General features: G+C 72.2%; 48 protein-coding genes (2 of these 48 cut by a window edge). 21 read left to right on the top strand and 27 right to left on the bottom strand.

The features are described from left to right. From rpoC to U870_RS0106350, 6 genes are all read right to left on the bottom strand, one after another. On the bottom strand, window positions 1-3,686 hold the 5' portion of the coding sequence (gene rpoC / locus U870_RS0106375; protein WP_025156581.1) for a DNA-directed RNA polymerase subunit beta'. Its footprint begins 190 nt before the window's first position; the window shows 3,686 of its 3,876 coding nt (coding positions 1-3,686); its start codon is at window positions 3,684-3,686; its stop codon lies beyond the left edge, outside the window. Window positions 3,687-3,735: 49 nt separating this feature from the next. After that, complete coding sequence (rpoB, locus tag U870_RS0106370) at window positions 3,736-7,233, bottom strand: DNA-directed RNA polymerase subunit beta (RefSeq protein WP_025156580.1); 3,498 nt, start codon at window positions 7,231-7,233, stop codon at window positions 3,736-3,738. Between the two features lie 324 nt (window positions 7,234-7,557). After that, window positions 7,558-8,586: an SDR family oxidoreductase gene (locus U870_RS0106365; protein WP_025156579.1), complete on the bottom strand. Its 1,029-nt coding sequence runs from the start codon at window positions 8,584-8,586 to the stop codon at window positions 7,558-7,560. Window positions 8,587-8,654: 68 nt separating this feature from the next. After that, the gene (locus U870_RS0106360) at window positions 8,655-9,329 is read right to left on the bottom strand and encodes a response regulator transcription factor (protein WP_025156578.1); all 675 of its coding nucleotides are present in this window, start codon (window positions 9,327-9,329) and stop codon (window positions 8,655-8,657) included. Beyond that, complete coding sequence (locus U870_RS0106355) at window positions 9,326-10,537, bottom strand: sensor histidine kinase (RefSeq protein WP_025156577.1); 1,212 nt, start codon at window positions 10,535-10,537, stop codon at window positions 9,326-9,328. Before U870_RS0106355 ends, U870_RS0106360 begins: the two co-directional genes overlap by 4 nt. 7 nt (window positions 10,538-10,544) lie before the next feature. After that, complete coding sequence (locus tag U870_RS0106350) at window positions 10,545-11,063, bottom strand: hypothetical protein (RefSeq protein ID WP_025156576.1); 519 nt, start codon at window positions 11,061-11,063, stop codon at window positions 10,545-10,547. Window positions 11,064-11,239: 176 nt separating this feature from the next. Between U870_RS0106350 and U870_RS0106345 the strand changes: the two genes are divergently transcribed. Further along, a complete protein-coding gene (locus U870_RS0106345) occupies window positions 11,240-12,106 on the top strand; it encodes a spermidine synthase (protein ID WP_025156575.1) in 867 nt (288 codons plus the stop codon). 139 nt (window positions 12,107-12,245) lie between these two features. On the opposite strand, the gene U870_RS0106340 is transcribed toward U870_RS0106345, so the two are convergent. The 4 genes from U870_RS0106340 to U870_RS0106325 all read right to left on the bottom strand — a co-directional run bounded on the left by U870_RS0106340 (window position 12,246) and on the right by U870_RS0106325 (window position 15,215). After that, window positions 12,246-13,124 carry a biotin-dependent carboxyltransferase family protein gene (locus tag U870_RS0106340; protein ID WP_029947278.1) on the bottom strand — a complete coding sequence of 293 codons (879 nt, stop codon included), beginning with the start codon at window positions 13,122-13,124 and terminating at the stop codon, window positions 12,246-12,248. Then, complete coding sequence (pxpB, locus tag U870_RS0106335) at window positions 13,121-13,738, bottom strand: 5-oxoprolinase subunit PxpB (protein ID WP_043709583.1); 618 nt, start codon at window positions 13,736-13,738, stop codon at window positions 13,121-13,123. The genes U870_RS0106340 and pxpB overlap by 4 nt, the downstream gene beginning before the upstream one ends. Continuing rightward, window positions 13,735-14,496, bottom strand: coding sequence for a LamB/YcsF family protein (locus U870_RS0106330; RefSeq protein ID WP_025156572.1), 762 nt, complete (start codon window positions 14,494-14,496; stop codon window positions 13,735-13,737). The genes pxpB and U870_RS0106330 overlap by 4 nt, the downstream gene beginning before the upstream one ends. A gap of 104 nt (window positions 14,497-14,600) precedes the next feature. Continuing rightward, window positions 14,601-15,215: a CGNR zinc finger domain-containing protein gene (locus tag U870_RS0106325; protein ID WP_025156571.1), complete on the bottom strand. Its 615-nt coding sequence runs from the start codon at window positions 15,213-15,215 to the stop codon at window positions 14,601-14,603. Window positions 15,216-15,335: 120 nt separating this feature from the next. Here U870_RS0106325 and U870_RS0106320 point away from each other — a divergent pair, with 120 nt between their 5' ends. After that, the gene (locus U870_RS0106320) at window positions 15,336-15,944 is read left to right on the top strand and encodes a GNAT family N-acetyltransferase (RefSeq protein WP_025156570.1); all 609 of its coding nucleotides are present in this window, start codon (window positions 15,336-15,338) and stop codon (window positions 15,942-15,944) included. Between the two features lie 12 nt (window positions 15,945-15,956). On the opposite strand, the gene U870_RS0106315 is transcribed toward U870_RS0106320, so the two are convergent. The 7 genes from U870_RS0106315 to U870_RS0106285 form a co-directional block, all read right to left on the bottom strand. After that, entirely contained in the window at window positions 15,957-16,484 is a 528-nt protein-coding gene (locus U870_RS0106315) for a SprT-like domain-containing protein (protein ID WP_025156569.1), read from the bottom strand. 126 nt (window positions 16,485-16,610) lie between these two features. Then, window positions 16,611-17,120, bottom strand: a complete 510-nt coding sequence (locus U870_RS0106310) for a hypothetical protein (RefSeq protein ID WP_240183642.1) — start codon at window positions 17,118-17,120, stop codon at window positions 16,611-16,613. A 112-nt stretch (window positions 17,121-17,232) separates the two neighbouring features. Then, on the bottom strand, window positions 17,233-18,411 hold the full coding sequence (locus tag U870_RS0106305) for a PQQ-dependent sugar dehydrogenase (protein WP_025156567.1): 1,179 nt from the start codon (window positions 18,409-18,411) through the stop codon (window positions 17,233-17,235). 90 nt (window positions 18,412-18,501) lie between these two features. Next, window positions 18,502-24,642 (bottom strand): DUF5979 domain-containing protein, encoded by a 6,141-nt coding sequence (locus U870_RS0106300; RefSeq protein WP_025156566.1) that lies wholly within the window; start codon window positions 24,640-24,642, stop codon window positions 18,502-18,504. A gap of 391 nt (window positions 24,643-25,033) precedes the next feature. Continuing rightward, window positions 25,034-25,336 carry a DUF427 domain-containing protein gene (locus tag U870_RS0106295; protein ID WP_025156565.1) on the bottom strand — a complete coding sequence of 101 codons (303 nt, stop codon included), beginning with the start codon at window positions 25,334-25,336 and terminating at the stop codon, window positions 25,034-25,036. An 83-nt stretch (window positions 25,337-25,419) separates the two neighbouring features. Further along, a complete protein-coding gene (locus tag U870_RS0106290; RefSeq protein WP_025156564.1) occupies window positions 25,420-26,022 on the bottom strand; it encodes a 2-phosphosulfolactate phosphatase in 603 nt (200 codons plus the stop codon). Beyond that, complete coding sequence (locus tag U870_RS0106285; RefSeq protein ID WP_240183641.1) at window positions 26,019-26,591, bottom strand: EVE domain-containing protein; 573 nt, start codon at window positions 26,589-26,591, stop codon at window positions 26,019-26,021. The genes U870_RS0106290 and U870_RS0106285 overlap by 4 nt, the downstream gene beginning before the upstream one ends. Window positions 26,592-26,618: 27 nt before the next feature. On the opposite strand from U870_RS0106285, the gene U870_RS0106280 reads away from it, so the two are divergent. Together U870_RS0106280 and U870_RS0106275 are read left to right on the top strand one after the other, a co-directional pair. After that, window positions 26,619-27,197: a hypothetical protein gene (locus U870_RS0106280; RefSeq protein ID WP_025156562.1), complete on the top strand. Its 579-nt coding sequence runs from the start codon at window positions 26,619-26,621 to the stop codon at window positions 27,195-27,197. Further along, window positions 27,194-27,901, top strand: a complete 708-nt coding sequence (locus U870_RS0106275) for a DUF1684 domain-containing protein (protein WP_052357582.1) — start codon at window positions 27,194-27,196, stop codon at window positions 27,899-27,901. The genes U870_RS0106280 and U870_RS0106275 overlap by 4 nt, the downstream gene beginning before the upstream one ends. 47 nt (window positions 27,902-27,948) lie before the next feature. Here the strand turns inward: U870_RS0106275 and U870_RS0106270 are convergent, their stop codons facing one another. After that, window positions 27,949-30,180: a HelD family protein gene (locus tag U870_RS0106270; protein ID WP_025156560.1), complete on the bottom strand. Its 2,232-nt coding sequence runs from the start codon at window positions 30,178-30,180 to the stop codon at window positions 27,949-27,951. Window positions 30,181-30,440: 260 nt separating this feature from the next. Between U870_RS0106270 and U870_RS0106265 the strand changes: the two genes are divergently transcribed. Beyond that, window positions 30,441-32,183 carry a DEAD/DEAH box helicase gene (locus U870_RS0106265; protein ID WP_025156559.1) on the top strand — a complete coding sequence of 581 codons (1,743 nt, stop codon included), beginning with the start codon at window positions 30,441-30,443 and terminating at the stop codon, window positions 32,181-32,183. A 157-nt stretch (window positions 32,184-32,340) separates the two neighbouring features. Here U870_RS0106265 and U870_RS0106260 read toward each other — a convergent pair whose 3' ends face one another. The 3 genes from U870_RS0106260 to U870_RS0106250 all read right to left on the bottom strand — a co-directional run bounded on the left by U870_RS0106260 (window position 32,341) and on the right by U870_RS0106250 (window position 34,742). After that, window positions 32,341-32,946, bottom strand: coding sequence for a TetR/AcrR family transcriptional regulator (locus U870_RS0106260; protein WP_025156558.1), 606 nt, complete (start codon window positions 32,944-32,946; stop codon window positions 32,341-32,343). Next, window positions 32,939-33,796 (bottom strand): alpha/beta fold hydrolase, encoded by an 858-nt coding sequence (locus U870_RS0106255; RefSeq protein ID WP_025156557.1) that lies wholly within the window; start codon window positions 33,794-33,796, stop codon window positions 32,939-32,941. Before U870_RS0106255 ends, U870_RS0106260 begins: the two co-directional genes overlap by 8 nt. Before the next feature lie 76 nt (window positions 33,797-33,872). Continuing rightward, window positions 33,873-34,742 (bottom strand): SDR family NAD(P)-dependent oxidoreductase, encoded by an 870-nt coding sequence (locus U870_RS0106250; RefSeq protein ID WP_025156556.1) that lies wholly within the window; start codon window positions 34,740-34,742, stop codon window positions 33,873-33,875. Between the two features lie 59 nt (window positions 34,743-34,801). Here U870_RS0106250 and U870_RS0106245 point away from each other — a divergent pair, with 59 nt between their 5' ends. Beyond that, complete coding sequence (locus U870_RS0106245) at window positions 34,802-35,461, top strand: TetR/AcrR family transcriptional regulator (RefSeq protein WP_025156555.1); 660 nt, start codon at window positions 34,802-34,804, stop codon at window positions 35,459-35,461. Window position 35,462: 1 nt separating this feature from the next. Next, window positions 35,463-36,098, top strand: coding sequence for a YdcF family protein (locus U870_RS0106240; RefSeq protein ID WP_025156554.1), 636 nt, complete (start codon window positions 35,463-35,465; stop codon window positions 36,096-36,098). An 82-nt stretch (window positions 36,099-36,180) separates the two neighbouring features. Here U870_RS0106240 and U870_RS0106235 read toward each other — a convergent pair whose 3' ends face one another. Next, window positions 36,181-36,765: an NUDIX hydrolase family protein gene (locus U870_RS0106235; protein ID WP_025156553.1), complete on the bottom strand. Its 585-nt coding sequence runs from the start codon at window positions 36,763-36,765 to the stop codon at window positions 36,181-36,183. Between the two features lie 116 nt (window positions 36,766-36,881). Here U870_RS0106235 and U870_RS0106230 point away from each other — a divergent pair, with 116 nt between their 5' ends. The 3 genes from U870_RS0106230 to U870_RS0106220 all read left to right on the top strand — a co-directional run bounded on the left by U870_RS0106230 (window position 36,882) and on the right by U870_RS0106220 (window position 43,094). Then, window positions 36,882-37,532 (top strand): alpha/beta hydrolase, encoded by a 651-nt coding sequence (locus tag U870_RS0106230; protein ID WP_025156552.1) that lies wholly within the window; start codon window positions 36,882-36,884, stop codon window positions 37,530-37,532. Between the two features lie 99 nt (window positions 37,533-37,631). Continuing rightward, the gene (locus tag U870_RS0106225) at window positions 37,632-42,278 is read left to right on the top strand and encodes an ATP-dependent helicase (RefSeq protein WP_025156551.1); all 4,647 of its coding nucleotides are present in this window, start codon (window positions 37,632-37,634) and stop codon (window positions 42,276-42,278) included. Between the two features lie 39 nt (window positions 42,279-42,317). After that, on the top strand, window positions 42,318-43,094 hold the full coding sequence (locus tag U870_RS0106220; RefSeq protein WP_025156550.1) for a DNA-formamidopyrimidine glycosylase family protein: 777 nt from the start codon (window positions 42,318-42,320) through the stop codon (window positions 43,092-43,094). A 123-nt stretch (window positions 43,095-43,217) separates the two neighbouring features. Here U870_RS0106220 and U870_RS0106215 read toward each other — a convergent pair whose 3' ends face one another. Continuing rightward, entirely contained in the window at window positions 43,218-44,234 is a 1,017-nt protein-coding gene (locus U870_RS0106215) for an aldo/keto reductase (protein WP_025156549.1), read from the bottom strand. A gap of 18 nt (window positions 44,235-44,252) precedes the next feature. Next, window positions 44,253-45,134, bottom strand: a complete 882-nt coding sequence (locus tag U870_RS0106210; protein ID WP_025156548.1) for an aldo/keto reductase — start codon at window positions 45,132-45,134, stop codon at window positions 44,253-44,255. A gap of 93 nt (window positions 45,135-45,227) precedes the next feature. Between U870_RS0106210 and U870_RS0106205 the strand changes: the two genes are divergently transcribed. Continuing rightward, a complete protein-coding gene (locus U870_RS0106205) occupies window positions 45,228-46,109 on the top strand; it encodes a helix-turn-helix transcriptional regulator (RefSeq protein WP_025156547.1) in 882 nt (293 codons plus the stop codon). A gap of 80 nt (window positions 46,110-46,189) precedes the next feature. On the opposite strand, the gene U870_RS0106200 is transcribed toward U870_RS0106205, so the two are convergent. Continuing rightward, window positions 46,190-46,768 (bottom strand): NADPH-dependent FMN reductase, encoded by a 579-nt coding sequence (locus U870_RS0106200; protein WP_025156546.1) that lies wholly within the window; start codon window positions 46,766-46,768, stop codon window positions 46,190-46,192. A 104-nt stretch (window positions 46,769-46,872) separates the two neighbouring features. Here U870_RS0106200 and U870_RS0106195 point away from each other — a divergent pair, with 104 nt between their 5' ends. From U870_RS0106195 to U870_RS0106185, 3 genes are all read left to right on the top strand, one after another. Then, window positions 46,873-47,421, top strand: a complete 549-nt coding sequence (locus U870_RS0106195; RefSeq protein WP_025156545.1) for a hypothetical protein — start codon at window positions 46,873-46,875, stop codon at window positions 47,419-47,421. Between the two features lie 182 nt (window positions 47,422-47,603). Further along, window positions 47,604-48,113, top strand: coding sequence for a MarR family winged helix-turn-helix transcriptional regulator (locus tag U870_RS0106190; RefSeq protein ID WP_025156544.1), 510 nt, complete (start codon window positions 47,604-47,606; stop codon window positions 48,111-48,113). A 128-nt stretch (window positions 48,114-48,241) separates the two neighbouring features. Then, window positions 48,242-50,023 (top strand): LCP family protein, encoded by a 1,782-nt coding sequence (locus U870_RS0106185; protein ID WP_025156543.1) that lies wholly within the window; start codon window positions 48,242-48,244, stop codon window positions 50,021-50,023. Between the two features lie 18 nt (window positions 50,024-50,041). On the opposite strand, the gene poxB is transcribed toward U870_RS0106185, so the two are convergent. Beyond that, window positions 50,042-51,775, bottom strand: a complete 1,734-nt coding sequence (gene poxB, locus U870_RS0106180; protein ID WP_025156542.1) for a ubiquinone-dependent pyruvate dehydrogenase — start codon at window positions 51,773-51,775, stop codon at window positions 50,042-50,044. 198 nt (window positions 51,776-51,973) lie between these two features. On the opposite strand from poxB, the gene U870_RS0106175 reads away from it, so the two are divergent. After that, window positions 51,974-52,351 carry a DUF3566 domain-containing protein gene (locus tag U870_RS0106175; RefSeq protein WP_025156541.1) on the top strand — a complete coding sequence of 126 codons (378 nt, stop codon included), beginning with the start codon at window positions 51,974-51,976 and terminating at the stop codon, window positions 52,349-52,351. Here the strand turns inward: U870_RS0106175 and U870_RS0106170 are convergent. Further along, a complete protein-coding gene (locus tag U870_RS0106170; RefSeq protein WP_025156540.1) occupies window positions 52,332-52,976 on the bottom strand; it encodes a TetR family transcriptional regulator in 645 nt (214 codons plus the stop codon). The genes U870_RS0106175 and U870_RS0106170 overlap by 20 nt on opposite strands. A 57-nt stretch (window positions 52,977-53,033) precedes the next feature. Here U870_RS0106170 and U870_RS0106165 point away from each other — a divergent pair, with 57 nt between their 5' ends. The 6 genes from U870_RS0106165 to U870_RS0106140 form a co-directional block, all read left to right on the top strand. Next, the gene (locus U870_RS0106165) at window positions 53,034-53,756 is read left to right on the top strand and encodes a biotin transporter BioY (RefSeq protein WP_025156539.1); all 723 of its coding nucleotides are present in this window, start codon (window positions 53,034-53,036) and stop codon (window positions 53,754-53,756) included. Next, window positions 53,753-54,961, top strand: coding sequence for a class I adenylate-forming enzyme family protein (locus U870_RS0106160; RefSeq protein ID WP_025156538.1), 1,209 nt, complete (start codon window positions 53,753-53,755; stop codon window positions 54,959-54,961). The genes U870_RS0106165 and U870_RS0106160 overlap by 4 nt, the downstream gene beginning before the upstream one ends. Further along, window positions 54,954-56,123, top strand: a complete 1,170-nt coding sequence (locus tag U870_RS0106155) for a thiolase family protein (RefSeq protein ID WP_025156537.1) — start codon at window positions 54,954-54,956, stop codon at window positions 56,121-56,123. The genes U870_RS0106160 and U870_RS0106155 overlap by 8 nt, the downstream gene beginning before the upstream one ends. Then, on the top strand, window positions 56,120-56,809 hold the full coding sequence (locus U870_RS0106150) for an energy-coupling factor ABC transporter ATP-binding protein (RefSeq protein ID WP_025156536.1): 690 nt from the start codon (window positions 56,120-56,122) through the stop codon (window positions 56,807-56,809). Before U870_RS0106155 ends, U870_RS0106150 begins: the two co-directional genes overlap by 4 nt. Continuing rightward, window positions 56,803-57,399 carry a CbiQ family ECF transporter T component gene (locus tag U870_RS0106145; protein WP_025156535.1) on the top strand — a complete coding sequence of 199 codons (597 nt, stop codon included), beginning with the start codon at window positions 56,803-56,805 and terminating at the stop codon, window positions 57,397-57,399. The genes U870_RS0106150 and U870_RS0106145 overlap by 7 nt, the downstream gene beginning before the upstream one ends. Window positions 57,400-57,473: 74 nt before the next feature. Continuing rightward, on the top strand, window positions 57,474-57,671 hold the 5' portion of the coding sequence (locus U870_RS0106140) for a CHY zinc finger protein (protein ID WP_029947266.1). 90 nt of this gene lie beyond the right edge of the window; the window shows 198 of its 288 coding nt (coding positions 1-198); its start codon is at window positions 57,474-57,476; its stop codon lies off the right edge, out of view.

The following is a 57,671-nucleotide window of genomic DNA, read 5'->3' as shown; positions in this document are numbered from 1 at the left end:
TTACCGATGATGACGTTCTCCTTGAGGCCGATCAGCGGGTCGGACTTGCCCTCCATGGCCGCCTGCGTCAGGACGCGGGTGGTCTCCTGGAAGGACGCGGCCGACAGCCACGACTCGGTCGCCAGCGACGCCTTGGTGATACCCATGACCTCCTGACGGGCCGAGGCCGTCTTCTTGCCCTCCTGCAGCGCCGTGCGGTTGATCTCGTTGTACCGCGAACGGTCGACGAGCTCACCCGGCAGCAGGTCGGTGTCGCCGTGGTCGACGACGGTGACCTTGCGGAGCATCTGGCGGACGATGACCTCGATGTGCTTGTCGTGGATCGGCACACCCTGCGAGCGGTAGACGCCCTGCACGCCGCCGACGAGGTGCTTCTGCACCTCGCGGACACCCTTGACCCGGAGGACCTCCTTCGGGTCGACGGTGCCGACGATCAGCTGCTGACCGAGCTCGACGCGCTGTCCGTCCTCCACCAGGAGGGTCGAGCGCTTGAGCACCGGGTAGATGTGCGGCTCGTCGCCGTTGTCGGGGGTCAGGACGACCTTGCGGGACTTGTCCGTCTCCTCGATGACGATGCGGCCGGCGGCCTCGGCGATCGGGGACGCACCCTTGGGGGTGCGGGCCTCGAACAGCTCCTGGACGCGCGGCAGACCCTGGGTGATGTCGTCCGCGGAGGCCGAACCACCGGTGTGGAAGGTACGCATCGTCAGCTGGGTACCAGGCTCACCGATCGACTGGGCCGCGATGATGCCGACGGCCTCGCCGATGTCGACGAGCTTGCCGGTCGCGAGCGAACGGCCGTAGCAGGCGGCGCAGACGCCGACCGCGGACTCGCAGGTCAGGACCGAGCGGACCTTGATGTCCACCACACCGGCCGCGACCAGCTTGTCGATGAGCACGTCGCCCACGTCGTCACCGGCGGCGGCGACCACGGTGCCGTCCGGCGAGACCGCGTCGGCGGCCAGCGTCCGGGCGAACACCGAGTTCTCCACGTTCGGGTCACGGGTCAGGGTGCCGTCCTCGCCGACCGTCGCGATCGGGAGGTCGAGGCCCTTGGTCGTGCCGCAGTCGTCCTCGCGGATGATGACATCCTGCGAGACGTCCACCAGACGACGGGTCAGGTAGCCCGAGTCCGCCGTACGGAGGGCCGTGTCGGCCAGACCCTTACGGGCACCGTGCGTCGCGATGAAGTACTCCGCCACCGACAGCCCCTCGCGGTACGAGGAGATGATCGGGCGAGGGATGATCTCACCCTTCGGGTTGTTCACCAGACCACGCATACCGGCGATGTTGCGCACCTGCAGCCAGTTACCACGGGCGCCCGAGGTGACCATGCGGTTGATGGTGTTGTCGGCCGGGAAGTTGGCGCGCATCGCCTCGGCGACCTCGTTGGTGGCCTCGGTCCAGAGCTTCACCAGCTCCTGACGACGCTCGAGGTCGGTCGTGAGACCCTTCTCGAACTCCGCCGTGATCTTGGCGGCCTTCTTCTCGTAGCCCGCCACGATCTGGGGCTTGTTCGGCGGCGTGAGGATGTCGCTCAGCGCGACGGTCACACCGGAACGGGTGCCCCAGTAGAAGCCGGCGTCCTTGATCCGGTCGAGCGCCGCGGCGACCTCCACCTTCGGGTACCGCTCGGCGAGGGCGTTCACGATCGAGGAGATCATGCCCTTGTCGGCGACGGCCTCCACGTAGGGGTAGTCGGCCGGGAGCGCCTCGTTGAAGAGGGCGCGGCCCAGCGTGGTCTCCACGATCGCGGTGATCGGCTCGACACCCGTGTCCGCCGCGTCGGACGGCACGTAGTTGTCGAGACGGATCTTGACGGTGGCGTTCAGGTGCAGCGAGCCCTGGTCCTTGGCGAGGATCGCCTCGGAGACCGACGAGAACGCACGGCCCTCGCCCACAGCGCCCTCGCGGACGGTGGTGAGGTGGTGCAGACCGATGATCATGTCCTGCGAGGGCAGGGTGACCGGGCGGCCGTCGGACGGCTTCAGGATGTTGTTCGAGGCGAGCATCAGGATGCGGGCCTCGGCCTGGGCCTCCACCGACAGCGGCAGGTGCACGGCCATCTGGTCGCCGTCGAAGTCCGCGTTGAACGCGGCGCAGACGAGCGGGTGCAGCTGGATGGCCTTGCCCTCGACGAGCTGGGGCTCGAACGCCTGGATGCCCAGACGGTGCAGCGTGGGCGCGCGGTTCAGCAGCACGGGGCGTTCGCGGATGATCTCCTCGAGCACGTCCCACACCTGCGGGCGCGAACGCTCCACCATGCGCTTGGCGGCCTTGATGTTCTGAGCGTGGCTCAGGTCGATCAGGCGCTTGATCACGAACGGCTTGAACAGCTCCAGCGCCATCTGCTTGGGCAGACCGCACTGGTGCAGCTTGAGCTGCGGACCCACGATGATGACCGAACGGCCCGAGTAGTCCACGCGCTTTCCGAGCAGGTTCTGGCGGAAGCGTCCCTGCTTTCCCTTCAGCATGTCGCTGAGGGACTTGAGGGCGCGGTTGCCGGTACCCGTGACCGGGCGGCCGCGGCGGCCGTTGTCGAACAGCGCGTCGACGGCCTCCTGCAGCATCCGCTTCTCGTTGTTCACGATGATCTCGGGGGCACCGAGGTCGAGCAGACGACGCAGACGGTTGTTGCGGTTGATCACGCGGCGGTAGAGGTCGTTCAGGTCGCTGGTCGCGAAGCGGCCACCGTCGAGCTGCACCATCGGGCGCAGCTCCGGCGGGATGACCGGGACGACGTCGAGCACCATCGCGGCCGGCGAGTTGCCGGTCGCGAGGAACGACGAGACCACGCGCAGACGCTTGATCGCGCGGATCTTCTTCTGGCCCTTGCCGGTGGCGATCTGCTCGCGGAGCAGCTCGGCCTCGGCGGTCAGGTCGAACGCCTGCAGGCGGCGCTTGATCGACTCCGCGCCCATGTAGGCCTCGAAGTACAGGCCGTACCGGTCGATGAGTTCGTTGAAGTCCGCATCCTCCGGCTTGAGGTCGCCGACCTTGAGGGTGCGGAAGGACTCCCACACGCGCTCCAGCCGGGCGATGTCCTCGTCGAAGGACTTGCGGATCTGGCCCATCTCCTTCTCCGCCGCGTCCTTGACGCGACGCTTCTGGTCGGCCTTGGCGCCCTCCTCCTCGAGCGCTGCGAGGTCGACCTCGAGGCGCTGGAGGCGCTCGGCGACCCGGGAGTCGCGCTGGTCGGACAGCGTCTTGACCTCGAGGCGCAGCTCGTTCTCGAGTCCGGGCATGTCGGAGTGACGGCCCTCCTCGTCGACGCTGATCACCATGTAGGCGGCGAAGTAGATGACCTTCTCGAGGTCCTTCGGCGCCATGTCGAGCAGGTAGCCGAGACGGCTGGGCACACCCTTGAAGTACCAGATGTGCGTGACCGGGGCGGCGAGCTCGATGTGGCCCATGCGCTCACGACGGACGGAGGACTTGGTGACCTCCACGCCGCAGCGCTCGCACACGATGCCCTTAAAGCGGACGCGCTTGTACTTGCCGCACGAGCACTCCCAGTCACGCGACGGGCCGAAGATCTGCTCTCCGAAGAGACCGTCCTTCTCCGGCTTCAGCGTGCGGTAGTTGATGGTCTCCGGCTTCTTGACCTCGCCGTAGGACCAACGACGGATGTCGTCGGCGGTGGCCAGTCCGATACGCAGCTCATCAAAAGTTGTTGCGTCGAGCAATGTTCACTCTCTCCTGTTAAGAATTCGTCAGGTGGGTCTGGCTACCGGGTCAGATCTCGTCGATCGACGAGGACTCGAAGCGGGAGGAGATGTTGATGCCGAGCTCTTCCGCAGCGCGGAAGGCCTCGTCGTCCGCGTCGCGCAGGCTGACCTGCTGGCCGTCGGCCGAGAGGACCTCGACGTTCAGGCAGAGCGACTGCATCTCCTTGATGAGCACCTTGAAGGACTCCGGGATGCCCGGCTCCTGGATGTTCTCACCCTTGACGATGGCCTCGTAGACCTTGACGCGGCCGAGGATGTCATCCGACTTGATGGTCAGGAGCTCCTGCAGCGCGTACGCGGCGCCGTAGGCCTCGAGGGCCCACACCTCCATCTCACCGAATCGCTGTCCACCGAACTGCGCCTTACCACCGAGCGGCTGCTGGGTGATCATCGAGTACGGACCGGTCGAACGGGCGTGGATCTTGTCGTCGACCAGGTGGTGCAGCTTCAGGATGTACATGTAGCCGACCGAGATCGGGTCCGGGTACGGCTCGCCGGAGCGGCCGTCGAAGAGCTGGGTCTTGCCGGAGGATCCGATGAGGCGGTCGCCGTCGCGCGTCGGGAAGGTCGAGTCGAGCAGGCCCGCGATCTCCTCCTCCTTCGCGCCGTCGAACACCGGGGTGGCGACCTTGGTGCCGGGGGCCGCGCTGAACGCGGCCTCGGGCAGGTCGGCGGCCCACTTGGGCTTGCCCTTGACCTCCCAGCCGTTCTGGGCGATCCAGCCGAGGTGGATCTCCAGGACCTGGCCGAAGTTCATTCGACCGGGCACGCCCAGCGGGTTGAGGATCACGTCGACCGGGGTGCCGTCCGCGAGGAACGGCATGTCCTCGACGGGCAGGATCTTCGAGATGACGCCCTTGTTGCCGTGACGGCCGGCGAGCTTGTCACCCGCGGTGATCTTGCGCTTCTGGGCGATGTAGACCACCACGCGCTGGTTGACGCCCGAGCCGAGCTCGTCATCGCCGTCCTGCGAGTCGAAGACCTTGACACCGATGATGGTGCCCTCTTCGCCGTGGGGGACCTTGAGGGAGGTGTCGCGCACCTCGCGGCTCTTCTCGTTGAAGATCGCGCGGAGCAGGCGCTCCTCGGCCGAGAGCTCGGTCTCGCCCTTCGGCGTGACCTTGCCGACGAGGATGTCGCCGGGGCGCACCTCGGCGCCGATGCGGATGATGCCGCGCTCGTCGAGGTCGGCCAGGAGGTCCGGGCTGACGTTCGGGAGGTCGCGGGTGATCTCCTCCTTGCCGAGCTTGGTGTCGCGGGCGTCGACCTCGTACTCCTCGATGTGGATCGAGGAGAGGGTGTCGTCCTTCACCAGGTTCTGGCTGAGGATGATCGCGTCCTCGAAGTTGTGGCCCTCCCACGGCATGAACGCGATGAGCAGGTTCTTGCCGAGCGCGAGCTCGCCGTTCTCGGTCGCGGGGCCGTCAGCGACGACCTCCCCGGCCTCGATACGGTCTCCCTCGTCCACGATCACGCGGTGGTTGTACGACGTGCCCTGGTTCGAGCGGTCGAACTTGCGCAGGTAGTAGGTCTTGATCGTGCCGTCGTCCGCCTGGACGGTGACCGCGTCGGCCGAGACCTCGGTGACCACGCCGGACTTGTCGGCCGTGACCACGTCACCGGCGTCGATGGCCGCGAAGCCTTCCATACCGGTTCCGACGACCGGGCTCTCCGAGCGGAGCAGCGGCACCGCCTGGCGCTGCATGTTCGCACCCATGAGGGCTCGGTTGGCGTCGTCGTGCTCGAGGAAGGGGATCAGGGAGGTACCCACCGACACCATCTGGCGCGGGGAGACGTCCATGTAGCCGATCTCGTCGGCGGGGACGAGGTCGACCTCGCCGCCCTTCTGCCGGGCGAGGACGCGCTCCTCGGTGAAGTGGCCGTTCGAGTCGAGCGGGGCGTTGGCCTGCGCGACGACGAAGTCGTCCTCCTCGGAAGCGGTCAGGTAGTCGATCTGGTCGGTGACCCGGCCCTCGACGACCTTGCGGTACGGCGTCTCGATGAAGCCGAACGAGTTGATGCGCGCGAACGATGCGAGCGAGCCGATCAGGCCGATGTTCGGGCCTTCCGGGGTCTCGATCGGGCACATGCGGCCGTAGTGCGACGGGTGGACGTCACGGACCTCGACGCCGGCGCGCTCACGGCTCAGACCGCCGGGTCCGAGGGCCGAGAGGCGACGCTTGTGGGTCAGGCCCGCGAGCGGGTTGTTCTGGTCCATGAACTGCGAGAGCTGCGACGTTCCGAAGAACTCCTTGATCGCGGCGACGACGGGGCGCACGTTGATCAGGGTCTGCGGGGTGATCGCCTCGATGTCCTGCGTGGTCATGCGCTCGCGGACGACGCGCTCCATGCGGGAGAGGCCGGTGCGGACCTGGTTCTGGATGAGCTCGCCGACGGCGCGGATACGACGGTTGCCGAAGTGGTCGATGTCGTCGACGTCGAGGCGGATGTCGGCCGGCTGACCGTTGCGGAGGCCCTTGAACGTGGTCTGGCCGTCGTGCAGGGAGACCAGGTACTTGATCGTCGCGATGATGTCCTGGACGGTCAGCACCGAGTCCGTCAGCGGGGCCTCGAGGCCGAGCTTGCGGTTGATCTTGTAGCGGCCGACCTTGGCGAGGTCGTAGCGCTTCGGGTTGAAGTAGAAGTTGTCGAGGAGCGCACGCGCGGCCTCGGCGGCGACCTGCTCACCCGGACGCAGCTTGCGGTAGATGTCCTTGAGCGCCTCCTCCTTGGTGAGGATGGCGTCCTTCTCGAGGGTCAGCTCGATCGACTGGAAGCCGGCGAACTCGGAGAGGATCTCCTCGCTGGTCAGACCGAGCGCCTTGAGGAAGACGGTGACGGACTGCTTGCGCTTGCGGTCGATGCGGACGCCGACCTGGTCGCGCTTGTCGATCTCGAACTCGAGCCAGGCTCCACGGCTCGGGATGATGCGTGCCGAGTAGATGTCCTTGTCGGAGGTCTTGTCGGCCGTGGCCTCGAAGTAGACGCCCGGTGAGCGGACGAGCTGCGACACGACGACACGCTCGGTGCCGTTGATGATGAAGGTGCCTCGCTCGGTCATGAGCGGGAAGTCGCCCATGAAGACCGTCTGGGTCTTGATCTCACCCGTGAGGTGGTTCATGAACTCGGCCTCGACGTAGAGCGGGGCGGCGTAGGTCTTGCCCTTCTCCTTGCACTCGTCGATCGAGTACTTCTTCTCCTCGAGGAACGGGTTGGTGAAGGAGAGCTGCATGGTCTCACCGAGGTCCTCGATGGGAGAGATCTCCTCGAAGATCTCCTCGAGTCCGGTGCTCCCGGGCAGATCCTGGCGACCCTGGGCCTCGGCTTCGGCGACGCGGGCCTTCCACGCGTCGTTGCCGACCAGCCAGTCGAAGCTCTCGGTCTGCAGAGCGAGCAGGTCGGGAACCGTCAGGGTGTCCGTGATCTTGGCGAACGAGAGACGGGATGCGCCTCGTCCGTTCTTGGGTGTCTTGTCAGTGTTGGTTGCGTTGCGCGCAGCAGCCAATGAAATAACCTCCGTGGGCCCCGCCGGGCCGGTTACTGTCGGTCAGTGATATGTCGATGTCAGGACGAGTGTTCTGATGAACAGCCACTCCCAGCGATGCACGGACGCCGTATATGACTCGGATGACCGAGCCCAGACGCGCGCGGGGAAAGACGAAGCCGACCGCAATATGAAGGCGAAAGATCTGACTGGGAGCGCAAAGAACAACTATATGTCAAAAGGGCGCGCCGTGTCCAGTCTTTTCTTGACCGGGGGTGTGGATGTGCTGTATAACCCGGCGCAAGACTCTGCTATTCCGCCCGAATCCGCGAGATCCCGGGCTTTTCAGCGCCGCGTCGGGAGGCTGTCGATCGTCGCGGCGAGGGCCGTCTCGCGCGAACGCGGACTCCAGCCGAGCAGATCCCGTGCCTTTTCCGAGGTGCCCCGGCGCTTCACGCCGATGTCGGGCAGCGCGTCGCGGACCGTCCGGCTCACGGGCGCGATCAGGCGCAGCATCCACTCGGGCATGACCTTCGTCGGGACCCGCCGCGCGGCCTCCTCGCCGAGACGCCCGCGGATGAACGCGGCGACCTGCTGCGCACTCATCACCTCCCCGGCGACGGCGAGGAAACGTTCGCCCGCGGCCTCCGGCCGGGTCATCGCCAGCAGGTGCAGCGACGCGACGTCACGCACGTCGACGATGCCGAACCACACGTCGGGCAGGCGCGGGAGCCGGCCGTCCCGCACGAGGCGGATCAGCTCGACCGAGCTCGAGACGCCCGGACCGAGCACCGGCCCGAGGATGCCGACCGGGTTGACGACGGCCAGCTGGAGCGCCCCTCCCTCGCTCTCGACGAACCGCCACGCCGCACGTTCGGCGATCGTCTTCGACTGCGCGTACGGGCTCACCGGTCTTCCGCTGTCGAGCTCGGTCCAGTCGCGCTCGGTGAACAGCCGGTCGGCCGGCTCGTGGCCGTAACCGATCGCGGCGAACGACGACGTCTGCACGACGCGTTCCACCCCGGCGGCGCGGGCGGCGCGGAGCACGCGCAGGGCGCCGTCGCGGGCGGGGACGATCAGCTCGCCCGGGTCCTTCGGCTGACGCGACGGGAACGGGGAGGCGACGTGCAGCACGAAACGGCAGCCGTCCACCGCCTCGGCCCAGCCGTCGTCCCGCGTCAGGTCGGCGATCGCGAAGGTCAGGCGCTCCCCCGGGTCGTCGACGCCGGCGACCGCGAGCTGGGCGCGCACGTCGGCGGCACGGGCGGGCGAGCGCACACTGGCGCGGACGTCGTAGCCGGCCTGGAGGAGGGCCGCGACGCAGTGCGCTCCGACGAACCCCGATCCCCCCGTCACCAGCACCCGGTCCGTCATGCCGTCATCCTCCTCCGCCTCGGTGATCGGCGGTAGTCACCGGGCGGGCGACGGGACCGGCGATCTGCTCAGGAGCGGACGAGGGCGATCGCCTGGGCGCGGTCGCGCACGGCGAGCTTGGCGAAGATCGCGTTGATGTGCGTCTTGACCGTCGCCACGCTGACGAACAGCGCCGCCGCGATCTCCGGATTGCTCCGGCCGTCGCCGACGAGCGCGAGGACCTCGGCCTCGCGCGGCGTGAGCGCGGGGAAGCGGGCGAGCAGTCCCGCCGCCGGGGACTCCGGCTGCGCGACGGCGGGAGCGGGAGCAGAGGTGAGCGAGCTGACGATGCGCGCCCCGACCTCGGGCGCGAAGGTGGACTGGCCGTTCGCCACGGCCCGGACGGCGGCGGCCAGCTCGGCGCGTCCGGCGTCCTTGGTGAGGTAGCCGCGGGCACCCGCCCGCAGCGCCGCGAGGATGGACTCGTCGTCGGCGTACGTCGTGAGCACCAGGACGGCGGTGCCCGGCGCCTCGCGGGTGATCCGCTCGGTGGCGGCGACGCCGTCCACGCCCGGCATCCGCAGATCCATCAGGGCGACGTCGGGCCGTTCGGCCACGGCGAGCGCGACCGCCTGCTCGCCGTCGGCGGCCTCCCCCACCACCGTGACGTCGGGAAGGAGCCCGAGGACCGTGACGAGGCCGTCGCGGATGATGGCCTGGTCGTCGGCGACGATCACGCGGATCGTCCGCTGCTCGTCACTCATGCCAGCCTCGCCTCGACGGTCACCGTGAACCGGTCCCCCTCGGCGTCCGCCGTTGCCGCGCCGCCGAGCGGGAGGGCGGCGAAGCGCTCGCGCATGCCCTCCAGCCCACGGCCCCCTCCACTGCGGGCGAGCGGACTCCGGGCGCCCGTGCTGCGGGCGACCGTGCTGCGGGCGAGAGGGTCGCCGGCGAGCGCACTGCCGGAGTCGGTGCCGGCGGGGAGCGGATTGGAGACGCGCAGGGTCACCCGGTCATCCTGCCAGGAGAGCTCGCCCTCGACGGGTTGTCCCGGCGCGTGTTTGCGGGCGTTGACCAGCGACTCCTGGAGGGCTCGCTGCAGCGCGGCGGCCTGGGCCGCCGACAGCGCGCGCGGCGTCCCCGAGACCGTCAGGGCGGCCACGCCGCCGAGCGCCCGGTGGGCGCCGATCAGATCGTCGAGGTCGACGGCGAACGCCTCCGGGCCCACCGTCGCCGCCGCGGCCGCCCCCGGGTCGCGGAGCGCCGCCACCGCGCGCCGGGCATCCGCCAAGCCGTCCACCGCCAGGCCCCGGGCGTCGATCACCCGGCGTCGCGCCGCCTCGACGTCCCCGGCCTCCAGCACCGCGTCGACCGCGTCGAGCTGGACGACCAGCCCGCCGAGACTGTGCGCGAGCACATCGTGGAGATCGCGGGCGAGGGTGATCCGTGCCGTCTCCTCCCGGATGGCCGCCTCGCGCTCGCGCAGGAGGACGGCCTGCTCCTCCGAACGGCGGAACTGGCGACGGCTCAACCCGGCGAAGACGCCGAGCAGGACGCCGGCGAGCTCGCCGAGCACGGCGACCACCGGCGAGTCGAACGGGAGCGCGCCCGCCACGATCAATGCGATGGAGGCCGTGGCGACGACGAGCCCGAGGAGGAGGGGTCGACGGACATCGCCGATCAGCGCCAGGACCGCCACGATCACCGGCACCACGGCGATCCCGTCCGTCCCCGGTGTCGCGATCGCGCCCGCGGCGGCCGACACCAGTGCGAGCACCAGGGCCGTGCGGCGGGCGTCCAGGACCGCGCACAGACTGCGGGCGATCCAGGTGACCACGGCGAGCAGCCCCAGGACCAGCACCCAGCCCGGGCGGTCCGCCGAGTGGGAGCCGACGATGGAGTACGCGACGAAGCCGGCGCCCACGATGTTGAGCGTGAGCGCCAGCCAGCCGGGCCAGGTCGAAGAGGTCACAGCACCATCATGCTGCGAGGGCGCGGTGCCGATCGAGACGCGCCGCGAAGACCGCGGTGCGCGCCGCCCGGTTCGCCGCGAAGACCAGCAGGATGGCTCCGGTCGCCGCGGCCAGGTGCGAGCCCGCCTGTGTGGCCGCCACGTCCACCCCGACGCGGACGGCGATGACCGCCACCCACAGCACCAGCCCGAGCACACCGGTGCGCGACTCGTACACGGCGATGTCGCGGCCGTCCTTGCCGGTGGCCACCGGCTGCGGGAGCGGGCGGAATCGGGCGATCGAGCCCATCCAGGCGCCGATGCCGAGCGAGAGCAGCAGCTCCCCCACGATCACGGCGAGGTCGAGCGCGGTCAGCTGGGTCGGCTTCACCTGCTGCACCAGCAGCACGGCTCCCACGATGGCGAGGATCGCCGGCCCACGCCACATCCGGGCCACCACGACCGGCCGCCACACGAGTTGCTTGTATCCCACCCATCCGATGAGCAGCAGGATGAGCACCGCGTTCCCGAGCGTCTGAACCGTCATGACGAGCCTTCCCGGCCGGAGCCTCCGACCTACCCCTTCAGCGTGACGCGAGGCGGCCGCGGGCGGCACCGCCCTGGGGTGGAGACGCGGGTGGAGATCGGCGGGTGGAGGCCGGTGCGTGCAGGCCGACGGCGCGGGGCCAGGTCCGGCGACGGCACCGGGCTACGCTGGAGCCCGTGCCAGAGAACCCGTCGGTCGTCCTGTCCGAGAGCGGCTTCACCGCCAGCGTGGAGCCGGACCGGTTCGTGCCCGGCGCCTACCAGCTCGTCGTCGACGGGACGCCCCAGTCGCACGTGAACCTGGACGATCCCGCGCAGCTGTTCTTCGAGTACGTGCAGCGGATGGGCAATGTGATCGACCTGATCGGCGAGCCCGGTGAACCCATCACGGCGGTGCATCTGGGGGCGGGTGCTCTGACGCTCCCCCGGTACGTCGCGTACACACGCCCGGGGTCGCGGCAGCAGGTCGTTGAGCTGGAGAGCCGGCTGGTGGATCTGGTGCGCCAGGAACTGCCGCTGCCGCGCTACGCGCAGATCCGCATCCGGCACGGCGACGCGCGCGAGGTGGTGGGCAAGCTGCCCGCGGGTCTGCGCGGCGAGGTCGACCTGCTCGTGATCGACATCTTCAGCGGCGCACGGACTCCGGCGCATGTGACGAGCATCGAGTTCTACCGCTCGGCGGTGTCGCTGCTGAAGCCCGGCGGGATCGTGCTGGTGAACGTCGCCGACGGGCCGCCGCTCGCGTTCGCGCGGAGCCAGGTGTCCACGCTGGGCGCGGCCGTCGACCATGTGGCGGCCCTGGCAGAGACGCAGGTGCTCAAGGGGCGCCGGTTCGGGAACGTGGTGCTGGTCGGCTCGAACGCACCGTTGCCGATGGAGTGGCTGCCGCGCCTGCTCGCCAGCGGCCCGCACCCGGCCAAGGCGGTCGCGGGCGAGGAGCTGCGCGCGTTCGCGGCGAGCGCCGCGATCGTGACGGATGCGACCAGCGTGCCCTCGCCGCCTCCCGCGCGGAGCATCTTCCAGACCGGCAACCGGCGCGACTGAGCGCGCCGCGGGGTCGCGAAACGTCGCTCCCCCCTCACCGGAGCGACAGGATGCGACCCCGGCAGTCGCGGGGTCGCGAAACGTCGCTCCCCCCTCACCGGAGCGACAGGATGCGACCCCGGCAGTCGCGGGGTCGCCGTCAGGCGCGGCGGAAGGTGACCGTCTGGCCGGGGCGCGCCTGCGCCAGGAGGTCGAGGGAGGCCTCGGCGACGACGACGATGACGGGGTAGCCGCCGGTGACCGGGTGGTCGGCGAGCAGCACGGTGGGCCGGCCGTCGGGCGAGACCTGCACGGAGCCGGCGACCATCGGCTCGCTCGGGAGCTCGGCAGCGATGCGCCGTTCGAGCAGGGGTCCGGCGTGCCGCCCCGCCGCGGGCGGGTCGAGACGCACGCCGACCCGACTGCTCTCCGCGCTGACGGTCCAGGCCACGTCGTGCACGGCGTCGAAAGCCGCGTCGGTGAACCAGTCCGCGCGCGGACCGCGGTGGGCTCGGAGTTCGATCGGGCCCTGCGTCGGCGTGCTGAGCGGGACGAAGTCCAGTGCGGCGACCGCGCCGCGCTCGGCGCCGAGTCGGAGCAGGTCCCCGGCGCGCACCGGGGCGGGGCCGAGACCGGCCAGCGAGTCCCACGAGCGGGAGCCGAGCACCGGGTCCATGTCGATGCCGCCCCGCACGGTCAGGTAGTGCCGCATCCCGTGGTCCGGCCTCCCGACGCGCAGTACGGCACCCGCCGGCGCCTGCACAGCGAGATGCGGGTCGACAGGGCGGCCATCGAGCTCGAGGCCCCCTTCGGCTCCGGTCACGGCGAACCAGGCGGCCGACTCGAAACGGACGACCAGCCCGCCGAGCAGCAGCTCCAGACCCGCCGCCCCCTCCTCATTGCCCAGCAGGCGGTTCCCGAGGCGGAGCGCCGCCCGGTCGAGTGCGCCCGACGGGCTGACGCCGAGCGCCGCCCAGCCGGGTCGGCCGAGATCCTCGACGAGGGCGAGCGGCCCCGTCTCCAGCACGCGCAGGGTCACGGCGCCTCCCGGAACCGCACCGACACGCCTGGCCGCAGCAGCGCGGGCGGATCGGCCGCGACGTCCCACAGCACCAGGTCGGTCGTGCCGATCAGCTGCCAGCCTCCCGGGCTCGAGCGCGGGTACACACCGCTGAACTCGCCGGCCAGGCCGACGGCCCCGGCCGGGACGGACGTGCGCGGTGTCGCCCGGCGCGGCACCCGGAGCCGTTCGTGATCGGTGACGAGATAGCCGAAGCCGGGGGCGAATCCTCCGAAGGCGACCCGCCACGGCGAGGAGGTGTGCAGCGAGACCAGCTCCGCGGGCGTGAGCGTGAGCAGGGCGGCGGCCTCGGCGAGATCGGGGCCGTCGTAGCGCACCGGGATCTCGACCACGGTCTGCTCCGCCGGCGCGGCCGGGCGGGGGCGGGTGCGCTCGATCCAGGCCTGGGCCGCGCTGAGCGGAAGCACGCGCGGGTCGACGACGACCCCCACGGTTCGCGCGGCGGGGACGAGATCGACGACACCGGCCGGCCGCTCGGCATCCAGCGCGCGGTACAGGGCGAGGACGTCGTCGAGGCTGTCCAGTTCGGCGAGCAGTGCCCGCTCGCCCGAGGGGAGGACGCGCACGCTCACGCGAACGCCTCGATCACGACCCCGGCGTCGTCCAGCCGGCTCCGCACCGCGCGCGCCATCTCCACGGCGCCCGGCGAATCGCCGTGCACGCACAGGGAGTCGACGTCGACGGCGATGTCCGTGCCGTCGATCGCGACGACGCGGCCCTCGGCGACCAGTCGCAGAGCGCGCTCGGCGATGCCGGAGTCGCCGTGCAGCACGGCGCCGGGCTCGGTGCGCGGGACGAGGGTGCCGTCGGCCCGGTAGGCGCGGTCGACGAAGGCTTCGCGCACGAACCGCAGCCCGGCCTCGGACGCCTCCCGTTCGATCGCGGACCCGGCCAGCCCGAGCAGCGCGAGCGCCGGGTCGAAGGCGGCGACCGCCCGGGCCACCGCGCGCGCCTGCGCGGTGTCGTGGACGATGCGGTTGTAGAGCGCGCCGTGCGGCTTCACGTACGCCACCCGGGCGCCGGCGACGCGGGCGATGCCGGTGAGCGCGGAGAGCTGGTAGAGCGTCTCCGCCCGGAGGTCGTCGGGCGCGACGTCCATCGCGCGGCGACCGAACCCCGCCAAGTCGCGATAGGAGACGTGCGCGCCGACGGCCACGTCGCGGGCGGCAGCGGTGCGGCAGGTGGCGAGCATGGTCGCGGGATCGCCCGCGTGGAATCCGCAGGCGACGTTCGCGCTGGTGACGATCCGCAGCAGCGCGTCGTCGTCCCCCATCGTCCAGGCGCCGAAGGACTCGCCGAGGTCGCAGTTCAGGTCGACGGAGCGTGCCATCCCCCTATTGTGGCGTGCCGGTCGATCACGGCGTACCCGTCGATCACGGCGTACCCATCGATCACGGCGTGCCCGTCGAGCACGGCGTACCCGTCGCGGCGCGGCTATCGTGCCGTGCGGGCTCCGGCGCGGGCACGATGGGCGCGGACCTTGGCCCGGTTGCCGCACCGCTGCATGGAGCACCAGCGTCGGTTGCCGCTACGCGACGTGTCCAGGTAGACCAGCTCGCAGTCGTCCGCCGAGCACTCGCGGATGCGGCCGTCCGCCCCGGGACCGAAGAGGCGCACCGCGTCGCGCGCGACGGAGCCCAGCGCCTGATGCGGCCGCGCGTTGGTGCGGCCGGCCTGCCGTCCGCCGCCCGGAAGGACGGGAGGGATGTCCGGCGTGGCGGCGAAGAGGTTGACGACGTCCACGTCGTCCGGCGCGAGCGCCTCGCCCCGGCTGGCGTGCCGCGCGAGGCGGCCGATCGCGGAGCGCAGGGCGGAGGCGTCGCGGAACTCGCGCTCGCCGGCCGTGGGGGCCACCTCGGGGAAGCGGTCGACGAGCCACTCGTTGAGACCGGCGGAATCGCTCACCGGCTGGGACGCGTCGGGACGGTCGAGACCGCCGGTGTAGGCGAAATCGAGAGCGAGGGACCCGGAGTCGAACCACCAGCGCGGGCCGTCCGCGTCCTCCATCCACTGTCCGGTGCCGCGGGGGAGGAGGGAGTCGGTGGCCATGTAACCAATATATCCGGTTACATGTGAGGCACCCGCTCAGACGGATCTCCAGCAGGCTATCGCACCCGGGAGCCGGCGCCGGGACGGCGCATCCGCCCGATCGGCTGCGATACTGACGGGATGACCGCGACCCGCCCCGATCCCGCCGCCGCGCTCGAAGGAGCCACCGTCCGCCTCCGCGCGCTCACGCTCGACGACCTCCCGGACCTCTTCGACGCCATCGGGCGCCCCGAGGTCTTCGCCGGCGGGTGGGGCGGAGGCCCGGCCGCGTACCGCGACACCTACGAGGAGTGGCGCGCGTTCGTCCTCCGCTACCTCGCCTGGGACAGCGGCAACGTGACCGCGGTGACCCTGCGCGACGGCGACCGGATCGTGGGGACGACCACGCTGGGCGACTTCGACCTCGCGAACGGCTCCGCCCACATCGGCTGGACCGCCTACGCCCCCGAGGTCTGGGGCACCCGGGTGAACGCGGAGACCAAGCGTCTGCTGCTCGGTGCGGCGTTCGACCACGGTTTCGAGCGGATCAAGCTGCAGGCGGATGTGCTCAACGAGCGCTCCCGTGCGGCGATCCTCCGTCTGGGCGCGCAGTTCGAGGGCGTGCTCCGGCACACGCAGCCGCGCGCCGACGGCAGTTGGCGCGATACCGCCGTCTACTCGATCCTCAGCGAGGAATGGCCCGTGGTGCGCGCCGGGCTCGATGAACGGCTGGCGGCCCAGTCGGCCTGACCGGCGCGACGGCTAGCGCAGCGCCCGCGTCTCGGCGCCGTCGGCTTCGCGCGCGGCGGCCGCGGCCGTGCGGCGCTGGGCCGACGTCACCTCACGGTGCTGCCACGAGATGAGGTTCGCGGCGTCGAAGCGCCGGCTGCACGCCCCGCAGGCCAATGCCCGTGCGGGCTTGCGGTACCGGTAGTGCGTGTGGCCGTTGGGGCACGTGCCGACCCAGGGCGCCAGGTCGTCCGCGATGGCGCCGCCGTGCAGTCGTTTGCCCTCGTAGCCGAGGTCGATCGCGATCGCCCGCCAGCGCGGACCGTGCCCGGCCCGCGAGCCCGCCAGCGCGTGGGCGACCTCGTGCAGCAGCACCTGGTGGATCTCGTCGTCGTCGTAGCGGGTCGCCAGATAGCGCGACACGGTGATCGTCTTCGTCGTGTAGTTGCACAGCCCGGCCCGGGTCTTGGCGTTGTCGAAGCCGAAGGTCCACACGGCCGGGTCGAGGTGGAGGGCGATCAGAGCATCGGCCCAGTGTCGCACGCGGTCCAGCTCCGCCATCAGTGCCTCGCCTCCAGCGTGAGCACGCGCGTCCGGGCGGCGCGGGAGGCGGTGCGTCCGGTCATGCCCCGCATCCTACGCGGGCGGGCGCGAGCGTTCCAGAGCACGCCCGCGAGACGGGGTCCGTCATTCCGCGCGGTCGCCGCCCTCGGCGTGCTGAGCCTCGGAGAGGGACTGCACCACCGCGACGGCCGTGAGGGCGCCCTCGATCTCAGCGGGCGACGCCCCGAGCTTCTCGCGCAGGAAGACGGCGGCGGTCATGTCGGAGAGGGCGTTGTCGTAGTCCTTCATGTCGAAGTAGACCTTGCCCCGGCTCTGGATCGCGAACGCCTCCAGAGCCGTCCACTCACGCCCGCGGGCCTCCATCACACAGTCGCTGAGCTCGACGACGGCCTCGTCGTACTTGCCGAGGTACTGGAGCACCTGGGCGCGACGGATGCGCGCCCCGATCAACTGCTCGCGGTCGCCGGTGAAGCGGGCCTGGCGCACGGCCTCCGTGCCGATGGTCAGGGCTTCGTCGAGACGGTCGAGCAGGCGCAGCAGAACGGTCTTCTCGTTGAGCGCGCTCATGCTGCGCAGGTTGCCGAGCTCGTCCAACCGGTCGCCGGCAGCGCGCAAGTCGACGCGCTCGCGCAAGGTGGACGGATCGTATCCGAGGATGATGTTCAGGGTTCTGCTCCCGAATCGTGCGGTTCGGCATCCAGACTACCTGCCGCACGGCCGGTCACCGGGCCACGACCGCGCGGGTTCAGCCCGGGAGGCGCGCCGGGTCCGCAGGCGCGAGCGTCACCTCCAGCAGCCGATCGTCCCCGGAGCGCGGATCGCCGCGCCCGTCCGTGTTGTTCGTCAGCACCCAGAGCCGGTCCCCGCGGGCCACCACGTCACGGAGGCGACCGTACGTCCCGTCGAGGAACGCCTCCGCCGTCACGGGCGCACCACCCGCCGTCGACCACACCGTCCAGAGACGCTCGCCGCGCAGCGCGGCGATGAAGATCGTGTCCCCGACGACGGCCAGCCCGCTCGGACTCGCGTCGGAGGTGCGCCACTGCTGCACCGGGTCGGTGTACGCCGGGTCGCTGCCGATGCCTTCGACCACCGGCCAGCCGTAGTCGGCACCCGGGCGGATGATGTTGAGCTCGTCCCAAGTGTTCTGGCCGAACTCGCTCGCCCACATCGTGCCGTGCGCGTCCCACCCGATCCCCTGCGGGTTGCGATGGCCGTAGCTCCACACCGGCGACCCGGGGAACGGGTTGTCGCCGGGCACCCGGCCGTCCGGCGACACCCGGAGGATCTTGCCGCCCAACGACGCGAGGTCCTGGGCGTTCGATGTGGTCCCGGCGTCGCCGACGGTGACGTACAGCATCCCGTCCGGTCCGAAGGCGATCCGGCCGCCGTTGTGGTTGGTGCCCTTCGGCAGCCCCGAGACGACGGTCTCGGATGTGCCGAGCGTGTAGTCGCCCGGGACCCCGTCGAGGGGCATCCGCACGACTCGATTGTCCTGCGCGGTCGTCTCGTAGGCATAGAGGTGCGCCGGGGCCGGACCGGGCGGCACCGCGAGGCCGAGCAGTCCGCCCTCGCCCGCGTGGACGACACCCGGCACCGTGCCGACATCGCGCAGGCCGCCCTGCGGCAGGCGCTCCCGCACCAGCCCGGAGTCGCGTTCGCTGATCAGGGCCGCGCCGCTCGGGAGTGGGACGACCGACCACGGCGCCACGAGCCCGGTCTCCAGCACGGTCGCGTCGCCGGCCGGCCGGAGCGGCACCGCCGTCACGGGCGACGACGTGCCGGTCGGGCGCGGCTGTGCGGCCGGCGGGGACACGGGAGCCGACGACGACGGCGGGGAGCCGGGAGTGCACCCGACGAGGGTCACGAGCGCGACGAGCGCGACGGCGACGACGGCGGCACGAGCAGACCGTTCGCGGGGCATCGTGGCCTCCTCTCCGAACCGGAGGGGGCCCTCCGGGGCGGGTCGGGGATCATGGTAGACCCCCGACCCGCGCCGGGCCTGGTGCCGGGCTCAGGCCCGGCGGCGCCTCCACCCGACCAGGGCGGCGCCGACGAGCGCCAGGACGCCCGCCCACAGGACGACGAGCAGGACGTCGCCGGTGGAGCCTGTCGAGGCCAGCGTCCCGGGCGTGGCGGGGACCGGCGGGTCGACGTAGATCTGCGAGCAGGCCGCGGATCCGTCGTCGGTGCAGGCGTTGTCGACCTGCGGAGGCTGCCACGGCCCGACCGGCGGCACCGTCACCTTCGCGTGGTTGACGGGATAGCCCTCGGCCGCGTAGGTCAGCACCACATGCAGGTCGATGGACGCCCCCTTCCGCAGCTTCGCGATCGGCCAGGTGACCACGCCGTCCTTCAGCACGCCGCCCTGGTCGGCGGACACGAAGGTCGCACCGGCCGGCAACTGATCGGAGGCGGAGAACGCCGTGGCGTCGATCGACCCGATGTTCGTGACGGTGATGGTGTACGTCACCGGCGCGTTCATCCCCGCGATCGCGGTCGAGGCGGTCTTCGTGATCTCCAGTCGCCCGTATTCGAACGTGTTGGTGATGGTCGCGATCTGAGCCGTCGGCACGTCGCCGTCCACGGCGGCGGAGTCGACGTCGATCGTGCCGTTGTCCACCGACCGCGCCGCCTCGCCGTAGCTGCCGTCGTCGCCGGCCTCGGTCACGACGCAGCGGGAGCCGACGGGGATGCCGTCGATCCGCGCCGTCAGCCCGGTCGACCGGGAGAGGACGGTGTGCGCCGCGGCGCCGAGGTCGACGGGCGCGCCGGCGACGGTGCACTCGATGTCGGCCGTGAACTCCTCCGGGGCCGTGGCAGCAGCGGCACCGGCGAGCACCTTGTCGACACGGAGGGGACCCGTGGCCAGGGTCACACCCGCCTTGACGGGGGCGCGCCGGATCGTGCCAATGCCTCCGCTCAGCGTGGCGGTCGCCCCGAACTGGTTCCACGCGACCGAGGTGCCTGCGTCGATCGACACGGGGGCACCGGTCGGATCGGCGGCCGTGGCCGGCCGGTCGATCGTCCGGTAGGTGACCGCGATCGCGCCGCCGGCGGGCAGCTGCCCGTCGGCCGTGGTCGTGAAGTCGAGCGTCACCCGGATTCCGGTCACCGCAGCCCAGTCGCCGGTGTATCCGGCGGCGTTCGTCCAGCCGGACGCGTCGGGGTGGGCCGAGCAGGTGGGGTCGCTCGGCCAGGCCGTGGCACCGGTGCCGACGCAGACCTCTGGCGAATCGGCGGTCGTCACCTCGACGGTCACGGTCGTGCCGGCCGGGGCCGACGTCGCCAGGCTGTCGATCCCGGCGAAGACGGGACGGTAGGTGGACCCGCGTCCGGCGCCCGTGGCGAGCATCCGGTCGCCCGGGGTGGGCAGCGGCTCGACGAGCGTGAGGGACGTGTACGGCACGGTGCCGCTGTTCACGGCGCCGAGGCGCCACTCGTCGGTCCCGCCGACGACGGTGTTCGCCGCGCACGGGCTCGTGTAGTAGCCGTACTTGTCGACCGTGCAGGTCGCGGAGGGGTCGGTCAGGTTGACCGCGCCGCGCTTCACCGAGCCGGTGACATCGCCCTTCACGCCGTTCGTCGTGAAGAGGGACGGCCCGGTGACGGGCTGCACGTAGTTGCTGGAGCCGCACTCCGTCGCCGGGAGACTGGTGAGCACGCCCTGGCCGTTGCCGGACTGGTTCGTACAGGTGGCGAGGGACTGCGCGGTCGAGACGGTGAAGCGGTTGGTGGCGCGATCGGTGTCCTTCAGCCCCGGCTCGAGGACGAGGCCCAGGGTGACCGTGAACCGCTCGCCCGGCGCCATCCGGGACGCGCCCGTCGGCCAGGTCAGCGTCAGCGTGCCGGACGCGGTGTCCGCCGAGAAGGTCGGCGACGTCGACAGGCTGCCGCCCGCGCTCGTGGCGTACGTCGGCTTCTCGCCGTCCCAGGCGAGCGCCGTGGGCAGCGTGTCCGTCAGACGCGTCACGTCCAGGTAGCCGGTGCCGGTGTTGGCGAACGTGATCGTCCAGGGCACCGTGTCGCCCACGCTGACCGTGTGCACGTTGTCCTGCGGCGCCTTGGCGACGTCGAGCGAGAACGTGCCGGGGTCGAGGCGGATGCCGGCGTCGGCGGAGGCCGTCTTGTCCGCGTAGACGACGGGGTCGTCGGAGCGGTGCGTCAGCGTCTGCACGGTGTCGTCGACGCGCGACGGGAAGGCGATGGCCGAGCCGTCACGGGCGGTGTCGAGCAGGCCGACATGCAGCACGGCACGCGCCGTGTAGGTGCCGGGGACCGCCGTTCGGCTCAGGAGGCCGCCGTCGGCGCGGGAGAACACGAACCGGATGCCGGTGATGCTGCCGACCGCCGCCGTGGGGAGCGATGCGGTCGCGCTCGGCACGCCGGCGATCCAGGTGGAGCCGCCGTCCGTCTTCACGTCGACGCGGACCTGGTCGGCTCCCGCGGGCAGGGTCACATCCGACGGCGCCAGACCGGTCAGCGCGAACGCGTTCCAGAAGTCGGCGTCGTCGTCCGTGATGGTCACCTGCTGGGTCGCCGCCGTGGACGCGCCCTGCGTGGCGGTGAGCGTCACCGCGACAGGGGCGTGCCGGTCGCGCTCGAGCAGCGAGGTCGGCGAGATGGACTTCGCCGCCGTCACGTCGAGCACGGCCGTCGTCAGCGCGACGGTCGCGTCGTCCGCGTCACTGGGCTGCGAACCCTGGCCGGAGGGGAACAGGACCGGGTCGTAGCCCTGGGCGAAGGCGTGGTTGTCCACCGTCGCGGCGGTCACCGCGGCGGTCCCGCTGCGCACGGTGGCACGGACGCGGGTCTCGAGCGTCAGCACCAGGGAGGTGCCGGACTCGATGGTCCCGCCGGTCGTCTGCGGCGAGGCGCCCTGGTAGACGACGCTGACACCCACCACGTCGGCGAGGTCGGCGGCGGCGTACCCGGTCGCGGTGCGCAGCGACACGACGCTGACGCTGGTCGTCCCGTCGGCGGCACGGTGCCAGAGCGTGACCTTCGTGGCGTCGACGTCCACCTGATCGGCCGGAGCCGTGGAGACGATGCGGGTCAGGTCGAAGCGCTCGAAGGTGTTCGCGGCCGTGTAGGTCGCTCCGGCGAACGGATCCGCCGCCCAGTCCGTGGCGGCCGACAGGCAGGAGCCTTCCTGCCCGGCCGAGCACGGCGACGGATCGGTCACCCGGATGTACGAGGCGCGCGCGGTCGACTGGTTCTTCGCCGTGAGGGTGAAGGAGTTCGTCGGGTAGGCCGCCGGGTCGACGTCGCCGAGGTGCGGGACGACGATGGTGGAGCGCGAGCTGGTCTTGTCGAGCGAGACGAGCGGCGGCTGGTCCAGCAGCACGACCGTGTCCTCGCCGGTGACCGGGCCGACGACGTCGCCGTCGAGGACACCCGTCACTCCGACCGTGTTCTGCACCGAGCCCGCGGTCACCCACGGGTGCGCCGGGTCGACGACGTCGCGCTGCACGTTGCGCAGCTGCCAGACGAGGCCGAAGGCGCGCGACTGGCCGAACGGCACGGTCGCGATGCCGGAGCCGACGGGCGGTGCGGTCGGGTCCGTGGTCGTGGCCCTGGCGGCGTCGTTGGGCTCGACCACGAAGCGCACACCGGTCGTGTCCGCGGTCTCCTGCGGCGACAGCGTGTATCCGGCGAATCCGGTCGCCGTCATCCATCCGCCCGTCGGGGCGGTGACCGTCTGCCAGACGCCCGACCGGTAGAGCTGGACGGCCGTGACCGAGTCCCAGCGCAGCAGCGGCTGGGAGGTGTACGACATCGGCGAGACCTGGAGCAGGTCGAACGCCTGGAAGACCGGCGAGATGCCGCCCCCGACGCTGGCGGGGTCGACGATCTCGATCCTGCTGTAGCCCGTGGTCGTCACGCCCCAGGAGAGGACGGTGCCAGCCTTCTGCCCCGACTGCGAGTCGAGCTCGGTGACGTCGCCGGTCAGATCCGGCTTGGTCCACTTCTTGGCCGCACCGAGCGTGCCCTGCCCGGACGTGCTCTGGATACGGCCGGTCGCGGTCGCGGTCACGGGATCGGCGTCGATGCGCTCACCGCCCACCACTCCGGAGGCTGTGGCGGTGCCGAGGTTCGTGTAGCTGGAGGCGGCCTTGTCCGCCACCGAGGTGGGGCCGTCCCCCGAACGCAGGTCGGCGCGGGCCTGGGCGGTGATCGCGGGGCGCACCGTGGTCCCCTGCGCGAAGCCGGACGGGTTCTGGAAGGTGAACCGGAGGCCGGTGATGGACCCCTTCAGCTCCGCCGGGAGGTTTCCGCGGTAGACCTGGGCCTGGCTGCGGGCGTCGACGATGGTGAGGGTCTGCCAGGTCGTCCCGTCGGTGGTGTACTGGACGGTCATGGTGGAGCCGAGCGGCACCTGGGTGGCGGCGATCGCGATCGGGTCGAAGGCGTTGAAGAAGTCGTCCGCCGTCCCCGGGCGCCACACGTCCTCGACCACGATGGTGTCGGGCCGCACGTACGCCGAATCGGTGGAGGTCGTGGTGGGCAGCTGAGCGACGACGGTCGAACCCGGTGAGACCGGCGCGCTCGGAGTGATCGACTTGCTGATGGCGAGCTTGATGTCGGGCTCGTAGACCGCCAGCGGCGCGGTGGCGGACTTCGTCGCCGTCCCGGCGCCGTTGGTCGCCGAGACCGCGACGGTGTTCGGGGCGTTCTTCGGGCTCGTGGGCGAGGCGAAGTCCAGGCTGGGGGCGATCAAGAAGGTCGCGTCTGCCTGCGCGGACGCGGCGATCGCCCCGGTGTAGGTCAGTTCGAACCCGGTGAGGTGCGCACCCGTGCCGAGCGGCGGAACCGCCGGGGTGCTCTGATCGGCGACGGGGACGGAGATCGTCTGGCCGTCCGAGGCGTGCCAGGTGATGGTCGCTCCGGTCGCCCCCGCCGGGTAGGAGATCGGCGCGGCGAACCCGCCGAAGCCGAGCGTGTCCGTGAAGTAGTCGAGGTCGCTCAGGGTGAGGGTGTCGACGGTGCCGTTCGAGGTGTTCTTCCCGCTGATGCGTGCCGTGGCGGTCGCGCCGCCCGGGATGCGCGCCGGGTCGATGGTCTTGCCCGCGACGACCGCGACGGTGAGACCGCCGATCGCATACGGGGCCGAGGCCGTCTTCGTGACGGGATCCTGGCCGGGAACCGTCACGGTGCTCGAGACGGTGTTCGTGGTGCTGGCGCCGGTGACGAGACCGCTGCCGGTGACCCGGTTGGTGCTGCGCTGGGCGACGAGCACGCCGACCGAGCCGGCGGCTCCGCCCGCGGCGATCTGCGCGCCGTCGGCAGAGGCGAAGGTGAAGCGGAGGCCCCCGACATCGCCCGGAGAGACGCCGGCGGGGAGGGCTGCGGTGGCCGCGGGCGGGCCGGTCGTCCAGGCCCACTTCCCGGTGCCGCTGTCGAAGGCGTAGGCCGAGACCTGCACGGTGGCGGCGCCCTGCGGGAGGGTCGTGCCGCCGAAGCCGGAGAAGTCGACCAGCGCGAACGGGTTGCCCGCGTCGAGTGCGGTCGCGCCGTCGTTCGCGGAGACCGGGTCCTGCAGGACGAGCGTGGTGGCCGGGACGTTGGAGGTGTTCCCGGTCGTGAGCGAGACCGTCGAGACGGCGCCCGGCTGGAACTGCTGGGTGGCGGGGGTCCAGGTCTTGGCGACCGAGACGTCGACCTTGGTCGCGATGTCGACCGTCACGTCGGCGCTGTTGGTCACCGGGTCGGTCGTCTCCGAGGTTCCGCGGGCGGTGTTGGTGATCGCGACGCCGTTGGACGGCCAGGCGGGCGTCAGATCCTGCGGCGCCTTGAGCGTGAGCACGACGCGGTAGGTGTCGCCCGCACGGATGCCGGTGCCGCCGCTGGGGAGGACGTCCTCGAACTTCACCGTCAGGCTGCAGTTCGCGGTGACCGTGGTGTCGCAGCCGGAGAACGTGGCCGTCGCCGGCTTCGACGCCGGGGTCACGGCGGAGCTGACGATGGGGAAGCCGGCGAACTGCGCCGGCAGCGGGTCGGTGAGCGTCGCACCGGTGCAGTCGTTGTCGTCGCAGCCCACCATGATCGTGTAGGTGAACTCGGCGCCCGGCACGATCGTCGTCGCCTCCTTGCCGTCGACCTTCTTGTCGACGGTGAGCGACGCGGTCGCGGCGAGAGCCGGCGTGGCGACCATCCCGCCGCCCACGAGGGCCAGCGCGAGACCGGCGGCGACGAACCCCGCGGCCTTCAGCGAGGGGGCTCGTCGAGCCTGGGAGCGACCACGGTGTCGAGCCGTGGAGCGGGTTGTGAACGGGTTTCGGGCATGCAGAAAGACACGTCGGAGCACGGGACCAGCGATTCGGGTACACGGAGGCTCGGGCAACACCGATCAGGGGCAGCGTCGGGTGAGCCCCCGTATCGGCGACTCCTCGGTCGGGTCCCAGGAGTACCTCCGTTATTCATTCCTATCGTCATCGACCGCTCACAGGAAAGCCGAAGCTGTACCCCATTTCGGGTGTCAGTCCTCAAAAAGGGGGACCGGTGGTGGGCTGCAGCCCACCGCCGGTCCCCTGGTCAGGCGCCGATCACTCGACGACCTGCACGTCCTTCCAGAAGGCGACGTAGCCGCTGAAATCCTTGCCGACGCGATCGAACGCGCTCGGGTACGGGGTGGGATAAGCCCAGGCACGGTCCTGCAGGAGCGTGTCGCCATCCTTCACGGAGAAGTACTGGCACTCGCCCTTCCAGGGACAGGTGTACGGCGTCGCGCTCTCGACCAGGTAGTCCGTGTTCACGCTCGCGGGCGGGAAGTACCAGTTGCCCTCGATGCGGATGAGCTCCTCCTCGGGAGCTTCGGCGATCACGGTGTCGTTCAAGACTGCTTTCATGATGCAACCTCCTCGCAGTGCGGAACGCGCGGTGCGGCCCGATCATTCCGCGAGGGTACTCCCGTCGACCGGGAGGCGACCCCTCACTCGGCGGGACCGCGCAGCACCCCGACCGTGTCGACCGTTCCGAGGCGGCCCGCGGGCGCGATCTCGGCCGTGGCGACGCCGGCCGCCACGAGTTCCTGACCGGACACGGAGGCCGTGAGCAGGTGCGCGACGGCGCCGCGCAGGCCCGTGAATGCGGCACACGCGGCGGCGGCCTCCGGCGAGCTGTAGTCGATTCCGAGCGCGGCGAGCGCGTCGATCACCGCACCGGCGGCCAGCAGGTCCTCCACCGCGAATCGGGTTCCCCCGCTCGCGGTCGTGCCTCCCGCCGCGACGACCGAGATCATCGCGCGGCGGCCGAGGCGCACCTGCTCCGCGAGCGCCCAGGAGGCGACGGCGGCGGCGGAGGCGAGGCCGGCCGCGACGACGGCACCCCGGCCCGGGATCGCGGCGAGGGCGGGCGGCGGAGCAGCGATCGCGGACACGCCGATCGCGTCCACCCAGATCACGACGTCGGCGTCGCCGGCGATCGCCCGGGCGCCGTCGGCGGCCCAGTCGAACCGCACCTGGTACTTCGCCTGGCGGTGCGCGGCGGAGACGTCGGAGGCGGTCGTGGTCGGGAGGGCGCTCGGCTCGGTCACCGGGCCATCGTAGTGCGACCGGAGAGGCGCCCCCGCTGTGTTTCGCCGGGTGACGGCCGCATCTGCCGACGGATCAGCTCGAAGTCGTGGCGCGTGATCTCGATCACCCCGCGGCGCAGCTGGTACCCCCAGTCGCGGTTGTCCCGGGTGAAGTCGAGCGACGGCAGCAGCGGACGGATCGGTGTCGGGACCGCGTCATGATCCCACTCGACGCGCCGCCGCCACGGCCGGAAGTCAGCGGCCGGGCCGCGCATGGACTCCCCCTGGGTCACCTGGAACGCCTCGCCGTCGGCGATCCGGCCGACGGCGGTGAACTCCTTGAGCGGCTCGCCGTCCGGGTACGTCGTCTTCGGTGAGTAGTAGACGAAGCCGTCGGCCGGGCCCATCGACTCCAGCGGGCCGCGGGCACCGTGGTTCACCTGCGCGAACCCTCCCGCGACGCCACGGAGCACGTGGTCGCGCTGCACCACGCCCAGCCAATAGCGGATCGCCATGCTCCCGTTGTAGCGCATCCCGCCGACACCGCCGACCAGGCGCAGGCGGGAATGCGCCGGGAAGTCGGTCCGCACCGGCGGTTCCGGGGCGACACTGGGGTCATGCGCGTGCTGCTCAAGCTCTTCCTCGACTGCAATCCGGACGCCGCCTGGCGCGCCCTGCAGAGCCCGACCGCCTTCCGCGAGGTCGCTCTGCCCTGGCTGGACTTCCAGCCCGACGGCGACGCCGTGTTCCCGACCGTCTGGGGCGACGGCGAGCACCGGGTGCGGGTGCGGGCGCTCGGTGCGTTCACGGTCGGGACCCAGGCGATCCGGCTCGACACCCTGCGACCCGTCGGCGCGGGCGAGTCCGAGACCCGCATCCTGCGGGACAGCGGAGGAGGGACGGGAGGCGCACTGTCGGCGCTCCCGCGGCTGGACCATCGGATGGCGATCGCACCGGACCCGGCCGGCCCGGGACTGGACGGGCGCGTGCGCACCCTCTACCGCGACCAGCTGATCGTCCGCGCGGGCGTGCTGACACCGGTCGCCTGGTACACCCTGTGGGCGTTCTGGCAGTGGCGTGGCCACCGGCTGCGGCGGCTGGCACCCACCTGGGCGTACGACCCCGAACGCGACCCCGAGCGCGGTAGCGTGACGTACGAGGCCGGTGAGGCCGGCCGAACCGAGGAGGCACGATGAGCACCGTGGAGGACCAGCCCGCAGCAGGAGCCGGGGAGTCGCGCCCCGTGCCGGCCTCCGTCACGGCCGCGCAGACCGCCGACTGGCGCCGCCGGGTGTTCGCGCTCTACGCCTCCGTCCGCCGCCTGGCCGGTTCCGACCCGGCGGCCGCGCACGCGCATTGGGTCTCGTGCCGGGACGAGCTGTTCTCGTCGCATCCCGCCTCCCCGCTGCTGCCGGAGGACCGGGCGCGGTTCACCGGACTGCCGGTCGCCACGTACGACCCGGAGTGGCGGTTCGAGCTGGCGGTCCACGCGCCCGCGGAACCTCGCCGGATGGACGTGGAGACGGGGACCGATGGCATCGTCCCGTTCGAGCTCCTGGGCACCGTGCGCGTCCCGCTCGCGGGCACCCTCGATGTCTGGCGGCTCTCCTCCTACGGCGGCGGGATCTTCGTCCCGGTGAAGGACGCCCTGGCCGGGCGCCCCGGCGGCACCTACGGCGGCGGACGCTATCTGATCGACAGCATCAAGGGCGCCGAACTCGGGCTCGACTGGGATGGCGGCGACGCGACCATCGTCCTCGACTTCAACTTCGCCTACAACCCGTCGTGCGCCTACGATCCGGCCTGGGCCTGCCCGCTCGCGCAGGCCGGCAACACGCTGGCGACCGAGGTCCCCGTCGGGGAGCGGTACGCGGGCAGCTCTGTCGAAGCCGGCGCCTAGCGCTGCTGGCGGAACGCTCCTGGCGGAACGGCGGCCTGTGGCGCCGGCTAGCCGGCGGACTCGCGTCCGACGAGGGTGAGCCGCTGCGTCGGCCGTGTCATCGCGACGTACAGGGTGGCCGCCCCGCGCGGGGACTCCCCCGCCAGCCCGTCCGGGTCGGCGAGCACGACCGCGTCGAACTCCAGCCCCTTGGCCTCGTAGCCGCTGAGCACCGCGATCGGGCGCGTCAGCCCTGCCGCGCCCCGGCCGACACGGTCGCCGTAGTGCTCGGCGACGGCGGCGGCCACGCCCTCCACCTCACGCACCGGGACGATGACCGCGAGCGTGCCCTCGGCATCGATGGCGCGGTCGTGCTCGACGGCCGCGACGACGGCCGCGGCCAGGTCGGGACCGGTCGCGCTCACCCGGCGGATGGGCCAGTCGCCCTCGCGGACGGAGCGCGTGGGGGTGATCGGCAGACCGGCGATCTGGGCCATCCGCTCCGCCTCGCCGGCGATCTGGGCGGGCGTGCGGTAGTTGACGGTGAGCTCCTCCAAGCGCCAGGCGTCCTTGAAGTACGGCTGGAGCGCGTCCGCCCAGCTGGTCGCTCCGGCCGGCGAGGAGACCTGTGCGACGTCGCCGACGATCGTGAACGACTTCATGGGACACCGGCGGACGAGCACCCGCCACTGCATCGGCGAGAGCTCCTGCGCCTCGTCGACGACCACATGACCGTAGGTCCAGGTGCGGTCCGACGCCGCGCGCTCGGCGGTGGTGCCCCGGTCCTCCCGCTCGGCGAACCCGTCGGCCAACTGCTCGGCGCTGACGAGACCTTCCACGCCCATGTTCCGGATGGCGGCCTTCGCGTTCTCGAGGTCGCGCTTGCGCTGCCTGTCCCGCTCGCGCGAACCGGTGTCCGGCTTGCCGGGGAAGTCCCCGAGCAGCTCCGCCGCCTCGTCCAGCAGCGGCACGTCCGAGACGGTGAACGGCGCCGAACGATCGCGGTGCAGCGCCGCACGCTGACCCTCCGTCCAGCGCGGCGTGAGCTCGGCCAGCCACGCGGGACGGGCGTAGAGGTCCTGCAGGAGCTTCTGCGGGGTGAGCGGCAGCCACGCGGTGTTGAGCAGCACCCGGATATCGTAGGAGGTGCGGAGGTCCTCCCGCAGCACCTTCAGATCGGCGTCGTCGATCGTGGAGCCGGATGCCCGCAGCTGGGCGGCGAGCCGGTCGGTCAGCTCGGCGAGCGCCTGCTTGACGAACGTGACCCGCGCGAGATTGTGCGGCTTGCCTGTGCGCTGGGCCTTGGCGATGGCCCGCTGGATGAGGTCCGGCGGGACGACGAGGCGCTCGTTGTCCACCACGACCGTCTGCTCCTCGGCCGGCGCCTTCTGCCTCGACCGCACCGCCCGCGAGAGCAGCCGGGCCATCTGCGCAGCACCCTTCAGCCGGGCCGCCTCCGGAGCATCGTCGCTGGTCGCCGCCACCCCGGGGAAGAGCTCGCCGAGCGTCTGGAGCACGACGCCGGTCTCCCCCAGCGAGGGCAGCACGGCCTCGATGTAGCGCAGGAACGCGGTCGACGGCCCGACGACGAGCACGCCGGACGACCCCAGTCGCTGCCGGTTCGCGTACAGCAGGTACGCCGCGCGGTGGAGCGCGACGGCGGTCTTGCCCGTGCCAGGCCCGCCCTGCACGACGAGCGCGCCGCGCAGATCGGAACGGATGATGCGGTCCTGCTCGGCCTGGATGGTCGCGACGATGTCGCCCATCCGGCCGGTGCGCTGCGCGGAGAGGGCGGCGAGGAGCGCCCCCTCCCCCTGCACCGTCTCACCGGAGGCCCGGTCACCGGACAGCAGCGCCTCGTCGAAGACCTCGTCGTCGATGCGCACCACCTGACGGCCGGTCATCGTGAGGTGGCGCCGGGCACGGACGCCCATCCGCTCGCTCGCCGTCGCCTGGTAGAAGGCGCTCGCCTGCTGCGCGCGCCAGTCGACCAGCAGCGAACGCTGGTCGTCGTCGCGCAGGCCGATCCGGCCGATGTACCGGTGGGGCGAGTCGCCGGCCGGCTCCTCCAGCAGCAGCCGGCCGAAGACGAGGCGGGCGTCCACATCGCGCAGCTGGGTGAGTTGATCCTCATAGAGCCGGGCGAACGCGTCCCGCTCGCTGCGTGCCTGGTGGTTGCTGCCCACGGATTCCCGGCGGACCCGGCTCAGACGTTCCGCCGTCTCGGCACGGAGGATGTCCAGCCGCTCGTACAGGCCGTCGACGACCGCGCGTTCGCGATCGAGCTCCGATTCGTGCACCCGATGACCGCCTCTCGATTCCGGGCCGAAAGTCTACGACCTCCACCCGGGACTGCGCTCACAGCAAGGCACTGTATGCTGGGAGGACTGCGAGCCATCCGACGGCTCCTGCGTCGTAGAACGCACCGCGCGAGCGACGGGCCCCGCCCCGCCTGCGCCACTTTCTCACGGCGAACGAAACGTGCATCCCGCACCTTCGCCCTTTTCGTCCCGTGCGTCCGAGAACACCCGCGCCGGGGCCTTATGCCCGAAAGGCACCAGTGACCACCACGACCTTCGCCGACCTCGGCGTGCCCGCTCCTCTCGTCGCCGTCCTCGCGGCCGACGGCAAGACCGAGGCCTTCCCGATCCAGGCCGACACCCTCCCCGACACCCTCTCCGGCCGCGACGTGCTCGGCCGTGGCAAGACCGGCTCCGGCAAGACCATCGCGTTCAGCCTGCCGCTCGTCGCCCGCCTCTCCCACGGCGCGCCGAGCCGCGGCCGCAGCAGCCGGCCTCGCGGCCTCGTGCTCGCCCCGACCCGTGAGCTGGCCACCCAGATCGCGGCGACCCTCAAGCCGCTGGCCGACTCGGCCGGACTGGCGATCACCACGATCTTCGGCGGCGTCTCGCAGAGCCGCCAGGTCGCGGCCCTGCGCGCCGGCGTCGACATCGTCGTCGCCTGCCCCGGCCGCCTCGACGACCTGATGAAGCAGGGCGAGATCTCCCTCGACCGGATCGAGATCACCGTCCTCGACGAGGCCGACCACATGGCCGACCTCGGCTTCCTCCCCGTCGTCACGCGCATCATGGACAAGACGCCGTCCGGCGGTCAGCGCATGCTCTTCTCCGCCACGCTCGACAACGGCGTGGACAAGCTCGTGAAGCGGTTCCTGCAGAACGAGGCGATGCACTCCGTCGACGAGGCCACCAGCCACGTCGCGGCGATGACCCACCACGTCTTCGAGGTTTGCGACCCCGACGCCAAGAAGGACCTCGTGACGGCCCTCGCCTCGGGCCGCGGCCGTCGCATCCTGTTCACCCGAACCAAGCACCAGGCCAAGCGCCTCGCCAAGCAGCTGACGTCGTCGGGCATCCCGTCCGTCGACCTGCACGGCAACCTCTCCCAGCCCGCGCGCGACCGCAACCTGGCCGCGTTCGGCTCGGGCGAGGTGCGCGTGCTCGTCGCCACCGACGTCGCCGCGCGCGGTGTGCACGTGGACGACGTGGAGCTCGTGGTCCACGTGGACCCGCCGGCGGAGCACAAGGCGTACCTGCACCGCTCCGGCCGCACCGCGCGCGCCGGCAGCGCCGGTGACGTCGTCACGGTGATGCTCACGGAGCAGGCGGGCGACGTGAAGGTCCTGCTGCGCAATGCGGCCATCACCGTCGCCCCGCAGAAGGTCACCGCGGACTCCCCGGCCGTCACCGCGCTCGTCGGCGAGCCGGCTGAGCGCGTCGCCCCGAGCGCCGCCCCGGCGGCCACGGGCGGCGGACAGCAGGGCGGTGGACGCCAGGGCGGCTCCCGCCAGGGCGGTGCCTCGTCCGGCGGCGGCCGTTCGGGCGGCCGCGGCGGCCGCGGCGGTCAGAACCGAGACGGCCAGCGCTCCGGCGGCCAGGCGGCAGTGGCGGAGTCGACCGGTGGCGGACGCCGTCGTGACGGCCGCGGTGCCGGCTCCGGCGACGCCGCGACCCAGCGCGACGGTCAGCAGGGCGGCCAGCAGCAGGCCGGCCAGGGCCGCCGTCGGCGCGGCGGCCAGGGCGGTCAGGGCCAGGGCGGTCAGGGCCAGAACGGCCAGGGCCAGAACGGCCAGGGCCGCAGCGGCCAGGGTGCGAGTGGTGCTCACGGCGGTCGCGGTCGCGACGCCGTCTCGGACGGCAACCGCCACTCCGGCGAGCGTTCCGCGAAGCAGGCTCCCTCGCGCGGCGGCGACGGTCGTCGTTCCGGCGGCCCGATCCGTATGGGCGATCTGGTGAACTCGAGCACCAGCCGCGGGCTCGGCTCGCGCCGCGCGCGCGGCTGATCTCCGCCCTCCTCGGCTCCTCTCGACAGCGGGCCGCGACCTCCGTCGCGGCCCGCTGTCGTCGTCTCCGCCCCACCGGGGTCCCACTTCGTCGCTCCGCGACGCGCGAAGCGACGGGATGGGGCCCCTGCGCCGGCGACCTCGGTCGCGCGGGCGCTTACGAGGCGGGCTGCACGGTCAGTGCGGCGAGCCCCGCCAACCCGGCGACGATGCCGTCGATCAGGCGGTCGAAGGTGCGGTCGAGGTCGTCCGGGAGACCGAAGCCGCCGCCCAGCTCCAGGCTGATGAAGCCGTGGAGGGAGCTGCGCAGGATACGGATGGCGTCCACGTTCGCGTCGTCCGGCAACCCGAAGGCGCGGAGGGCCGCGGACAGCACCTGCAGGGTCTCCTCGGCGCGGGCCGCCAGCTCGGCGTCGGCGGGGTCGGCGAGGCGCGGAGCGACCTGCGTGGCCGCGTAGCGCCCGGGATGCACGCGCGCGTAGCCACGGAGGGCGACAGCAGCCGCACGCACGGCCTCCGCGCCCGACCTGCCGATGGTGGCCGCCGCGAGCGTCCGGGTCAGTTCGGCCACAGCGTCCGTGGCGACCAGGCGACGCAGATCGTCGAGGGAGGATACGTGCTTGTACAGGCTCGGGACGGCGACGCCCGCCCGCGACGCGACCGCGGCGAGGGTGAGCCGGTCGAAGCCGGCCACCCCGCCCTCGTCCACGAGGTCGAGGGCGACCGCGGTCACGGCCGGGCGGCTCAGGCCGGCCCTAGGCACGCCCGGCTCCCCATCCGGCCGCGCGCCGCTCCTGCAGGAACTCCAGCGTGGCGGGGACGGTGATGTCGGGGCGCTGGGCGTGCGGGTAGTGGGCGGCGTCGGCGACGCGGACGACGCGGGCGCCCAGCGACTCGATCCAGTCGGCCTCCGCCGCGGCGTCGGGGAAGTCGGGATCGAGCTCGCCGACGAACGCGAGCATCGGCGCCTGGACCTCGGGCAGCCGCGGCTCCACGACGGAGTGCGTCAGCCGGAGGGCCAGCCGGCGGAAGTCGCGGAGCCGGCCGGGCTCGCGCAGGCCGGCGCGGATGGCCGCGACGTGCTCGTCGAGCCACGGGGCCGGCCGGCCCGCATTCAGCGGCTTCTTGTAGTAGCCGGCCCAGAAGGCGGCTCCCCACGGCCGGGCGAGCACGACACCGAACAGCGCCTTCTGGAACAGCGCCGTCACGCGACTCGTCGCGGGGTCCCGCAGGAGCGGCCCGTAGAGCGCGAGCCCGGCGATCGCATCGGGTCGCTCGGCCGCGGCCCAGGCGGCGGCCGCCGCGCCCATGGAGTTGCCCAGGACGACGGCCGGGCCGCCGAGCTCGTCGATCAACGCGATCAGGTCCTCACCGGTGGCGATGTCGCCGAAGGTGCGGAACCCGGTGTCCGAGTCCCCGTGGGAACGGAGGTCGGTGACGGCCACACGGTAGCCGGCCTGGACCAGCGGGCCGACGAGCTCCCGGTAGCTGGAACGGAGGTCGCCCATCCCGGGGACGGCGACCACGAGCGGGCCGGAGCCCTCGACGGTGTAGCTGACGCGTCCCTCGGGGCGCTGCAGGTAGTGGACCTGCGAAGCGATGGAAGTGTTCATAGCCGTAAAGCTAATATCATTAGCCATTCGGCGCAACCCCTGTCGTAAACCGTCGATGCAGGCGCCCGTCCGCCACTCACGGCTCGACGGGGTCGACCGGCAGCGGCACCGGGAACGCCTCCCCGGCGTCCGCCGAGATGCTGACGTCGCGCCAGGCCATCGCCTCCTCCAGCTGCCGCTCGGAGTACGCGATCGCCATCGTGGCGGCGGTGCGCCCGAGCAGCAGATGGGAGGGTTGCCGCTCGGCGTGTGCGACGCGCACGAGGATGTCGGCCGCCCGGGACGGATCCCCCGCCATGGCCCGGCCGCGTAGGCCGCCCATCGCCCCGACGGTCGACGCGTAGTCGGCCGGGATGTCGCCGACCGCCATCGAGGATCCGGCCCAGTCGGTCGCGAAGCCGCTCGGCTCGACGACCATCACGCGGATTCCGAAGGGCGCGGTCTCCGCGGCGACGACGCGGCTGAAACCGTCGACGGCGAACTTCGCCGCCTGGTAGGAGCCGATGCCGGCCGAGCCGCCCACGCGCCCGCCCACGGACGAGAACTGCACGACGAGCCCGCCGCCCTGCGCGCGCAGCAGCGGGATCGCCGCCGTGGTGACGGCATAGATGCCCCAGAAGTTCGTCTCGAACTGAGCGCGGAAGTCGTCTGCCGGCCCGGTCTCGATCGGCGCGACGTTGGCGTATCCGGCGTTGTTGACGACGACGTCGATGCGGCCGAAGTGCTCGCGGGCGGAGGCCAGCGCCGACGCGGCCGCGGCGGCATCCGTGACGTCGAGCGGGAGGGCGACGACGCGGTCGGCGCCTCCCGAGGCGACCAGATCGGCGAGCTGCTCGGGCCGGCGCGCGGTGGCGGCGACACGATCGCCGTGGCGGAGGGCCGCCTCGGCGAGGGCGTGGCCGAAGCCACGCGACGAACCAGTGATGAACCAGGTGAAATCGGACATGGCGTTTAGTACAACACCGTTTCGTTAATAACGCAACCTCGTTGCGCTAGCATAGGGGCATGAGCACCGCACCGTTCGAGCGCGCCCGTTCCGCCGACGCCAAGCGCGCCCGCGAGGACGCGATCCTGCGCGCGGCACGGTCGGAAGCGGAGCGCCGAGGCACTCGGGCGGTCACCCTCACCGACATCGCCGACGCTGTCGGCATGCACAAGTCCGGGCTGCTGCGCTACTTCGAGACGCGCGAGCAGATCTATCTGCGCCTCACCGCCGACGAGTGGCGATCGTGGGCGGGTTGGCTCCTCCCGCTGCTGTCGTCGTGGCGCAGCGCCTCCCCGAGCCGACTGGCCGCCGCACTCAGCGACACCCTCGTCGCGCGGCCCCTGTTCTGCGACCTGCTCGCGCACACGCCCCTCACCCTCGAGCGGAACGTGTCGGTCGAGGTGGTGCGCGACTTCAAGCTCGACGTGCACGTGCACGTCGAGGCCATCGCGGGCGAACTCCGTCGGCTGCGACCCGGCCTCACCGAGCTGCAGGCGATCGACGTGATCGCCACCGCGACGAGCATGGCGGGAGCCCAGTGGCAGATGGCCACGCCCGGCCCGGAGCTCGAGGCGCTCTACCGCAGCGACCCCCGGCTGCGACACGCGATCGTCGATGTCGGCCCGCGCCTCACCCGCATCCTGACGGCCCTGCTCGCCGGAATGGACGCGGAGGACTGACATGCGGTCACGCACCCGCACCGGTCTGCTCACCCTCGCCGGCGCCGCCATCGGTGCCGCGGGCGTGCTCGTGTGGTCGGAGGCGGTGCACCGGCGGGCGTCCCGCCGCGGCTTCGGCCCCGGCGGCGGCCGCGGGCCCGCTCCGCGTTCGGAAGCGGTCGTCGTCCTCGGGTTCCGGAACCGCGGGCCGCGAGCCAATGCCGTGAACCGCTACCGGGTGCGTGTCGGACTGCGCTCGCGCGACCCGCGCGCGGACCGCTCGGTCCTCATCCTCTGCGGCGGGGCGGTCGGCGGGCCCGTCTACGAAGCCGAGCTGCTGGCGCGCTACGCCCGCGAGCGCGGCTACGCGGGCCGGATCCTCCTCGACACCGAGAGCAGGAGCACGTGGGAGAACATCCGCAACGCCCTCCCTCTCCTCGCCGACGCCGACGCGATCGTCATCGCCTCCAACGCCGTGCACGCCGAGAAGGGACGACGGTACCTGACCCTCCAGCGGCCGGATTTCGCCGACCGGCTTCGGCGGGCGGCGGACGACCGCATCGGGGAGATCCTCCTGATCAAGCCGATCGCAGCGGTCGTCGGCCTGCGCGCACTGTCCCGCCTGCGCACGACGGCGGATCCGGCGTCGATGCCGTGAGCACGCCGTCGGTCGGCACCCGACCGGGCGAGGCTCCCTCGGTGGGCCGAAGCCTCGGTGGGCCGAGGCCGTCGCGCCGCCGCTACGGCGCGATGCAGCCGACCGAGGCCATCGCGGCCTTGACCAGGGCGCCGCGGCCACCCTCCAGCTCTTCGGCGACGGTGGGCGACACCGCCTCCTCCGGCGTCATCCAGGTGAGCTCGAGCGCATCCTGCCGCGGTTCGCACGTGCCGGTGACCGGGACGACGTATGCCAGCGACACCGCGTGCTGGCGCTCGTCGGTGAAGGCCGTGACGCCCGGCATGGGGAAGAACTCGGCGACGTGGAACGGGACGGGGCTGGCCGGGAGCAGGGGGAACGCCATCGGACCCAGGTCTTTCTCCAGGTGCCGGAACAACGCCTCGCGCAGCGTCTCGCCATACATCACCCGGCCCGAGACGAGGGTGCGGGTGATCTCGCCCATCGCGTTCGCACGCAGCAGGATTCCGACATGCGTCACCTGCCCGAGGCCGTCGACCCGCACCGGCACCGCCTCGACGTACAGCAGCGGCAGCCGCCGACGGATCTGCTCCAGCTCGATGTCGCTCAGCCAGGCCGGACCGGGCTGCCCGCCGTCGCCGGGCAGCGGATCGGGGGTCGGATCGGGATCCGGGGTGCGAACGCTCATGGGTCGATAGTACGGAATCCGCGCCGCGCCACCACCGGGCTGCCACGGATCTGTGGACAGGCGACACGCGATCGGGGGCTGTGATGCGGTTACGCAGGGGGGACAGAATGATCAGTGTGCCGTTTCCCACACCCGACCTCCATATCGACCGCGATGCCGTGCTCTGGTCAGCCGGCGAGAAGGATCGGGCGGGCCGGCCGCTCCTCGTGCTCCTGCACGGCTACGGCTCGGACGAGGCGGACCTCTTCGGCATCGCCGCGTACCTGCCGCTCGAGCCCGTGATCGCCTCCCTGCGCGCGCCCATCCCGGAGGGGCCGGGCTTCGCCTGGTTCTCGCGGTTCACGAACGTGCCCAGCGATCCGCTCGCCGGCAACGCGGACGCCGCCGCTCGCGCCGTGCTCGACTGGCTCGACGAGCAGCCGGTCGCCCCCACCGGCCTGCTCGGCTTCTCCCAGGGCGGCGCGATGGCACTGCAACTGCTGCGGCTGGCACCGGAGCGCTTCGACTACGCCGTCCAGCTCTCCGGCTTCGTGGTGCAGGGCGAGCAGGAGGGCGACGACACCCTCCGCCGCGATCCGGTCCCGGTGTTCTGGGGCCGCGGGACCCTGGACGACACCATCCCGGCCTCCTCGATCGACCGCACCGCCGCCTGGCTGCCGGAGCACTCCGCGCTGGATGCCCGGATCTACGAGGGGATGGGTCACAGCATCTCGCCGCTCGAGCTCGGCGACATCTCCAAGTTCATCCGCGCCCAGCTCCCCCGCTGACCGGCGACAGCACGCACAGCGCCGTCGGCGAGCCGCGCGCGGGTTCCGGGTGTCGGTTCCGGGTTCCGGGTGTCGGCGGTCGGGGGCAGGATGGTGAGGATGGGCGACGTCCTCGATCGGTTCTCCCCCGCGACCCGTGAATGGTTCCGCGGGGCGTTCGCCGCGCCCACGCCCGCCCAGGAGGGGGCGTGGGAGGCCATCTCGCACGGCCGGCACGCCCTCGTCATCGCACCGACCGGGTCCGGCAAGACCCTGGCGTCGTTCCTCTGGGCGATCGACCGGCTCGCGAGCGAGCAGCGTCCGCCGGACGCGCCGAAGGGGACGCGCGTCCTCTACATCTCCCCGCTCAAGGCGCTCGGCGTCGACGTCGAGCGCAACCTGCGCGCACCGCTCGTCGGGGTGACGCAGACGGCCAAGCGTCTAGGTGCGGAGCCGCCGCACGTGTCCGTGGGCGTGCGATCGGGCGACACGCCGTCTGCCGATCGGCGAGCGTTGGTGACGAACCCGCCCGACATCCTGATCACCACCCCCGAATCGCTGTTCCTCATGCTGACCTCGCAGGCGCGCGAGACGCTCACCTCCGTGGAGACGGTGATCGTCGACGAGGTGCACGCGGTCGCATCGACCAAACGGGGAGCTCACCTCGCGCTGTCCCTGGAGCGCCTGGACGCCCTGCTGCCGAAGCCCGCGCAGCGCATCGGTCTGTCGGCGACCGTGCGGCCTCCCGAGGAGGTCGCACGGTTCCTCGGCGGTCGCGGACCGGTGGAGGTCGTGGCTCCGCCCGCGGGCAAACGGTTCGACCTGCGCGTCGTCGTGCCGGTCGAGGACATGAGCGAGCTCGGCACGTCCACCTTCGCCAGCGGGAACGACGACGGCTCGCCGCCGCAGGCCGGATCCATCTGGCCGCACGTGGAGGAGGCGATCGTCGACCGCGTGGTCGAACACCGCTCGTCGATCGTGTTCACGAACTCGCGCCGGCTGGCGGAACGCCTGACGGCCCGCCTGAACGAGATCTACGAGGAGCGCGTGCTCGGCGGCGCCCTCGACCCGGCCGCGCCGCGCCGCGCTCCCGCCGAGCTCATGGGCGGCTCCGGCCAGACCCGGGGCACCCAGGCGGTCGCCGACGACGCGGACGCGCTCGTACTGGCCCGCGCCCACCACGGCTCGGTCAGCAAGGAGCAGCGCGCGCTCATCGAGGACGACCTGAAGAGCGGGCGGCTGCGCTGTGTCGTCGCGACCTCCAGCCTGGAGCTCGGGATCGACATGGGCGCGGTCGACCTGGTCGTCCAGGTGGAGGCCCCGCCCTCCGTCGCGAGCGGCTTGCAGCGGGTGGGCCGCGCCGGCCACCAGGTGGGCGAGATCAGCCGCGGGGTCGTGTTCCCGAAGCACCGGGCCGATCTGATCCACTCCGCCGTCGCCACCGAACGGATGATGTCGGGCCTCATCGAGACCCTCCGGGTGCCGGCGAATCCGCTCGACATCCTGGCGCAGCAGACGGTCGCCGCCTGCGCCCTCGAAGCGCTCGATGCGGACGACTGGTTCGACACCGTCCGGCGCAGCGCACCCTTCGCGACGCTGCCGCGCAGCGCTTTCGACGCGACACTCGACCTGCTGGCCGGCCGTTACCCCTCCGACGAGTTCGCCGAGCTGCGGCCCCGCGTCGTGTGGGACCGCGACACCGGTGCGATCACCGGGCGTCCCGGCGCGCAGCGCCTCGCGGTGACCAGCGGCGGCACGATCCCCGACCGCGGGCTCTTCGGCGTCTACATGGTCGGCGAGAAGGCCAGCCGGGTCGGCGAGCTGGACGAGGAGATGGTCTACGAGTCGCGTGTGGGCGACGTGTTCGCGCTCGGCTCGACGAGCTGGCGCATCCAGGAGATCACCCACGACCGGGTGCTCGTCACCCCGGCGTTCGGCGAGCCGGGACGGCTGCCGTTCTGGAAGGGCGACGGACTGGGCCGGCCGGTCGAGCTTGGCCGCGCGGTCGGCGCCTTCCAGCGCGAGGTGAGCGCGGCCTCCCCGGCCGACGCGGAACTGCGCTGCGTGGAGGCCGGGCTCGACGCATGGGCCACGAACAACCTGCTGGCGTTCCTCGCCGAGCAGAAGACGGCCACCGGGCACGTCCCCACCGACCGCACCCTCGTCGTCGAGCGCTTCCGCGACGAGTTGGGCGACTGGCGGGTCATCCTGCATTCCCCGTACGGCATGCAGGTCCACTCCCCGTGGGCACTGGCCGTGCAGGCCCGGGTGCGCGAGCGCTACGGGATCGACGCGGGCGCGATGGCCGCCGACGACGGCATCATCGTGCGTATTCCCGACACGGAATCCCAGCCTCCCGGCGGGGAGCTGTTCGTGTTCGAACCGCAGGAGCTGGACGAGCTGGTCACCAGCGAGGTCGGGGGCTCTGCACTGTTCGCCTCACGGTTCCGCGAGTGCGCGGCGCGGGCTCTGCTGCTGCCGAAGTACAACCCGGGCAAGCGGTCGCCGCTCTGGCAGCAGCGGCAGAAGGCGTCGCAGCTGCTGGACGTCGCGCGCAAGTACCCGAGCTTCCCGATCATCCTCGAGACCATCCGGGAGTGCCTGCAGGATGTCTACGACCTGCCGGCACTGGACGAGGTGGCGAAGCAGATCGAGCAGCGGACCATCCGCATCGTCGAGGCGAGCACGGAGACCGCGTCGCCGTTCGCCCGCTCCCTGCTCTTCGGCTATGTGGCGGCGTTCATGTACGAGGGCGACAGTCCGCTCGCCGAACGCCGGGCGGCGGCGCTCTCGCTCGATGCCGGGCTGCTGGCCGAGCTGCTGGGTCGTGCGGAGCTGCGGGAGCTGCTCGACCCCGCGGTGATCGACCGCGTCGAGCTGCAGCTGCAGCGGCTCGACCCGGAGCGCCGGGTTCGCGGGGTCGAAGGCGTGGCCGACCTGCTGCGCCTGCTCGGCCCGCTGAGCGTGGAAGAGGTCGCGGCGCGGTTGCAGGGCGGGGAGCCGGGCGCCGACGACGAGCTCGGGCTCGCCGCGCCGCCGGCATCGCCGGAGGAGGCCGCGCTGCACCTCGCGGCCCTAGTGGAGACGAAGCGGGCGCTGGCCGTCACCATCGCCGGTGTCGAGCGCTTCTCCGCCATCGAGGATGCGAGCCGCCTGCGCGACGCCCTCGGGGTGCCGCTGCCGATCGGCGTCCCGGTGGCGTTCATCGAGCCGGTCGACGATCCGCTCGGCGATCTGGTCAGCCGCTACGCCCGCACGCACGGCCCGTTCGACACGACCGAGGTCGCCGCCCGCTTCGGGCTCGGGACCGCCATCGTCCACGACGCGCTGCGCCGGCTCGCGCACGACGGCCGTGTGGTCGAGGGCGAGTTCCGGCCGCACGCGCACGGCAGCGAATGGAGCGACGCCGAGGTTCTCCGACGGTTGCGGAGGATGTCGCTCGCGGCTCTCCGCCACGAGGTCGAGCCGGTGGACACGGCGACCTTCGCCCGGTTCCTGCCCGACTGGCAGCACGTCGGCTCCACCCTGCGGGGCGTCGATGCGGTCGCGTCGGTGGTCGAGCAGCTCGCCGGCGCCCGCATCCCGGCCTCCGCGTGGGAGTCCCTCGTCCTGCCCAGCCGGGTCGCCGACTACAGTCCCACGATGCTCGACGAGCTCACGGCGACCGGCGAGGTGATCTGGGCGGGCGATGGCTCGCTGCCCGGTTCGGACGGCTGGATGAGCCTCCACCTGGCTGACTCCGCACCACTGACGCTCGCTCCGCCCGCCGAGCACGAGCCGGACGAGCTGCAGCGCGGTGTGCTCGAAGCGCTGTCCCGCGGGGGCGGCTACTTCTTCCGGCAGTTGTCCGACGCCATGGGCGCCGCCGCGGGCGGACCGGTGGACGACGCCGCACTCGTGACCGCGCTCTGGGACCTGGTCTGGGCCGGGCTCCTCACCAACGACACCCTCGCTCCGCTGCGCACCCTCACGGGCGGCGGGTCGGGCGCGCACAAGCGGCCGCGCCAACCGTCGCGGGCCCGGATGTACCGGGGGCGCGCCGCCGCCCGCTCCGCGATGGTCACCCGGATGGGGCCGCCGACCGTCGCCGGGCGCTGGTCGCTGCTGCCCGAGCGCGACCTCGACTCGACGGTGCGGGCGCACGGACAGGCGGAGACCCTGCTCGACCGCTACGGCGTGGTGACGCGCGGCTCCGTGATGAACGAGGGGACGCCGGGCGGCTTCGCGCTCGCCTACAAGGTGCTGAGCGGTTTCGAGGAGACGGGGCGTGCCCGCCGCGGCTACTTCGTCGAGACGCTCGGAGCGGCACAGTTCGCGGCGGGCGCCACCGTCGACCGGCTCCGCGGCTTCGCCCGCGACCCCCTGCAGGAGCGTGAGCACGCCGCGATCGCACTGGCCGCGACCGATCCGGCCAACCCGTACGGTGCCGCCCTCCCCTGGCCGGCGGTGCCCGGCGAGACCGGCACCGGGCACCGGCCCGGCCGCAAGGCGGGCGCCCTCGTCGTGCTCGTGGACGGCGAGCTGACGTTGTACGTCGAGCGCGGCGGCAAAAGCCTTCTGTCCTTCGTGGACGCGGACGAGCCCCAGGCGGCGGCGCGGTCGGCCGCGGCCTCCCGCGCCCTCGCCGCGCTGGTCACCGGCCGCCGGGTCGACAAACTCGCCGTCGAGAGCGTCAACGGCGGCTTCATCCTGGGCACACCGACCGGCGACGCTCTCGCCGAGGCCGGCTTCCTGCCCATCCCGCGCGGCCTGCGCCTGCGCTCGTGACGCCGGCGTCGGCTCCGAGTCGGAGACACGGGAGGCACCGTGCCCGAGGGTGACACCGTCTACCAGGCGGCTCGTCGGCTCCGGGAGGCGCTGGAGGGGCGGGTGCTGACCGCCACCGATTTCCGGGTGCCGCGCTACGCGACCGTCGACCTCTCCGGCGAGCGCGTCGACGGGGTGCTCAGCCGCGGCAAGCACCTGCTGATGCGGGTCGGCGAGCACACGGTCCACTCGCATCTCAAGATGGAGGGCTCGTGGGAGGTGTACCGGCCGGGTGAGCGGTGGCGGCATCCCGCGTTCCAGGCGCGCGCGGTGCTCCGGACCGAGGAGGCCGACGCGGTCGGCTTCCTGCTCGGCATCCTCGAAGTGGTGCCGCTGTCGAAGGAGCAGGAGGTCGTCGGACACCTCGGCCCCGACCTGCTCGGCCCGGACTGGGATGCGGAAGAGGCCGTGCGGCGCATCGCCGCGCATCCGGAGACCCCGATCGGCGTTGCCCTGCTCGACCAGCGGAACCTCGCGGGCCTCGGCAACGTCTACGCGAACGAGCTGTGCTTCCTGCGCGGGATGCTCCCCACCCGTCCGGTGGCGGAGGCCGACGTCCCCGCCGCGGTCGACCTGGGCCACCGCCTCATCGTCGCGAACCGCGACCGACCGCTCCGGGTCACCACCGGAGACACCCGCCGCGGCCGCAACACCTGGGTCTACGGCCGGGGCGGCCGGCCGTGCCGCCGCTGCGGCACCCGCATTCGCCGCACCGAACTCGGGCGCACCGAGCTCGAGGAGCGCGTCACCTACTTCTGCCCTACCTGCCAGATCTGAGCCGCTCCTCCCGCCGCGCACCGACGAACCGCCGAGTACGCGGAAAGTGGGGGCGAAACCGCCGAGTACGCGGAGAATTCGCGTGCTCGGCGGCTTGCGGAGCGGAACGGGCGGGCGGCACGGTCAGCGGCGGCGGGAGGCGGGGGTCAGCTCCGCGGCGCCGTAGCTGTTGTCGTCGGGGTTGATGGTCACGCCGGGGGCGACGATCGCGTCGATCCGGTCGAGGATCTCGGGGGTGAGCGTCACCTCCGCGGCGGGGAGGTACGACTCCAGCTGCTCCATCGTGCGCGGGCCGACGATCGCCGAAGTGACGCCCGGGTGCGCGATCACGAAGGCGATCGCCAGCTCGATCAGCGTCAGCCCCGATTCCTCGGCCAGCAGGGCGAGCTGTTCCACGGCGTCGAGCTTGCGCTGGTTGGCCGGCGTGCTCATGTCGAAGCGCGCCGACGGGCGTGCCGCCGACGTCGGAGTGCCGGCCGCGCCCGTCCGCCACCGGCCCGAGAGCCACCCGCCGCCGAGCGGGCTGTACGTGAGCGCGCCCATCCCGTGCCGCCGCAGAGTGGGCAGCACGTCCTCCTCGATCCCGCGGACGAGCATCGAGTACGGAGGCTGCTCGGTCACGAACCGCTCCAGGTTGCGGGTGCGCGACGCCCACTGCGCCTCGACGATCTGGGAGCCCGAGTACGACGACGAGCCGATGTAGCGGACCTTGCCCTGCCGCACGAGGTCGGTCAGGGCGCCGAGGGTCTCCTCCACATCGGTGTCCGGGCTCGGCCGGTGCACCTGGTAGAGGTCGATGTGATCGGTGCCGAGCCGGCGCAGGGAGTTCTCGACCTCCTGCATGATCCAGCGCCGGGATCCGCCGCGGTGGTTCGGGTCGTCGCCCATCGGCATGAAGAACTTCGTGGCGAGGACGACGTCGTCGCGTCGGCCGCGCAGGGCCTCCCCCACGATCTCCTCCGACACCCCTCCGGAGTAGACGTCGGCGGTGTCGATGAAGTCGATGCCGCCGTCGAGGGCGCGGTGGATGATGCGGATGGCGTCCGCGCGGTCGTCGTTGCCCCAGGGGCCGAACATCATGGCGCCCAGGCAGAGCGGGCTGACCCGCACTCCGGTGCGGCCGAGAAGGCGGTGTTCCACGTCGTGATCTCCTCGCGTTCAGGCTTCCGGGATGACCATGGCGAACCGCTCGACACGCGGCTCGTCGGGGTCGGGGCCGTTGCGCACACCGGCGTCCAGCCCGTCGATGCGCGCCAGCTCCTCGGGCGAGAGCTCGACGTCGAAGACCGCGAAGTTCTCGGCGATGCGCCCGGGGTTCACCGACTTCGGGATGGCCGAGCGCCCCTGCTGCAGGTGCCAGCGGAGCATCACCTGGGCCGGGGTCTTGCCGTGATCCGCGGCGATCTCCGCCAGGACCGGATCCTGCATGACATTCCGGCGTTCCCCGCCCCAGCCGGGATAGAAGGTGATGCCGCCGATCGGCGACCACGCCTGGGTGACGATGCCGTTCGCGGCATCGGCCGCCTGCACGTCCGGCTGCGTGAAGTAGGGGTGCAGCTCGATCTGGTTGACCGCCGGGACGACGTCCGTCTCGGCCAGCAGGCGCTCCAGGTGGTGCGGCATGAAGTTGCTGACCCCGATCGCGCGGACGCGTCCGTCGGCGAGCAGCTCCTCGAGGGCTGCGTAGGCGGCGATCGTCTTCTCGAACCGGTCGGGCGCCGGCTGGTGCAGGATGAGCAGGTCGAGCGTCTCGACGCCCAGCTTGCCGGTCGCCTTCTCCCAGGCGTGCAGCGTCTCGTCGTGGCCGTAGTCCGAGACCCACACCTTGGTCTCGATGAAGACATCCTCGCGCGGGAGTCCGGACCGGCGGATGCCTTCGCCGACCTCCCGCTCGTTGCCGTACGCGGCGGCGGTGTCGATGTGGCGATAGCCGGTGGCGAGCGCGGCCGCGACCGCGGCGGTCGTCTCCTCGGGCGGCGACTGGAAGACGCCGAGGCCGAGGGCCGGCATGGTGATGCCGTTGTTCAGAGTGAGTTCCATGACCATGCTGTTCACGCTAGGAGGGTGATCCGGTCCGAGGGAGGCCACGACAGAGCCTCCCTCGCCCGCCCGTTCGGGGCTAGCGTCGAGACCATGACGCACAGCGACGACGTGCGGGAGTTCCTGACCTCCCGTCGCGCGAGGATCACGCCCGAGCAGGCGGGGCTGCCCGCGTACGGCGGCAACCGCCGGGTGAAGGGGCTGCGCCGCGAGGAGGTCGCGATGCTCGCCGGCATGAGCGTCGACTACTACACCCGCCTCGAGCGCGGCGGCCTCTCCAGCGCCTCGGACAGCGTGCTGGAGGCCCTCGCCCGGGCGCTGCAGCTCGACGAGGCGGAGACCTCCCACCTGTACGATCTGGCGCGGGCGGCGGATGTCGCGCCGCGCGTTCGGAGGCGGCGCAGCCCGACGACGGTGCGGCCGAGCCTCCAGCGGGTGATCGACGCGATCGTGACCGCCCCGGCCTGGATCAGGAACGATCGCGGCGATGTGCTCGCCGCCAACGAGCTCGGGCGCGCGCTCTACCTGGACCTGATGGCGGAGACCGTGCAGCCGCCGAACAACTCGCGGTTCACGTTCCTCAACCCGAAGGCCCGCGACTTCTACTCGAATTGGGAGCAGGCCGCCGACGACATCGTCGCGATCCTGCGGCAGGCGGCGGGCCGCAACCCGTACGACCGCGACCTCACCGATCTGATCGGCGAGCTCTCCACCCGCAGCGAGGAGTTCCGCGTCCGGTGGGCGCGGCACGACGTGCGCTACCACCGCACGGGCCGCAAACGGATCCACCACCCGATCGTCGGCGATCTCGATCTCGCCTTCGAGGCGCTGGAGCTGCCGGGCGATCCCGGTCTGCGGGTGAACGTCTACACGGCCGACCCCGGGACCCCGTCGGAGGACGCCCTCACCCTGCTCGCCGCGTGGGCGGCGACGCAGGCGGCGGACCGTGCCGCGACCCCGGCGCCCGAGACCTGAGAGCGGGCCCGCCGAGTACGCAGGAAGTGAGGTCGAGACCGCCGAGTACGCGGAGAATCCGCGTACTCGGCGGTCGCCGATCAGGCTGCGGCGGTCTCGAGGGCGCCGGTACGGACGGTCTCGAGGGCGGCCGACCAGGACTCGAGCTGCTCGAAGAGCGGGGTGAGGGCGGCCTCCTGCTGCGCGGTCGGCTTGAGCGACCAGTTCTCGAAGTCGTGGGCGAGGCTCAGACCGACGAAGGCGCTGACGGTCGCGACCTGCAGCTGCGACAGCACGAGGCGCAGGTGCTCGACGGCGCGGGCGCCGCCGAAGACGCCGTAGCTCACGAAGCCGGCGGCCTTGTTGGCCCACTCGGCGCCGACGAAGTCGATCGCGTTCTTGAGCGCGCCGGACGTGCTGTGGTTGTACTCCGGGGTCACGAACAGGTAGCCGTCGAACTCGGCGATCTTGGCCGCCCAGGCCTTGGTGTGGTCGTTGGCGTACTGTCCCATCGCGGCCGGCATCGCCTCGTCGAGGTGCGGGAGGTTCCAGTCGGCGAGGTCGACGAGCTCGTACTCGACGCCCGTGCGCTTCGCGGCGTGCTCGTGGACCCAGCGGGCGACGGCCTCGCCGTTGCGTCCCGGGCGGGTGCTGCCGATGATGATCGCGATCTTCGTCATGTCCATCCTTCGATTTTTAGGTGACGTGTCACCGTGTGCGAACCGTGGAATCCCGCGCGGCATTCCCGGCACGCCGACGGAATGCGCCGGACTAGGCTCGTCGCATGGATCCGCGGCACCCGCCCCAGCCCGACGACGACATCAACCTCCCCTCCGACGCCTCGGAGGAGGAGCGGCGCCAGGCAGGCGACCGGCTGCGGGAGCGCATCTACGTCACCTTCACCGCCCTCGCGATCCTCATGGCGATGAACGCGCACGGCGAATCGCTCGACCCGCCGACCGTGCTGTGGACGCTGCTGATCTCGGTCGTCGGCGTGCTGCTGGCCGGACTGGCGTCCGATCTCGTGTCGCACATGATCGTCCACAACACGCTGCCGACCCCGCGCGAGTTCCGCCACCTGGTTGCGGTCGCGTCGCGCGCCCTCGCCGTGATGGTGGTGCCCGTGGCGGCCCTCCTGCTCGCGATCACGGGCACGATCAGCATCCGTGCCGCCATGATCACCGCGATCGTCGCGCTGATCGCCTCCCTCGCCGTGGTGGCCAGGATCGCCGTGTCGCGCACCGGCCTCGGCGGGTGGAAGCAGTTGCTCGTCCTTGTGGCGATCGTCGCCCTCGGTGTGCTGGTCGTGTTCCTGGAGCAGCTCGCGCACTGATCGCAGGGACGTGCTCCGCGCGGGCTGCCTCCGTTCATCCGGAGTTCTCGGCCGGAGATCGCGACCCGATCCCGGCGGATCTCTGGAATGCGCGGGTGGCGGCGGAATGCGCGGGCGATGGCGGGGAGGGCGCTGAAGGGGAGAGCCGGCCCGGGCAGCGCGACCGCGTGCAAGGATGGCGTATGCCCACCGCGCGCACGCAGCCGGACCCGCGCAAGCTCAGCGCCGACGAAGAGCAGCTCTTCCACGCGTTCTATCTGATGCGCCGCGGGTTCGACCGGACGCTCGATGCGCAGCTCCAGCGCGACGACGGCATCTCGATCTCGGAGCTCGAGGTGCTCATGGCGCTCGTGCGCTCCCCCGGGCGCCGGCTGCGGGTGCGCGACCTCGTCGCCGTGACCGGCTGGGAGAAGAGCCGTGTCTCGCACCAGGTGACCCGGATGGCCGGTCGGGGGCTGGTCGAGCGTCAGGAGTGCTCCGAGGATCGCAGGGCCAGCTGGATCCAGCTCACCGGGCAGGGCCGCCGCGTGGTCGTGCGCGCGCTGCCCGAGCACACCGCCACCATCCGGCGCATCCTGTACGACGCGCTCACCCCCGAGCAGCAGGAGGCCCTGCTCGCCATCTCCGAGCAGATGACCCGTGCGATGACCGGAGCCGACGACGAGACCTGCCCCGGAGACGACGGGGACTGAGCGTTCTCGCAGCGGGGGCCGGCCCTCGCTGGAGTCCGCCTGGGAGCGACGACCGGAAACCCTGGCGATTCGTCGGGAACGCCGCGGAAACCAGGGGCTCTTCAGGCTGCGCCCTCTAGCGTTCTGATGTGCGACGACCGAACCTCCCCGAGAACCCCGGCGCCGACGGCCGCGACGAACCCCGCGAGCCGGCGACCGAGGTCTTCGGACGCGCGCCCGCGGTCGACCCCCGGCGGCCGGTCCGGGCCACCCGGCCCGCGTCGCAGGTGCGCTCGGGTGCGGGAGGGGCGGGAGCCGCGTCCGGTGCGTCCGGCAGCGGGTTCGACCCCTTCGGCAGCGGCCAGGCCGTCGGTGATCGCTCCGGCGGCGGTCGCGGCCCGGGGCGTGGCGCAGACGGGCGCGGCGGCGGGCGCAGCGGGGATGGGCGCGGCGGGGATGGGCACGGCGGAGACGGGCGCGGCGGAGACGGCTCGGGCGGCGACGGCGGCGGCAACCGCCCCGGCCGGCGCGGTCGCCCGGCAGGCAAGCGGCGTCGCACCAAGCGGATCGTCGCCTGGACGGCCGGCACCCTCGCGGTGCTGCTCGTCGTCCTCGGCGGGTACGCGGCCTACAGCTACTTCCGCTTCGTCAACGGCGTCAGCCACGTGGACGTCATCTCGAAGTCCGGCAAGGATGTCGACGGCACGGCGCAGAACATCCTGCTCGTCGGCGACGACCACCGCCCGGAGGGCGCATCGGCCGCCGAGCTCGCGCAGCTGAGCACCACCGACGACGGCGGCGGCACCAACACGGACACGATGATGATCCTGCACATCCCGGCGGACGGGAAGTCGGCGACCCTGATCTCGCTGCCGCGCGATTCCTGGGTGGATGTGCCCGGCCACGGCATGAACAAGCTCAACGCCGCGTTCTCCCTCGGCGGCGGCGGCACGGACTCCACGAGCGGCGCGAAGCTGCTGATCCAGACCGTGCAGAACCTGACCGGCCTGTCGATCGACCACTACGTGCGCGTGTCCCTTCTCGGCTTCTACACCATCGCGCAGGCTCTCGGCCCGGTACAGGTCTGCCTGAACGAGGCGGTGGACGACCCGTATTCGGGCGCGAACTTCCCGGCCGGAGTCTCCACCCTCGATGCCAAGCAGTCCCTCTCGTTCGTGCGGCAGCGCCACGGTCTGCCCCGGAGCGACCTGGACCGCGTGGTGCGCCAGCAGTACTTCCTCTCGGTGGAGGCGCACAAGTTCCTCTCCGCCGGCACCCTGCTCAACCCCGGCAAGCTGACGAACGTACTCGACGCCGTCAGCGGTTCCATCGAGACGGATCCCGGCCTCAACTTCCTGCAGCTGGCCACCCAGCTGCAGGGTCTCACCGGCGGCAAGATCCAGTCGGCGACCATCCCGATCTCCGGCACGCCCACGATCACCGTCGACGGCGAGGACCTCTCGATCGTCCAGGTCGACACCGCGGCGATGCCCGCCTTCATCCAGAGCCTGATGGGCACCCCGAGCGCCTACGAGAAGGCGACGGCCGCCAAGCCCGCCGACACCACGGTCACCGTGCTCAACGGCGGGAGCCAGAACGGCGCCGCCACCACTGCGACGCAGGCGTTCGCGGCCGCCGGCTTCAAGACCGGGACCCCGGGCGACGCGGACACCACGGCGACGACGACCATCCAGTACCCGTCCGGCCAGGAGGCGCAGGCGAAGGCGGTCGCGGCCCTGCTGCCCGGCGCCTCCGTGCAGGAGACCGGCAGTGTCTCCGGCGTCACGGTCGTGCTCGGCGACGACGGCATCATGCCGGGCGCGGGAGGGGCCTCCTCGGGCTCGTCGTCCGGCTCGGGCTCGGCGCCCGCCTCGACCCCGACCCCGTCCGGCCCGGCGAAGACCTACAGCGACACGGTCTGCATCAACTGAGCGAGCCGCGGCCGCCCGTCAGTCGAACAGCCGCCGGAAGATGTTGGTGTCGGCGAGGTCGACCAGCTCGTCCCCGCGACCCGACATGATGGTGCGCAGCGCGTAGAGCGTGAACCCCTTCACCTGCTCGGCAGTGATCGCGGGCGGAATGCTGAGCTCCTGGCGGGCGGTCACCACGTCGACCAGGGCGGGCCCGTCGTGCGCGAACGCGGTGCGCAGGGCGCTCTCCAGCTCGTCGGGCTTCTCCACCCGCTGACCGTGCAGGCCGATCGCCTGCGCCACCTGGGCGAAGTCGGGGTTGTCGAGACCGGTGCCGAAGGTGACGAAGCCGGCCGCCTTCATCTCCACCTCGACGAAGTTGAGGGAGGAGTTGTTGAAGACGACGATCTTGACCGGGAGCCTGTTCTGGCGCAGCGTCAGCAGCTCGCCGAGGAGCATCGCGAGACCGCCGTCCCCGGCGAGCGCGACCACCTGCCGGTCGGGGAACGCGGCCTGCGCACCGATCGCGTGCGGGAGGGCGTTGGCCATCGAGCCGTGCGAGAACGAGCCGATGAGCCGCCGCCTGCCGTTCATCCGCAGGTAGCGGGCTGCCCACACGACGGGCGAGCCGACGTCGGGGATGAAGACGGCGTCGTCGGTGGCCAGCTCGCTGATCAGGCGGGCGACGTATTGAGGGTGGATGGGCGTGCGGTTGCGGTCGTTGACCGCCAGCTCGTCGAGGCTCTTGCGAGCCTTGGCGTAGTGCGCGGTCGAGGAGTCGAGGTGCTTGGTGTCGGTGCGCTCCTTCAGCAGCGGGAGCAGGGCCTCCGCGGTGTCCTTGACGCTGCCGACCAGGCCGAGGTCGACGGGGGTGCGGCGGCCGAGGTTCTCGCCGCGGAGGTCCACCTGGATGATCGTCGCCTTCGACGGGTAGAACTGCTGGTAGGGGAAGTCGGTGCCGAGCATCAGCAGGGCGTCGCACGACTCCATCGCCCGGTAGCCGGACGAGAAGCCGAGCAGCCCGGTCATGCCGACGTCGTACGGGTTGTCGTACTCGATGAACTCCTTGCCGCGCAGCGCGTGCACCACGGGGGCCTTGAGGGCGCCCGCCAGGCGGATCAGCTCGGGATGGCCGCCCTCGACGCCGGCGCCGGCCAGGATGGTGACCTTCTTCGCCCCGTTCAGGATGTCGGCGGCGGCGCGCAGCTCCCCGTCCGTCGGGCGGGTGACCCGCGGCGAGTAGAGGATGGGCGCCGACTTGCGACGGCCCGCGCTCTCCTTCAGGAAGATCTCGCCGGGGACCACGACGACCGCGACGCCGCGACGCTCCACCGCCGTGCGCATGGCGATCTCGAGCACGCGCGGCAGCTGCTCGGGGATGGACACGAGCTCGGTGTAGACCGCCGCCTCGCGGAACATGTCCTGCGGGTGCGTCTCCTGGAAGTAGGTGCTCCCGATCTCGGGGCCGGGGATCTGCGCCGCGATCGCGAGCACCGGGACCCGGCTGCGGTTCGCGTCGAAGAGACCGTTGATGAGGTGCAGATTGCCCGGCCCGCAACTGCCGGCGCAGACCGCCAGTTCGCCGGTGAGCGCCGCCTCGGCCGCCGCAGCGAACGCGGCCGCCTCCTCATGCCGCACGTGCTCCCACGCCACATCACCGGACCGGCGGAGCGCGTCGGTGAAGCCGTTGAGGGAGTCGCCCGGGATGCCGTAGACGCGCTTCACCCCCGCGTCCCGGATGATCTCCACGATGGTGTCGGCGACGGTCGGCATGACGGGGCTCCTCACGTTCGGCGGGCGATGCCTCCACGCTACGCCCCCGGTTCCGGCCCTGACGAGGGGTCACGGCGCCGGTGCGCCGCCGCCGACCACACGGGCGACCAGCGCGCCCCGGCTCGGCGCGACGGTTAGACTGACCCGTGGGGACCGGCTCGCGTTGCGCGTCGGCAGCAGTACGGGGAGGTGTCCGGGATGTCGGCACGCACGAAGCAGTCGAAGCGCGCCGTCATGCGCCTGGTCTACATCGATTTCTGGTCGGCGCTGAAGATCTCGTTCCTCGTCAGTCTGATCATCGCGGCCATCATCGTCGTGCTGGCCCTGCTGCTCTGGGCCGCGCTCGACAAGTTCGGCGCCGTCGGTGCGGCCCATGACTTCCTGGAGAGTGTGGCCGGCGCACAGGGCGCCCAGCTCGTCTCGGGACTCACGTTCCCGAACTTCATGACCTTCACCCTGGTGGTGGCGCTGCTCGAGCTGATCGTGGTCTCCGCGCTCGGCGCGATCGTCGCCGCACTGTTCAACCTCGCGACCACCGTGGTCGGCGGGTGGAAGGTCACGTTCGGCGGCGACTGACCTCCGCAGCGCGCAACTGCTCCAGGCCGCCGACGAGCAGGCCGACGCCGAAGGCGAAATCCGCCGCGGGATCGTCCGCGGCACGCGAGCCGGGTTCGGCTGCCGCCGCGGGATCCGCCGGTTCCGCCAGCACCCCGAGACTGTCGTACTGCAGGCGCTGCTGCTCGTGCGAGACGTGGCCGAGCACGAAGTGGAGCAGCGCCGTCGCGGCGCGCCGTACGGTCTCCGGGTCGAAGCCGCCGCGGATGACCGCGGCCTCCAGGCGGTCCAGGGCGCCGCGCGAGCCGAGACCGAGCGCGAGGGTGCTGGCGACGACCTCGGCACCGTCACGATAGGCGAGGAGGGCGTCGCGGAGGGCGGCGGCCTCCGCACGGACCCCGTCCGTCCACTCGGTCTCCGACACCGTCACGACCCCGGCGGGACCGGCGACGATCCGGTCGGACAGGTCGGCGAGCAGCGACTGCTTGTTCGGGAAGTGCCAGTAGAGCGCACTCGGCTGCACCTCGAGGGCGGCAGCGAGGCGGCGCATCGTGAGGTCGGGCAGGCCGTGGTCGTCCAGGATGCGCAGCGCCGTGCGCGCCACGTCGTCGCGCGTGTGCCTGCGTCCGCTTTCGATTCCCGTCACGATCCCACTATAGTGAACGCTGTTCAGGTGAACAGTGTTCAGGTGAGGAATCCGATCATGACCAACTCCCCCGTCTCCACCCCCGGCGGTCCCGTCGCGCGCCGCACCCGCCGCCTCGATGCGACGGACCTCGCGCGCGTCGCGGTCTTCGCCGCGATCGTGGCCGTGCTCGGACTGCCCGGCGGGTTCACCCTCTTCGCCGGAGTGCCGATCACCGCGCAGACACTGGGCGTGATGCTGGCAGGCGCCATCCTGGGCCCGTGGCTCGGTGCGCTCTCGATGGCGGTGCTGCTCGCGCTCGTCGCCGCGGGACTGCCGCTGCTCGCCGGCGGACGCGGCGGGATCGGGGTCTTCCTCGGCCCGTCTGCGGGATACGCGCTCGGCTGGATCGTCGGCGCCCTGGTGATCGGCCTGATCGTCCACGCGGCCGGTCGCAAGCCGGTGTGGTGGCGCACCCTGCTCGGGACGATCGTCGGCGGCATCCTCGTCATCTACGCGGTCGGCATCCCTGTGCAGAGCCTCGTGACCCGCCTGCCTCTCGCGGAGACCGCCCTCACGAGCCTGGTGTTCGTCCCGGGCGACCTGGTGAAGGCCGCACTCGCGACGATCATCGTCACCACACTGGTGCGGGCGTACCCGCGCGCGTTCCGGCGCACGTGGAGGTCGGACCGGGCGGTCGCGCCCTCCGCTCCCGCCGGTCCCGCGACTCCCGCCGGTCCCGCAGCTCCCGCCGGTCCCGCGACTCCTGCGACGGAGACCTCGCTCGAGCCGACCCCGTGACGGACGACCGCGCTCACCCCGCGGCGGACCCCGCGACCGGTTCCGCCGCCGGCCGCCGGGTCGTCCCGCTGCGGGGTCCGGCGCGCACCCTGTTCGACGAGGTGCGCGCGATCCGCGCCCGGGGCGACATCCCGCTCGTGGGCGACGACCGCACCCCGGAGCCTCACTGGCGGGCGCTGCTCGAGGCCGTCGCGACATCGACGCCGCATCCCGACGCGGCTTGGGCGACGCTCACCTCCGGCAGCGCCGGGACTCCGCGCATCGTGCAGCGCACGGCCGCCTCGTGGGCCGACTCGTTCGCCGCGATCGCCGACCTGCTGGGAACCGGCGCGGACGGCACCGCCACAGCGGATGCCGTCGCACTGCCCGCACCTCCGGCGTCTTCCTTGACGTTGTTCTCCCTCGCCCACGCCCTTGACGGCGGCCCGCGCCCCCTCCTCCCCCGTGAGCACGTTCTCACCAGCGGCGAGGCCGCGGCGGCGACCTGCTTCCACGGCACGCCGCACGCGCTCCGCGCCATGCTGGATGCCGGGGCGCCTCCGCACCTCCGCGCCGCACTCGTCGGCGGATCGCACCTCGATCCCGCTCTGCGTGCACGCGCGGAGAGCGCCGGGATCCGCGTCACCTCCTACTACGGAGCCGCCGAGCTGTCCTTCGTGGCGATCGACACCGGAGACGGCCTGCGGGCCTTCCCCGGGGTCGAGGTGCGCATCCGCGACGGCGAGCTCTGGGTGCGGACACCGTACGGTGCGCTCGGTTATCTGAGCGGCGACCCTGCCGCCACGGTCGCCGGGCCACTGCGCCGCGACGGGGACTGGCTGACCGTCGGCGACCGCGCCGAGCTCGTGGACGGGCGGCTGCGACTGCTCGGACGTGCCGACGACGCTATCCTGAGCGCGTCGGCGACCGTGGTCCCCGAGGAGGTGGAGGCCGTGCTGCGCACCGTTCCCGGCGTCCGTGACGCCGTCGTGTTCGCTCTGCCGCGCGAGCGGGTCGGCGCGCTCGTCGCCGCCGTGATCGAGCCCGAGGAGGACCACGCTCCCCGCCTCGGCGAGCTGCGCGCGGCCGCGCAGGACCAGCTCGCCCCCGCCCATCGACCGCGGCAGTGGTTCACGGCGTCGCTGCCGCGCACCTCCTCGGGCAAGCCCGCGCGCGCCGAGACCGCCCGCCGCGCCATCGCCGGGGAGGTGGACCGTCTTGGCTGACCCCGTGATCGTCGCTGCCCGGCGCACGCCCATCGGCACCCGCGGCCGCGCGCTCGCCGGGCTGCGGGTGGAGGAGCTGGCCGCCCCCGTCATCCGTGCGGTGCTGCGGGAGGCCGCGGCCGGCCGGGAGCGTGCCGCGGCACTCGACTTCGGCTCCGGCTCCGGCTCCGGCTCCGGCTCCGGGCTCGGCATCGCCGACGTGGTGCTCGGCAATTGCATGGGCCCGGGCGGCAATCCCGCGCGGGTCTCCGCCCTCGCCGCCGGCCTCGGACCCGACGTTCCCGGATCGACCGTCGACCGGCAGTGCGGGAGCGGGCTGGCGGCCGTGATCGACGCCGTCTGTGCGATCCGGGCCGGCGACGAACGGCCCCGCGTGGCCGGCGGCGTCGAGAGCGCCTCCACCGCGCCCACGCGTTCGGTGGACGGGGTCGCCTACGACCGCGCGGCGTTCGCACCCGACGGCTGGCCCGACCCGGATATGACACGGGCCGCGGAGGACCTCGCGCGCCACGACGGTATCCCGCGCTCGCGCCAGGACGCGCACGCCGCCCGCAGCCACGCCCGCGCACGCGCGGCGCTGGTGGCGGGACGGTTCGCCGACGAGATCGTCCCCCTCGCCGGGATGACCGCGGACGACGCGATCGGCGGCGCCGAACGCCTGCTGCCCCGGCTGCCCCCGCTGTTCCCGGGCGGGACGCTGACCGCCGGGACGGCGACGCGGATCGGGGACGGGGCGGCCGCGGTCGTGGTGCTCCCCGGCGGCGACGCGGCCGCTTCGGGGCTCGCCGTGCGGGCGCACGCGGTCGTCGGGTGCGACCCGGCCCAGCCCGGGATCGGCGCCGCTCCGGCCGTGCTCGCCGCCCTGGGGCGCGCCGGGCTCCGCGTCGACGACGTCGCGGCGTTCGAGATCGTGGAGGCCTTCGCCGCACCGAGCCTCGCGGTGCTCGACCGGCTCGGCCTCGCCGACGACGACGAGCGGGTCTGCGCGGACGGCGGAGCGCTCGCCCTCGGTCACCCGTGGGGTGCGAGCGGAGCGGTGAGCGTGGTCCGCCTGTTCAGTCGGCTCGTCCGCCGCGGCGCGCCCGCCGGGACCATCGGGGTGGCCGCGGCCTCCGTCGGCGGCGGGCTCGGCGTGGCGATGGTGCTGGAGGTCGTCCGATGACCGGCATCCGGCTCGACGCGGTCTCGGTCCGGCTCGGCGACGCCGACATCCTGCACGACGTCACACTCGACCTGGACGCCCGCACCATCGCGGTGATCGGCGAGAACGGCTCCGGCAAGTCCACCTTCGCCCGGCTCCTCGGCGGACTCACTCCCCCGACAGCCGGATCGGTGAGCGTGCTCGGCCTCGACCCGGTCGCGCAGGCGGCCGACCTGCGCCGACGTGTCGCCGTGGTGTTCAGCAACCCGGACGCCCAGATCGTGCTGCCGACCGTCGCCGAGGACGTCGCCTTCTCGCTGCGCGCGCAGAAGCTGCCGCGCGCAGAGGCCGCCGAGCGGGTCGTGCGCGCGCTCGACCGGTTCGGACTGACCGCACTCGCCGAGCACTCGTCGCACGACCTCTCCGGCGGTCAGAAGCAGTTGCTCGCCCTCTGCGGCGCGTTCATCCGCACCCCCGGCCTGGTGATCGCCGACGAGCCGACCGCCTACCTGGACGCCCGCAATGCCCGCCGGGTCGCCGACCATCTGTTCGCGGAGGAGCACGGCCACCGGCTGGTGCTCGTCACGCACGACCTCGCCCTCGCGGAGCGCTGCGACGCCGCCGTGCTGTTCGCGGACGGCCGCATCGCCGGCGTCGGGACGCCCGCCGAGGTCGTGGCCGAGTACGAGGCGAGCATCCGATGGTGACGCTCTACCGGCCCGGCGACGGCCTCCTGCACCGCATGCCCGCCGGGCCGAAGGCACTGGTGCTGCTGGCGCTCGTGCTGGCGGTCTCCCTGCTGCCGTCGGTGTGGTGGACGGCCGCGGCGGCGAGCGCGGTGTGCGTGGTCGCCTACCTCGTGGCGGGGCTCGGCCTCCCGGAGCTGGGCCGGCAGGTCGTCGCGGTGCGCTGGGTGGTCGTCATGACGATCGTCGGGCAGCTGATCTTCCTCGGGGTGGAACCCGCCGTGGCGAACACCGCGCGCGTGACGGCCGCGGTCGTACTTGCGTCCCTGCTGGTGCTGACCACCCGGGTCACCGCCCTGCTCGACGCCATCGAGCGCGGCCTCGCCCCCCTCGCCCGCCTGCGCCTCGACCCGCAGCGGGCGGCCCTGCTGCTGACGGTCACCCTCAGCACGCTCCCGGTCCTCGCCCGCCTCGCCCACGATGTGCGCGAGGCCCAGCGCGCCCGCGGCGGGCGGGCGAGCCTCCGCCTGTTCGCGGTGCCGTTCCTCGTCGTCGCGCTCAAGCACGCCGACCAGCTCGGTGACGCGCTGACCGCGCGGGGCGTGCGGTGAGCGGCGGGGAGGCGGTGGGCGGCGGGGAGGCAAGGTCCGCCGGCCGGGGTCGGCCGCGTGTCCTCGGTCCGACCGTGGACGACCAGACCCGGTGCATCCACTACCGCACCGCGCTCGACGTGATCGCGATCCGATTCGCGTGCTGCGGCGAGTACTACCCGTGCCACCTGTGCCACGCGGAGACGGCCGACCATCCCGCGCGACCGTGGCCCGCCGGCTCCGACGACGAGCGCGCCGTGCTCTGCGGCGTCTGCGGCGCCGAGCTGACCGTG

The sequence above is a fragment of the Leifsonia aquatica H1aii genome, from assembly GCF_000633535.1.
GTDB lineage: Bacteria > Actinomycetota > Actinomycetes > Actinomycetales > Microbacteriaceae > Leifsonia > Leifsonia aquatica_A.
The sequence above is the reverse complement of the archived record's forward strand: the minus strand, read 5'-3'. Positions and strand labels throughout refer to the sequence as shown.

Excerpts from the sequence above, each read along its gene's own strand:
- U870_RS0106365 (WP_025156579.1), bottom strand. The coding sequence starts at position 8,586 with ATGACGGACCGGGTGCTGGTGACGGGGGGATCGGGGTTCGTCGGAGCG.
- U870_RS0106360 (WP_025156578.1), bottom strand. The coding sequence starts at position 9,329 with ATGAGTGACGAGCAGCGGACGATCCGCGTGATCGTCGCCGACGACCAG.
- U870_RS0106350 (WP_025156576.1), bottom strand. The coding sequence starts at position 11,063 with ATGACGGTTCAGACGCTCGGGAACGCGGTGCTCATCCTGCTGCTCATC.
- U870_RS0106330 (WP_025156572.1), bottom strand. The coding sequence starts at position 14,496 with ATGGCACGCTCCGTCGACCTGAACTGCGACCTCGGCGAGTCCTTCGGC.
- U870_RS0106325 (WP_025156571.1), bottom strand. The coding sequence starts at position 15,215 with ATGGCCACCGACTCCCTCCTCCCCCGCGGCACCGGACAGTGGATGGAG.
- U870_RS0106320 (WP_025156570.1), top strand. The coding sequence starts at position 15,336 with ATGACCGCGACCCGCCCCGATCCCGCCGCCGCGCTCGAAGGAGCCACC.
- U870_RS0106315 (WP_025156569.1), bottom strand. The coding sequence starts at position 16,484 with ATGGCGGAGCTGGACCGCGTGCGACACTGGGCCGATGCTCTGATCGCC.
- U870_RS0106305 (WP_025156567.1), bottom strand. The coding sequence starts at position 18,411 with ATGCCCCGCGAACGGTCTGCTCGTGCCGCCGTCGTCGCCGTCGCGCTC.
- U870_RS0106300 (WP_025156566.1), bottom strand. The coding sequence starts at position 24,642 with ATGGTCGCCACGCCGGCTCTCGCCGCGACCGCGTCGCTCACCGTCGAC.
- U870_RS0106295 (WP_025156565.1), bottom strand. The coding sequence starts at position 25,336 with ATGAAAGCAGTCTTGAACGACACCGTGATCGCCGAAGCTCCCGAGGAG.
- U870_RS0106280 (WP_025156562.1), top strand. The coding sequence starts at position 26,619 with ATGCGCGTGCTGCTCAAGCTCTTCCTCGACTGCAATCCGGACGCCGCC.
- U870_RS0106275 (WP_052357582.1), top strand. The coding sequence starts at position 27,194 with ATGAGCACCGTGGAGGACCAGCCCGCAGCAGGAGCCGGGGAGTCGCGC.
- U870_RS0106255 (WP_025156557.1), bottom strand. The coding sequence starts at position 33,796 with ATGAACACTTCCATCGCTTCGCAGGTCCACTACCTGCAGCGCCCCGAG.
- U870_RS0106250 (WP_025156556.1), bottom strand. The coding sequence starts at position 34,742 with ATGTCCGATTTCACCTGGTTCATCACTGGTTCGTCGCGTGGCTTCGGC.
- U870_RS0106245 (WP_025156555.1), top strand. The coding sequence starts at position 34,802 with ATGAGCACCGCACCGTTCGAGCGCGCCCGTTCCGCCGACGCCAAGCGC.
- U870_RS0106240 (WP_025156554.1), top strand. The coding sequence starts at position 35,463 with ATGCGGTCACGCACCCGCACCGGTCTGCTCACCCTCGCCGGCGCCGCC.
- U870_RS0106235 (WP_025156553.1), bottom strand. The coding sequence starts at position 36,765 with ATGAGCGTTCGCACCCCGGATCCCGATCCGACCCCCGATCCGCTGCCC.
- U870_RS0106225 (WP_025156551.1), top strand. The coding sequence starts at position 37,632 with ATGGGCGACGTCCTCGATCGGTTCTCCCCCGCGACCCGTGAATGGTTC.
- U870_RS0106210 (WP_025156548.1), bottom strand. The coding sequence starts at position 45,134 with ATGGAACTCACTCTGAACAACGGCATCACCATGCCGGCCCTCGGCCTC.
- U870_RS0106205 (WP_025156547.1), top strand. The coding sequence starts at position 45,228 with ATGACGCACAGCGACGACGTGCGGGAGTTCCTGACCTCCCGTCGCGCG.
- U870_RS0106200 (WP_025156546.1), bottom strand. The coding sequence starts at position 46,768 with ATGACGAAGATCGCGATCATCATCGGCAGCACCCGCCCGGGACGCAAC.
- U870_RS0106195 (WP_025156545.1), top strand. The coding sequence starts at position 46,873 with ATGGATCCGCGGCACCCGCCCCAGCCCGACGACGACATCAACCTCCCC.
- U870_RS0106190 (WP_025156544.1), top strand. The coding sequence starts at position 47,604 with ATGCCCACCGCGCGCACGCAGCCGGACCCGCGCAAGCTCAGCGCCGAC.
- poxB (WP_025156542.1), bottom strand. The coding sequence starts at position 51,775 with ATGCCGACCGTCGCCGACACCATCGTGGAGATCATCCGGGACGCGGGG.
- U870_RS0106175 (WP_025156541.1), top strand. The coding sequence starts at position 51,974 with ATGTCGGCACGCACGAAGCAGTCGAAGCGCGCCGTCATGCGCCTGGTC.
- U870_RS0106165 (WP_025156539.1), top strand. The coding sequence starts at position 53,034 with ATGACCAACTCCCCCGTCTCCACCCCCGGCGGTCCCGTCGCGCGCCGC.
- U870_RS0106150 (WP_025156536.1), top strand. The coding sequence starts at position 56,120 with ATGACCGGCATCCGGCTCGACGCGGTCTCGGTCCGGCTCGGCGACGCC.
- U870_RS0106145 (WP_025156535.1), top strand. The coding sequence starts at position 56,803 with ATGGTGACGCTCTACCGGCCCGGCGACGGCCTCCTGCACCGCATGCCC.